Raw genomic sequence first — 56000 nt, forward strand, 5'->3', positions numbered from 1 at the left:
AAACGCTCGGCTGGGAAACCCCAGCCGAGCGCCTCGCTAAGCTCCTGGCCACAGCCAGTTGATCACCTGTGTTGCAACGACCCCTGGAATTCGCCAGGTGGCGCCGGGGGCCCGCAGCGGGGTTCGGTCAGCCGCTCACACCGCGGCTGAGTTCCCAGAGCTGCAGATCGGACGAGGTGCTCATGGCGTATTCGCCGCCCATGATGTCGTCACGAACGGCGACGTACTGCTTGCCCTGCCACAGCGGGATGATCGGTGCGTCCTCGGCGACGATGTCCTGGATGTCGGTGATGCTCTTCGACGCGGTGAGCCGGTCGGCCTCGCGCTGGGACTGCGGGATCAGGGTGTTGCGGATCTCGCTGTTGGCGTACGGCAGGTTGAGGAAGTTGCCCTTGTCGAGGAACGGCGTGAGGAAGTTGTCCGCGTCCGGGAAGTCCGGGAACCAGCCCATGCCGTAGACGTCGTACTGGCCCTTCAGCTCGGCCGGGCGGAACTTGTCCCAGGTGGTGCCCTCGACGCTGATGTCGAACAGCCCGCTGTCGTTGAGCTGCTTCTTCAGCACCTCGAACTCCTTGGCGGTGCCCGCGCCGTAGTGGTCGGTCGTGTAGTGCAGCGTCAGCTTCACCGGGGTGGTGACGCCCGCCTTGCTCAGCAAGTTACGGGCCTTGTCCACGCTCGGGTTGCCGTACTTGTTGAAGAACGAGTTGGAGTGGCCGGTGATGGTCGCCGGGACGAGCGAGTACAGGCTCTGGGCCTGGGTGCCGTACACCTTGGAGACCAGCTCGTCGCGGTCGATGATCTGCGCCATCGCCTGGCGGACGGCCTTGTTCTTCACCGTCGGCGCGTCGGTCTTGAAGGCCAGGTAGCGGGTTGCGAGGCCCGGCATCTCGACCAGGTTGACCTTGCCGGTGGTGTCGCTCTGGCGGTCGTCGATCTGTTTCGGCGTCATGGTACGGCTCATGACGTCGATGTCGCCCTTGTCGAGGGCGGTGCTCATGGCGGCGGCGTCGCTGAAGGACTCCAACACCGCCTTGTCGTTCTTCAGCGTGAGCTGGCCCTGGTAGTGAGGGTTCTTGGTGAACGTGGCCTTGACCAGCTCGTTGTTCTTGACTTCGGCCTGCATCGTGTACGGGCCGGAGCCGCTGATCTGGAAGCCCTCGCGCAGCTTGTCCTTCTCGTAGTCCTTGGGGCTGAGGATGGCCGCGACCGGCGTGGACAGCTTGAACGGGAAGGTGGCGTCCGCGGTCTTCAGGTGGAAGATGACCTCGTTGTCGCCCTGCGTCTCGACGGTGTCGATGGTGGACAGCAGGCCGTCGACACCGCTGTCGGCCTTGATGGTGCGGACGCGGTCGATGGAGAACTTCACATCGGCCGCGGTCACCGGGTCGCCGTTGGCGAACTTCAGATCCTTGCGGAGCTTGCAGGCGTAGCGCTCGTTGCCCTTGTCGCTGAAGCCGCAGCTCTCGGCGGCCTCAGGTACGGGATCACCGCCACCACGGGGCTGGGCCATCAGCGTCTGCACGACCTGGCGGAGGATGTTCCAGGGGCCGTTGTCGTACGCGAAGGCCGGGTCGAGGGGCGCGGGGGCGTCTTTGTCGGCGATGAACCGGTCGGTGGTGCCGACGACAATGGCGTCGCCGCTCTTGCCCCCGCTGTCGGACCCGCCACAGGCAGCGAGGACGGGGGTGAGCAGACCGACGACGGCCGGCAGCACCAAAGTCTTACGGTTCATGCTCGAGTTTCTCCACAGCTGTTGAGTCCGTGTATCCGACAGGCATGGGTGGTGCGACGGAGCACGGGGATACGTAGCGATGTTCTCGCGAAGACATTAGTCCGCACCTGCACAAGGGCTCACAGCCACCGGAGTTGAGCCCCCATCACGCTGCGGAACCGGCCGTGGACACACCGAACAACCGGTCAGGGAAGGATTCGTGCAGCGGTTCACCAATCGGGACACAAGGACACTTCGAGCCTGCCCGAACAGGTCTGAACAGCACGCATCCGAACCGCCGCCCCCTCACCTGCTGGTGACTAACGTCACATGCCCAATTGGGCAGAGTGGTAGCGGAATTCGGCCGGACGGCCGGTATTAATTCATTCGGCTTGGACGGCCCTCGGTAATCCGGGCATTCGAGGTGCACACTGGGTGAACACCTAGCGCATTTCCGTCATCAATCCGTTGAGAAAAGGCAGGTCGACCTCTTCGAGTGAGGTGACCACGGTGCGGCCGACGGCGGGGGCGATGGGGGTGACCGAGGGCACGGCGACCACCCGGCAGCCGGCGGCTTCGGCGGCCGCCACGCCGGTCGTGGTGTCCTCGATGACGGCGCAGCGACCGGGACTCGCGCCCAGCCCCGACGCGGCCAGCAGATACGGGTCCGGGAACGGCTTGGTGCGTTCCACTTCGTCACCCGCGACGGTCAGCGCGAAGTACTGCGGGCCGATGGAGGCCAGGACACGGTCGATGATGCGCCGGTGTGAGGCGGAGACCAGGGCCGTGGGGATCTCGTGCGCCGCCAGTTCGGCCAGCAGCCTGGCGGCACCCGGCATCAGGGGCAGCGTGCGACCGATACGGTCCTCGAAGCCGTCGTTGAGCAGCACGGTGAGGTCGTCGAGGTGGATGTCGGCCCCGGTGGCTTCGATGAGGAACCCCGCGCTGCGTTTCATGGGGCCGCCGACCACGACGTCGCGCCAGGACTGGTCGAGCGTGTGGCCGAGGCCGGCGAAGACCTCGACCTCGACGTCCCACCAGAACCCTTCGGTGTCCACCAGGGTGCCGTCCATGTCGAGGAGTACAGCCTGCAGAGCTGAGCCTTCGCCCTTACGGGTGCCGAGGGCGGGGACCGTGGTGGTCATCCGGGCATACCTCCATGTAGGGACGACCAGGCCGGTTCCCGGACAGGGAACCGGCCTGCGGTGGACGGATCAGTTTACGACCGTCGCGGGCACGGCGCCTCTCGGCGCGGAAGCGACGCGCCCGCGGACGTACGGGAAGGGTCTCGGGCACGCCCGGGCCGGCTTCGTGCGCGGCCCCGGCGTCGGCCCGGGACGCCGTCGCGGCTCTAGCGCGCGTTGAAGTACTTGGCCTCCGGGTGGTGGATCACGATGGCGTCCGTGGACTGCTCCGGGTGGAGCTGGAACTCCTCGGAGAGGTGGACGCCGATCCGCTCCGGTTCCAGCAGCTGGGCGATCTTGGCGCGGTCCTCGAGGTCGGGGCAGGCGCCGTAGCCGAGCGAGAAGCGGGCGCCGCGGTACTTGAGGGCGAACATGTCCTCGATGTCTGCCGGGTCCTCACCGGCGAAACCCAGTTCGGAGCGCACGCGCGCGTGCCAGTACTCGGCCAGCGCCTCGGCCAACTGCACGGACAGGCCGTGGAGTTCGAGGTAGTCGCGGTAGGAGTTCGACGCGAACAGCCGACCGGTCTCCTCACCGATCCGGGAGCCGACGGTGACGACCTGGAAGCCGACGACGTCCGTTTGGCCGGACTCCTCGGGGCGGAAGAAGTCGGCCAGGCACAGACGGCGGCCGCGGCGCTGGCGCGGGAAGGTGAACCGGGTGCGTTCGTTGCCCTGTTCGTCCAGGACGATCAGGTCGTCGTCCTTGGACACACACGGGAAGTAGCCGTGGACGACGGCCGCTTCGAGAAGGTTCTCGGTCTGGAGCCTGTCCAGCAGGCCGCGCAGTCGGGGCCGCCCCTCGGTCTCGACCAGTTCCTCGTACGTCGGCCCGTCGCCGGTGCGGGCCTGCTTGAGGCCCCATTGGCCCTTGAACAGCGCGCCCTCGTCCAGCCAGCTCGCGTACTCCTTGAGCGGGATGCCCTTGATGACGCGAGTGCCCCAGAAGGGCGGTGTGGGCACGGGGTTGTCGGTGGCGACGTCCGAGCGGACGTGGCCTTCCTCGGGACGTTCCTCGATCTCGACCGTGGCCGCCCGTACCCGACGCTGCCTGAGTTCGGGCAGTTTCGCCCCGGGCACGCCCCGCTTGAGTCCGACCAGCGCGTCCATCAGACGCAGGCCCTCGAACGCGTCCCGCGCGTAGCGGACCTCACCCTCGTACAACTCGTGCAGGTCCTGTTCGACGTACGCCCGGGTCAGCGCGGCACCGCCGAGGATGACCGGATAGTTGGCCGCCAGACCGCGCTGGTTGAGCTCCTCCAGGTTCTCCTTCATGATCACCGTGGACTTGACCAGCAGCCCGGACATACCGATGACATCGGCCCGGTGCTCGTCGGCGGCCTCCAGGATCGCGGAGACCGGCTGCTTGATCCCGAGGTTGACGACGTTGTAGCCGTTGTTGGACAGGATGATGTCGACGAGGTTCTTGCCGATGTCATGGACGTCACCGCGGACGGTGGCCAGCACGATCGTGCCCTTGCCCTCGGCGTCCGACTTCTCCATGTGCGGTTCGAGGTGAGCGACCGCGGCCTTCATCACCTCCGCGGACTGCAGCACGAACGGCAACTGCATCTGACCGGAACCGAACAGCTCACCGACGACCTTCATACCCTCCAGCAGCGTCTCGTTGACGATGTCCAGAGCCGCGCGCTCCCGCAGCGCCTCGTCCAGGTCCTGCTCCAGACCGTTCTTCTCACCGTCGATGATCCGCCGCTGCAGACGTTCCTCCAGCGGCAGCGCGGCCAGCTCCTCGGCCTTGCCCGCCTTCAGTGACTTGGCGGTGGCACCCTCGAACAGCGCCATCAGCTTCTGCAGCGGGTCGTAGTCCTCACCACGGCGGTCGTAGATCAGATCCAGGGCGGTCCGCACCTCTTCCTCGGAGAACCGCGCGATCGGCAGGATCTTCGAAGCGTGCACGATCGCCGAGTCCAGGCCCGCCTTGACACACTCGTCCAGGAAGACGGAGTTGAGCAGGATACGAGCAGCCGGATTCAGCCCGAAGGAGATGTTCGACAACCCCAGGGTGGTCTGCACCTGTGGGTGCCGCTTCTTCAGCTCACGGATCGCCTCGATGGTGGCGACACCGTCTCCGCGGGACTCCTCCTGACCGGTACAGATCGTGAAGGTCAGGGTGTCGACGAGGATGTCCTCCTCACGGATGCCCCAGTTCCCGGTCAGATCACCGATCAACCGTTCGGCGACCTCGACCTTCTTCTGCGGCGTGCGGGCCTGACCCTCCTCGTCGATGGTCAGCGCGATCAGCGCGGCACCATGCTCCTTCGCAAGTCGGGTGACCTGCGCGAACCGGGAACCGGGGCCGTCCCCGTCCTCGTAGTTGACGGAGTTGATGACCGCGCGCCCGCCCAGCTTCTCCAGCCCCGCCCGCAGGACGTCCACCTCGGTGGAGTCCAGCACGATGGGCAGGGTGGAAGCCGTCGCGAAACGACCCGCCAGCTCCTCCATGTCCGCGACACCGTCACGGCCCACGTAGTCCACGCACAGATCCAGCATGTGCGCGCCCTCACGGATCTGCTCCCGGGCCATCTCCACACAGTCGTCCCAGCGGCCGCCCAGCATCGCCTCACGGAACTTCTTCGACCCGTTGGCATTCGTCCGCTCACCGATCGCCAGATACGCCGTGTCCTGACGGAAGGACACCGACTGGTACAGCGAGGCGGCACCCGGCTCCGGCCGCGGTCGACGCTCGACCGGGGCCAGCCCACGCACCCGCTCCACCACCCGCCGCAGATGCTCCGGCGTCGTACCACAACAACCGCCGACGAGGGAAAGGCCGTAGTCGCGGACGAAGTTCCCCTGAGCGTCCGCCAGCCCTTCGGGGCCGAGCGGGAAGTGCGCGCCGTCCTTGGTGAGGACGGGCAGGCCCGCGTTGGGCATGCACAGCAGCGGGATGCGGGAGTGGCGCGTGAGGTAGCGCAGGTGCTCGCTCATCTCGGCGGGGCCGGTCGAGCAGTTCAGGCCGATCATGTCGATACCCAACGGCTCCAGCGCGGTCAGCGCGGCACCGATCTCGGAGCCCAGCAGCATCGTGCCCGTGGTCTCGAACGCCAACGAGCACAGCAGGGGCACCTCGAGGCCGGTGGCCTCCATCGCGCGCCGGGCACCCAGGATCGCCGCCTTCGTCTGCAGCAGGTCCTGGGTGGTCTCGACGATCAGCGCGTCGGCGCCGCCGGCGAGCAGACCCTCCGCGTTGGCCTGGAAACCATCACGGATCGTGCGGTAGCCGACGTGGCCGAGGGTCGGCAGCTTGGTGCCCGGCCCCATCGAGCCCAGCACCCAGCGTTGCTGCCCGGTGGATGCGGTGAACTCGTCCGCGACCTCGCGGGCGATCCGGGCGCCCGCCTCCGACAGCTCGTGGACGCGGTCGGCGACCTCGTACTCGGCCATGGCCGCGTGGTTCGCGCCGAACGTGTTCGTCTCGACGCAGTCGACGCCCACCGAGAAGTACGCCTCGTGGACGGAGCGGACGATGTCGGGGCGGGTCAGGTTGAGGATCTCGTTGCAGCCCTCGAGCTGCTGGAAGTCCTCCAGCGTCGGGTCCTGGGCCTGGAGCATCGTGCCCATCGCTCCGTCGGCCACCACGACACGGGTGGCGAGTGCTTCCCGGAGTGCTGCGGATCGGGTCCGGCTGTCGGCGGAGACAGAGGAAAGGGACGGGTTCGGCAACGAGGCCATGGAAGATGCTCCCTGGAGTGCGACGGCTGTCGGCTTTGCGCTTCCCGTGGAAGACGCACCCGCACAGCGTAGCCCGGAGCGGGACCGTAAGGTCAGGCGCGTCCACAGGGCGGGCGGGCGTGGCACACGTGACCGATGCGCAGATCCCGGCAAGGGGACGCGGCCGCCCGTTAGCGAGAGGTCGGCCACGACAGGTAGTGTTCGACATTGCCGAACGGCGGTATGGCAACCGTCACTGACGGCTGAAGGGGACGGAGGGCAATACGGCGATGGCACGGAACATCCAGTCGCTCGAAAGGGCGGCCGCGATGCTGCGACTGCTCGCGGGCGGCGAGCGACGGCTCGGCCTGTCGGACATCGCCTCGTCGCTGGGCCTCGCCAAGGGCACGGCCCACGGCATACTCCGCACGCTCCAGCAGGAGGGGTTCGTCGAACAGGATGCAGCCTCGGGCCGCTATCAACTGGGCGCCGAACTGCTGCGGCTGGGGACCACCTACCTTGACGTGCACGAACTGCGGGCGCGCGCCCTGGTGTGGACGGACGATCTGGCCCGTTCCAGCGGCGAGAGCGTCTATCTGGGGGTGCTGCACCAGCGGGGCGTGCTGATCGTGCACCACGTCTTCCGACCCGACGACAGCCGGCAGGTCCTGGAGATCGGGGACATGCAGCCACTGCACTCCACGGCCCTGGGCAAGGTGTTGTCGGCGTACGACCCGGTCGCGCACAGCGAGGCGCTGGAGGTCGACCGGAAGGCGTTCACCGACCGGACGGTCTGCGAGCTGGACGGCTTCGAGCACATTCTCGACATCACGCGCGCGCGTGGCTACGCGGCCGACGTGGAGGAGACCTGGACCGGCGTGGCCTCGGTCGCCGCACCCATCCACGACCGGCGGCGGATGCCGGTGGGCGCCGTGGGAATCACCGGCGCCGTGGAACGGGTGTGCCAGGACGGGGAACTGCGCCCCGAGCTGATAGCAGCGGTCCGCGACTGCGCCCGCGCGGTGTCACGGGACCTGGGCGCCGGGCGGTTCTGAGGCAGGAGACCCTGCGCACCCCACGACCCCCGCACACCTCACGGACCCCGCACACCCAATAGGACCTCGCGCCGCCGCGGGCCGGTACGTGACCCGTCGTACCGGTCCTTCTGGTCTGCCCGCGCACCGACGCGGCAGGCATATCGCGCCCCCACGCGGGCAGCCTCTCGGCAACGCTGCGCGACCACAAGACGCATCTCCTCGCACACGGGGCGCACCCACACCGAGATTGATGACTCAGGGCGATCAATAACGATCGTGCATTCGATAACAGAACTCTTGACGGCCTGGTGAAACGAGCGCGAGACTCCCGTCCGACGGTCGGCATTGTCGAACACGTACCGGCAATACACGCTAGAGTGTGACAACGCCAAGGGCCGGCATCGCTCTCATCCCCGAGGGCGCGGACCACCGGAGGGACCCGGGGTTCGCCTTCCCCTGGACGAAGGACAAAGGAGTCGCGGGTGTCCAGCTCCGACATCTTCATCGGCGAGACCATCGGTACCGCCATACTCATCCTGCTCGGCGGCGGCGTCTGCGCCGCAGTGACGCTGAAGGCCTCCAAGGCCCGCAACGCCGGCTGGCTCGCCATCACGTTCGGCTGGGGTTTCGCCGTCCTCACGGCGGTCTACACCTCGGCACCCCTCTCCGGTGCCCACCTCAACCCGGCCGTGACACTCGCACTCGCCATCAAGGACGGGGAGTGGAAGAACGTCCCGGCCTACTGGGGCGGACAGATGCTCGGCGCGATGATCGGTGCGGCCCTGGTCTGGGTCGCCTACTACGGCCAGTTCCACGCCCACCTCACCGACCGGGAGATCGTCGGGGGTCCGGGCGCGCAGGCCACCAAGACCGCCAAGGCCGCCAAGGCCGCCGAGGCACGGGAGGCCGAGGCCGGCCCCGTGCTCGGCGTCTTCTCGACCGGTCCCGAGATCCGCAACGCCGCGCAGAACCTCGCCACGGAGATCATCGGCACCATCGTCCTGGTCCTCGCGGTGCTCACCCAGGGCCTCAACGACAAGGGCAACGGCCTCGGCACCCTCGGCGCCCTGATCACCGCGCTCGTGGTCGTATCGATCGGTCTGTCCCTGGGCGGCCCGACCGGCTACGCCATCAACCCGGCACGTGACCTCGGACCGCGCATCGTGCACGCCCTCCTTCCGCTGCCCAACAAGGGCGGTTCCGACTGGGGCTACGCCTGGATCCCGGTCGCCGGTCCGCTGATCGGCGGGGCGATCGCCGCAGGCATCTACAACGTCGCCTTTGCTTGAGCCGAACAGGCTCTTCGCAGGCATCGCCCGACAGCACCGCGCGGCACAGGCCGCCCCTCATTACCCACGGAACCCCAGGAGCACACCGTGACCGACGCACACACCGCCGGCATCGCTTCCCACGGCCACGGGCCGTTCATCGCCGCCATCGACCAGGGCACGACCTCTTCGCGCTGCATCGTCTTCGACCGGGACGGCCGTATCGTCGCCGTCGACCAGAAGGAGCACGAGCAGATCTTCCCGAAGCCGGGCTGGGTCGAGCACGATGCCACCGAGATCTGGACCAACGTCCAGGACGTCGTCGCCGGAGCGATCGAGAAGGCCGGCCTCACCCGCGACGACATCAAGGCCATCGGCATCACCAACCAGCGCGAGACCACCGTGCTCTGGGACAAGAACACCGGTGAGCCCGTCCACAACGCCATCGTCTGGCAGGACACCCGCACGGACGCGCTCTGCAAGGAACTCGGCCGCAACGTGGGCCAGGACCGCTTCCGCCGCGAGACCGGCCTGCCGCTGGCCTCGTACTTCGCCGGTCCGAAGGCCCGCTGGCTGCTGGACAACGTCGAGGGGCTGCGCGAGCGCGCCGAGGCGGGCGACATCCTCTTCGGCACGATGGACACCTGGGTCATCTGGAACCTGACCGGCGGTGTCGACGGAGGTCACCACGTCACCGACGTGACCAACGCCTCCCGCACCCTGCTGATGAACCTGCACACCCTGCAGTGGGACGAGCGTATCTGCGAGTCCATCGGGGTTCCGCAGGCGATGCTGCCGCAGATCCGCTCGTCCGCCGAGGTCTACGGCGAGATCACCGGCGGACGCCTCGGCGAGCTGCTCGGCGGCATCCCGGTCGCCTCCGCGCTCGGCGACCAGCAGGCGGCCCTGTTCGGCCAGACCTGCTTCTCCGAGGGTGAGGCCAAGTCCACCTACGGCACCGGCACCTTCATGCTGATGAACACCGGTGAGAAGATCATCAACTCCTACTCGGGCCTGCTGACCACGGTCGGCTACCGGATCGGCGACGAGAAGCCGGTCTACGCCCTGGAGGGCTCGATCGCCGTCACCGGCTCCCTGGTGCAGTGGATGCGCGACCAGATGGGCCTGATCAAGACCGCCGCCGAGATCGAGACGCTCGCGCTGTCGGTCGAGGACAACGGCGGCGCCTACTTCGTGCCGGCCTTCTCCGGTCTGTTCGCCCCGTACTGGCGCTCCGACGCCCGCGGTGTGATCGCCGGCCTGACCCGGTACGTCACCAAGGCGCACCTCGCCCGCGCCGTCCTGGAGGCCACCGCCTGGCAGACCCGTGAGATCACGGACGCCATGACCAAGGACTCGGGCGTCGAACTCACAGCCCTCAAGGTCGACGGCGGTATGACCTCCAACAACCTGCTGATGCAGACGCTCTCGGACTTCCTGGACGCGCCGGTGGTGCGCCCCATGGTCGCCGAGACCACCTGCCTCGGCGCCGCCTACGCCGCCGGTCTCGCCGTCGGCTTCTGGACCAGCACCGACGACCTGCGCGCCAACTGGCGTCGGGCCGCCGAGTGGACCCCCCACATGGACGCGGAGACCCGCGACCGTGAGTACAAGAACTGGCTCAAGGCCGTCGAGCGGACCATGGGCTGGATCGAGCACGAGGAGTAATCAGGATGACCACCCTGCAGAGTGTCCCGGCTCTTGGGACGCACCCGGCCCGCGGCTCCAACCCCAGCCGTGCCGAGACCCGGGAGCAGCTGTCCAAGGCGACCTACGACCTCCTCGTCATCGGCGGCGGAATCCTGGGCATCTCCACGGCCTGGCATGCCGCGCAGTCGGGCCTGCGGGTGGCGCTGGTGGACGCCGGCGACTTCGCCGGCGCCACCTCCTCCGCCTCCTCCAAGCTGCTCCACGGCGGTCTGCGCTATCTGCAGACCGGCGCGGTGAAGCTGGTGGCGGAGAACCACTTCGAGCGCCGTGCGGTCTCCCGCCTGGTGGCCCCCCACCTGGCGAACCCGCTCACGTTCTACCTCCCCGTGTACAAGGGCGGGCCGCACGGCGCGGCGAAGCTCGGAGCGGGCGTCTTCGCCTACTCCGCGCTGTCGGCGTTCGGTGACGGCGTCGGCCATCTGCTCTCGCCTGCCCGGGCACAGCAGGACGTGCCGGAGCTGCGCACCGAGAACCTGAAGGCCGTGGCCGTGTACGGCGACGACCAGATGAACGACGCGCGCATGGCGCTGATGACGGTCCGTGCGGCCGTCGAGTCCGGCGCGGTCGTCCTCAACCACGCCGAGGTCACCGGGCTGCGCTTCACCCGGGGCCGGGTGACCGGTGCTGAGCTGAGGGACCGGGTCTCGGGGGACGAGTTCGGCGTCGACGCGCGGCTGGTACTGAATGCGACCGGCCCGTGGGTCGACCACCTGCGCCGGATGGAGGACCCGAACGCGGCGCCGTCCATACGCCTGTCCAAGGGCGCGCACCTGGTCCTCAAGCGCACCTCCCCGTGGAAGGCCGCGCTCGCGACGCCGATCGACAAGTACCGCATCACCTTCGCCCTCCCCTGGGAGGACATGCTGCTGCTCGGCACCACCGACGAGGAGTACGAGGGCGACCCGGCCGAGGTCGCGGTCACCGAGAAGGACACCACCCAGATCCTCGACGAGGCCGCCTTCTCCGTCCGCGACCAGCAGCTCGACCGCGACCTGATCACGTACTCCTTCGCCGGCCTGCGGGTGCTGCCCGGCGGCCCCGGCGACACCGCCAAGGCCAAGCGCGAGACCGTCGTCACCGAGGGCAAGGGCGGCATGCTGTCCGTCGCGGGCGGCAAGTGGACCACCTTCCGGCATATCGGCCGTACGGTCATGAGGAAGCTGGAGTCCCTGCCGGGCCACCCGCTCGGCGACGACTTCGAGCCAATCTCCAAGCTGCCGCGCAAGCTGCCACTGCCCGGCATCGCCAACCCGCGCGCGATCGCCCACCGGCTGGTCGTCGACGGGCCCGCCCCCGGCCCGCGCATGGCGCCCGACACCGCCAAGCACCTGGCCACCCACTACGGTTCGCTGGCCTTCGACATCGCGCGGCTGGCCAACGAGAACCCTGAACTGGGCAAGCGCGTCCACCCGGACGCCCCGGAGATCTGGGCGCAGGTCGTCTACGCCCGGGACCAGGAGTGGGCCGAGACGGCGGACGACGTGCTGCGCCGCCGCACCACGCTGACGATCCGCGGCCTGGCCACGGACGAGGTGCGCGGCAAGGTGCAGGACCTGCTGGACGAGAAGTAGATCCCCTGACCGAAGGGGCGGCTTCCACGGGGGAAGCCGCCCTTCTCTGTGCGCTGCCCACGCTCGCGGAGCGAGGGTGGGGACGTCAGTGGACCGAACCCCGATAATGACGCCGAGACATCGGATGTCTGGGGTAACCGGGAGGCGCGCCATGGCAGTCACCGACGAGGCGATCGAAAAGATCAAGGCGATGATCGTCTCGGGCGCGCTGCGTCCCGGTGACCGCCTGCCCAAGGAGAGCGAACTCGCCGCCGAGCTGGGGCTTTCCCGCAACTCCCTGCGCGAGGCCGTGCGCGCCCTGGCGCTGATCCGCATCCTGGACGTGCGGCAGGGCGACGGCACCTACGTGACGAGCCTCGATCCCCAACTGCTGCTGGCGGCCCTGGGCTTCGTCGTCGACTTCCACCGCGACGACACCGTGCTGGAGTTCCTCGCGGTGCGCCGCATCCTGGAGCCCGCTGCGACGGCCCTGGCGGCCTCACGGATCAGCGAGCAGCAACTGGATGAAATGACAGCCCAGTTGGACAAGCTGGGCCGCGAACCGTCCGTGGCGGAACTCGTCGCCTGCGACCTGGAGTTCCACCGGGGCATCGTGCGGAGCTGCGGGAACTCGGTGCTGTGCTCCCTGCTCGACGGTCTGTCCGGGCCCGCCACCCGGGCCAGGATCTGGCGGGGCCTGACCCAGGAGGACGCCGTCGGCCGCACCCTGCACGAACACCGCGCGATCCTGGGCGCCCTGCGCGACCGTGACCCGGAGGCGGCCCGCTCCTGGGCCACGGTGCACATCGCGTCCGTGGAGCGGTGGCTGCGCTCGGCCGCTTGACCCATCGGAGGTGTGGACCACCTGGGTAGCCTGAGGCCGGGCCGTGATCATGGGTGTTCGACGGCCCTGCACGGGGCAGTCATCCGTTCACTCCCCCGTGCAAGGGGGCTGCGGGCGCCCCGGTCGCACGCCGTAAGGTTGGCACGTACGCGAGGGCACGTCGGAAGGAGGCGCTGGGTGATCGAGCTCGAGGGGGTTCCCGAGCTGATCGACCCGGTCATGGTGGCCGCGTTCGAGGGCTGGAACGATGCCGGCGACGCCGCCTCCACCGCGGTCGCGCATCTGGGCAGGGAGTGGAAGAGCGAGGTGTTCGCGGCGCTGGACGCCGAGGACTACTACGACTTCCAGGTGAACCGCCCCACAGTGTTCATGGAGGCCGGGGTCCGCAAGATCACCTGGCCCACGACCCGGCTCTCGGTGGTCCGCGTCGGCGGCGAGAAGCCCCGCGACCTGGTGCTGGTCCGCGGCATCGAGCCGTCGATGCGCTGGCGTTCGTTCTGCAACGAACTGCTGGGCTTCGCCCACGAACTGGGCGTGGAACTGGTGGTGATCCTCGGCGCTCTGCTCGGTGACACCCCGCACACGCGTCCGGTCCCGATCAGCGGGACCACGTCCGACCCGGACCTGGCCCGCCGGATGGGCCTGGAGGAGACCAAGTACGAGGGCCCCACGGGCATCGTGGGCGTCCTCCAGGAGGCGTGCACGCACGCCGGCGTCCCGGCCGTCTCACTGTGGGCGGCGGTCCCGCACTACGTGTCGCAGCCGCCGAACCCGAAGGCCACGCTGGCCCTCCTCAACCGCCTGGAGGACCTCCTCGACCTGCGCATTCCGCTGGGCGAGCTACCGGAGGACGCGCGCGCCTGGCAGGTGGGCGTGGACCAGTTGGCCGCCGAGGACAGCGAGGTCGCCGAGTACGTCCAGACGTTGGAGGAGGCCAGGGACACCGCCGAGCTCCCGGAAGCTTCGGGGGAGGCGATCGCCCGCGAGTTCGAGCGGTATCTGCGGCGGCGGGACGGCAGCCCGCCCGGTGGGCACGCCACGGCGGACGGCGGTGAGGGCGGTTCGTATCTGCGGGACAACCCCAGCGGCCGCACTCGACCGCCCAAGCCGCCACGGTCGGGGAACGAGGACGAGGACTCGTCGGAGGACTGACAGGGCGGTGCGCACTGGGCGCACCGCCCTCGGCGTTCACACGCGGCGAACGGTCACGGCACAGGCCGTGACCGCCGCCGGTGGAACCCGAACTCGACGGCCGCCCATGGCCCTTCGCCTCAGGCCCAAGCCGAGGCGCGCACCGGTGCGATCCTCTGGGCGGACCCGCCGGGCCCACACGGTGACGAACAGAAGCAAAGCGGCGCCGGGCGGTAGTGGACCCGCCCGGCGCCGTCTTTTCCGTGCTTACAGGGCCACGCCGAGCAGCGCGTCCACGGCGCGCGAGGCGACTCCGGGCGCACCCGCGTCCGTACCGCCGCTCTCCTCCTGGAGCGCGGCCCAGCGGTCGACCGCGGCGAGCGCGGCCGGTGCGTCCAGATCGTTCGCGAGGGCCTCGCGGATCTCCTCGACGAGCGCCTCGGCGGGCGGGCCGTCGGGCCGCGAGACGGCGGAGCGCCAGCGGTCGAGCCGCGCCTCGGCGTCCCGCAGGACCTGGTCGGTCCACTCCCAGTCGGACCGGTAGTGGTGGGCGAGCAGCGCGAGCCGGATGGCGGCCGGGTCGACACCGTCGCGCCGGAGCTGGGACACGAAGACGAGATTGCCCTTGGACTTGGACATCTTCTCGCCGTGCAGCGCGACCATGCCCGCGTGGACGAACGCCTGGGCCATCGGGTGCTCGCCGGTCAGCACCTGCGCGTGCGAGGCACCCATCTCGTGATGCGGGAAGGCGAGGTCGGAGCCGCCGCCCTGGACGTCGAAGCCCATCCCCAGGTGGTCGAGCGCGATGGCCACGCACTCGATGTGCCAGCCGGGCCGGCCACGGCCCAGGGAACCGCCGTCCCAGCTGGGCTCGCCTTCGCGGGCGGCCATCCACAGCATCGGATCGAGCGGGTTCTTCTTACCCGGACGGTCCGGGTCACCGCCGCGCTCGGCGGACAGCACCCGCATGGCGGCGGCGTCGAGGCGGGAGACCTCGCCGAAGTGCGGGTCGGAATCCACGGAGAAGTAGATGTCCCCGTCGAGGTCGTACGCGGCCCCGGCGTCCCTGAGGCGCTCGACGAGCGGCACGATCCCGGGTATGGCCTCCACAGCGCCTACGTAGTGCTTCGGGGGCAACAGCCGCAGCGCGGTCATGTCCTCGCGGAAGAGGGCGGTCTCCCGCTCGGCGAGGGCTGCCCAGTCGATGCCGTCGCGCTCGGCACGCACCAGGAGGGGGTCGTCGACGTCGGTGACGTTCTGGACGTAGTGAACCTGCCGCTTGTTGTCCAGCCACACGCGCTGAACGAGGTCGAACGCGTTGTAGGTCGCCGCGTGACCCATGTGGGTCGCGTCGTACGGGGTGATGCCGCAGACGTAGATACGGGCGACGGGGCCGGGGTCAAGGGTGACCAGACCACCGGTCGCGGTGTCGTGGATCCTCAGGTCGCGGCCCTGACCAGGCAGGGCGGGGACCTCGGAAGCGGGCCAGGCATGCATGTCCTGAGCCTAACCGGCGGGAAGTTCCGCGTACGAACCGGACCGGGCGGATGACCGGAAAGGGGCTCTTGCGGAACGCCTCCCTGTGCGCATGCGCTGAGCCCGTCCGCCCTGACGCCTTACACCGGCGGCCAGGGGATCGCCGGCCACTCCCCACCGGGCTCCGGATGCGTCCCGGACACCAGCAGCGCCTCCACACGCGCGCGCGTGGCCGCCACCTCGGCCGCGGTGATCAGCCCGGCCAGCCGTACGGCCAGTGCCCCGCCCTCTTCCAGAGCCCCCTTCAGCCCCTTGAGTACCTCGACGGCCTCGCCCGTCAAGGGCTCCCCCGCCCACCCCCACAGCAGTGTGCGCAGCTTGCCCTCGGTGTTGAAGGTCACCCCGTGATCGATGCCGTACAGGTGTCCGTCGCCGGTGGGCAGCAGATGACCGCCCTTGCGGTCGGCGTTGTTGATGATCGCGTCGAGGACGGCGAGCCGCCGCAACCGCTCGTCGTCGGCGTGCACGAGCAGAGCGGTCCTGCCATCACCGATGTCGGCGAGTCCGACGGCCTTCCAGCCGTCCCCCGGTTCCTCACCGTCCACCAGGGCGAGCAGTTCGGCGTCCGGTTGCCCCTCGACCCACAGCTGGCACATGCCCTCGCCGTACGGGCCTTCGCGCAGCACGGTCGGCGGCACGAGCCCCCAGCCGGTCGCCTCGGACACCTCGTACGCGGCGACCTCGCGCTGCGCCAGTGTCCCGTCCGGGAAGTCCCACAGGGGGCGCTCCCCCGCGACGGGTTTGTAGATGCAGGCGGCCTGCCGCCCGTCGAACGAGACCGTGCAGTACAGCGCCGCGTTGGATGCTTCGCGGATGCGTCCGCGTACGGTCAGCTCGCCCTCGGCGAGCAGTTCGGCCGTGGTCACGCTCCGCGGCGGTATCCGTTCTGGCGCGGACATACATGTCCTTCCGGGTCGAGCGGGAGGCTGCACAGCGGGCAGGGCGGCCGCCCGGCGTTGACGACATCGAGGGCACGTTTGGCGAAGGCCCTGGCCTGCACGCCGGTCAGGCGGACCCGGAGCATCGGCGGACCGTTCTCCTCGTCCTGCAGCAGCCGCTCCTCGGCCTCGGCGAGGTCCTCCTCGGAGTCGGCGTCAAGCTCGACGAGGGCCTGCGCCTCGACGATCATGCGCTGTTCCTCGCCGTCCCAGGCCAGGGCCATGGTGCCGACGCGGAACTCCTCTTCGATCGGGGTGTCCAGCGGCGCCGTGTCGGCGATTTCCGTGGGAGGGATGGCGGGTACAGCGGCGCTGCCGCCGCTGCGGCGCACCACTTCGTCGAGAAGCTCGTCCATGCGCTCGGCGAGCGCCGCGACCTGGGTCTTCTCCAGGGCCACGCTGGTCATCCGGTGTCCGGCCGAGGCCTGCAGGAAGAAGGTACGGCGCCCGGGCAGCCCGACCGTGCCGGCCACGAAACGGTCCGGGGGGTCGTAGAGGAACACCTGACGGGACACGTCCTGTCTCCATTGGATCGGGATCGGGATCGGGGCTGGCTGACCGCGCCGGCCCGCTTCGGTTACTGACGACTACTGCTGATGACAACTACTGCGCTGGTTCGATCGCTTCACCCTACTGCGGCCGACGATCACGGTGCGCCAGCACCGCCTCCTACCGTGGCGTCTCCACCGGAGGGCTCCTCGCGCGGCACGAGGGAGGCGAAATCGCCGGTGTCCCCGAGACGAACGAGAAACGGTCGCAGCCGTGTGTAGCGGATCGCGGTGATGGAACACGGTTCGACGGAGATCCGCTGGAAGAGGTCGAGATGAAGGCCGAGTGCGTCCGCGACGAGTGACTTGATGATGTCGCCGTGGGAGCACATGAGGTATACGGCGTCGCCGCCGTGATCGCGCTCCACGCGCGCGTTCCACTCCCGTACCGCCTCCGCGGCGCGGGTCTGCATGGCCCGCATCGACTCGCCGCCGGGGAACACCGCCGCCGACGGGCGCGCCTGGACGACCTCCATCAGCGGCTCGTCCTTCAGTTCGGCGAGCTTGCGGCCGGACCAGTCGCCGTAGTGGCACTCGCCGATGCGTTCGTCGGTGTGCGCACGCAGTCCGGGGCGGGCGTCGAGCAGCGGCCGGACGGTCTCCTGGCAGCGCTGCAAGGGGCTCGTCACGACCTCGGCGATCGGCAGTTCGGCAAGCCGCCCTGGCAGGGCCGTGGCCTGCGCGGTGCCGCGCTCGTCGAGGGCGACGCCAGGCGTCCAGCCGGCGAGCAGTCCCGCGGTGTTGGCGGTGGAGCGTCCGTGCCGGACGAGGATCAACGTGGGCATGCCGCCCACCCTACGGGCTGTCCCGAAAGTCCCGCGTGCGACCGGAAGACGGCCCACTGTGGTACCGGGTGCGCACCCCGCGCGCGTGCCCCGCTTTCGCGTCTACGCGAACTCCGGTGCCGGTCTCGCAGGCCCGCCCAGGGCGTCGCGGCGTTCCGGCATCCTCAGCGAGACCATGCGACGCCAGCCGCCGGCGCGCTCGTACGCGTACTTCGCGTGGATGCCTGCCGCCAGCACCGCCTTCTTCGCCCTGGACCAACCGAGAATGCGTCCCATGTGGGTCGTCACCGCGAGGCTGACATCGCGGTGGACGCGGATCTCGGCCAGCGCACACGCGCGCAGCGTCCGCTGGATGGCGCGACCGTGTCCCGCGTAGGCCAGGCGCAGCAGTTCCTCGTGGCAGTAGGCGAGGTGGTCGTCCTCGTCGTCCGCGATCATCCTGATGCCGCGGCCCACCTCCGGATGGTCGCCGAAGTACCCGCGCAGGAGGTCCATCTGCTCGGAGGCGCGCTGTTCGGTGACCCTGCTGTGGGCGAGGTAGATGACGATGTCCTGCACGGTCAGCGGTTGCTCGCTGCTGAGCTTGCCGTGGGAGAGCCCGATGCCGCGCCGTTCCAGGAGCATCGTGTAGTCGGTCTCGGGCGGGACCCCGACGGGTTTCAGGCCGCGCTTGCGCATCAGTGCGGTGAAGATCCGCCCGTGTTTGTCCTCGTCGGCGCCGTGCCGGGCGATCTTGGGCGCGAGTTCCCGCTCGGCGGACGGCACGAGGCGGGCGATGCGCCCGTTCTCCCAGCCGCCCTGTGCCTCTCCACTGGCAGCGATGGAACAGAAGAGCCGGAAGGAATCGTCGTTGTCGAAGATCTCCTGGAACAGGTCTTTGGCCGAAAGCATCACTGGCGCCTCTCTCCGGGTCCGCGGAGACGAGTCAAGTGCGGTGCCCGGAGTGCGGCAACACGGGTGCTGGACGACTGGGCCGAACGAAGGACGGGGAGGGCCGCACGGCGGCGCGTAACCAGGAGCACGTCTACGCGTTGTTCCCGGTGACGGCCGTGGCGGGGAAGACACCCGAGCCCCCACCGCGGCCGTGGAGACCCTCCGCTCGTGTCACGCGAGCCCGGCCCGCTCCAGGGCCTCGGATCCGGCCCGGAGCGCGGCGATGCGCTCCTCCAGCGTGAAGCCCGCGGGGGCCAGCGTGAGTGTGGTGACGCCGGCTGCGGCGTACGCCTTCATCCGGTCGGCGATGCGGTCCACGGAGCCGAGCAGGGTGGTCCGGTCGATCAGCTCGTGCGGGACCGCGGCGGCGGCACCCTGCTTGTCGCCCGACAGGTACTTGTCCTGGATCTCGGCGGCCGCCTTCTCGTACCCCATCCGCTGGGCGAGCTGGTTGTAGAAGTTCTGCTTGGAGCTGCCCATGCCGCCGAGATACAGGGCGGTGTAGGGGCGGAAGATGTCGGCCAGCGCCGCAACGTCCTTGTCGTCGCCGACCGCGAGCGGGAGCGTCGGGCAGATGTCGAAGCCGTCGAGTGTCCGGCCGGCCTTCTCGCGTCCGGCACGCAGATGCCTGATCGCGGTCTCTTCGAGGTGGTCGGCCGAGGGGAAGATCAGGAGGGCCCCGTCGGCGATCTCTCCGGTCTGCTCCAGGTTCTTGGGGCCGATCGCGGCGATGTAGAGCGGGATGTGTTCGCGCTGGGGGTGCACGGTCAGCTTGATCGGCTTGCCGGGGCCGCCGGGCAGCGGGAGGGTCCAGTGTTCACCCTCGTGCGACAGCCGCTCACGGGTCATCGCCTTGCGCACGATCTCCACGTACTCCCGGGTGCGGGACAGCGGCTTGTCGAACTTGACGCCGTACCAGCCCTCGGAGACCTGCGGACCGGACACGCCGAGGCCGAGGCGGAAACGGCCACCGGAGAGCGAGTCGAGGGTGGCGGCGGTCATCGCGGTCATCGCGGGCTGACGGGCCGGGATCTGGAAGATGGCGGAGCCGACGTCGATGCGCTCGGTCTGCGCGGCGACCCAGGTGAGGACGGTGGCCGCGTCGGAGCCGTAGGCTTCGGCGGCCCAGCACACGGCGTATCCGAGCCGGTCGGCCTCCTGGGCCACGGCGAGGTTGTCCGCGTCCATTCCGGCGCCCCAGTAGCCGAGGTTGATCCCGAGTTGCATGGCCGATTCCCCTTACCGATCAGTAACGTCTCTTGTGGAGGGAGACACTAGTCGACCGGCGTGGCCGCGGACATACCGGAAACCGGTTGTCCACAGGCCACCCATGAGCCAAGTTCAGGCCGTAATCTCGGCGTCCATGGAGCAGAGGCATCTCGGCCGTACCGGCCTTCGTGTGTCCCGGATCGGACTCGGCACCCTGACCTGGGGACGTGACACGGACGAGCACGGCGCCGCGGACCAATTGAAGGTGTTCTGGGAGGCGGGCGGGACCCTCGTCGACACCGCGGACGTGTACGGGGACGGGGAGGCCGAGTATCTGCTGGGGAAGCTCGTGGACGGGCTCGTACCGCGCCAGGATCTGGTCATCGCCACGAAGGCGGGGAGCGTGCCCGACCCCGACCGCCGCTTCGACACCTCGCGCGGCCATCTGCTCGCCGCACTGGACGCCTCGCTCTCCCGCCTCGGCACGGACTACGTCGACCTGTGGCACATCCACGCCTTCGACGCCGCCACCCCGCTGGAGGAGACCCTGCAGGCGCTCGACCTGGCGGTCAGCAGCGGCCGGGCGCGCTATGCGGGCGTGTCCAACTTCTGCGGCTGGCAGCTCGCCAAGGCGGCGACCTGGCAGCTCGCGGTGCCTGGGGTACGGACCCGGATCGCGAGCACCCAGATGGAGTACTCGCTGCTGCAGCGCGGAGTGGAGCGCGAGGTGCTGCCGGCGGCGCTGGACCTGGGGGTGGGACTGCTGCCGTCCTCCCCGCTGGGCCGGGGCGTGCTGACGGGCAAGTACCGGAACGCGACGCCGCCCGACTCACGGGGGGCGTCGGAGCATCTGGCCCCGTTCGTCGCTCCGTACCTGGACGACACGGCGAGCGGCATCGTCGACGCTGTGCAGACGGCCGCCGACGGGCTGGCCACGACACCGCTCCAGGTGGCGTTGGCATGGGTCCGCGACCGGCCGGGCGTGGTCGCCCCGATCATCGGTGCGCGCAATGCGCAGCAGCTCACGGCGGCTTTGTCAGTGGAGGCGCTTAGTCTTCCTGACGAGATCTGCCGGGCGCTGGACGATGTGTCGGCCCCGGTGCACCGCTATCCCGATCACGACTGGAGCACGCTGTGAGCACGGACCCGGAAACCACGGAGACGGCCCCCCGGCCGGGGGAACCGGCCGACGAGGCCGGGACCGGGACGGGCGGGGGCGTGGACGGCGGCGGATCGGTGCCAGAAGACCCGGGGGCGGCGCCCGAGGACCGAGGATCGGCGTCCGCGGCCCGCGAGGACTCCGGGGCGCCGACCGACGCACCGAGCCACGACGGCTCTCAGGACACGGTCGCCCGCGAGGGCGACGGGTCCCAGATGTCCGAGGCCGAGGCCGAGCTGGCCGCTCAGCGGGTCGAGCGGGAACGGATCGAGCAGCGGAAGGCGGAGAAGAAGGGGCCGGTCGAGGCCGGCGGGAAGCTCAGTGGAAAGGCAGCCGACCTGCTGGCGGCAGTGCGGGCCGTGGAGAGCGGTGAGAGGCCGGTGTCACCCGTGACCGGCGGGCCGTCACCCGCTCCCCGGCGACCCGCGGCACCCGAGCCCGCACGGCGCCCGCAGCCCGTGGCGCCCCCGGTCGCGCCGACGGGCCCTGCCGCGGAGGCCGTCGCGGCAGTCCGTGCGGTCCTGGTCGAGGGCGGCGCCCCCGACTCCCTCGCGCCCCGGGTCGCCGCGACCCTCGGCGAGGGCGCGGACGCGCGACTGCGCGCGGACCCTTGGCAGTTGCTGCGGGTCGTCGGCGTGCGGCCCGAGCAGGCCGACGGATTCGCCCGGGCACTGCTCGGCGCGGAGTGCCGCCCGGAGGACGAGCGCCGGGCCCGTGCGATGACGGTCTGGCTGTTGGAGCAGGCGGCCCTGGCCGGGCACACCGCGCTGGAGGCCCCCGCCCTCGAGGCCGCGCTCGCCCAGCGCTCGGTGCCGGACCCCGAGGCCGCGGTCCACAGCGCGATCGCCGAGGGCGAGGCTCTCGTCTTCGAGGACGCCCTGGAGACGACCGCGCCGGTTGCCGACGAGGAGGAGGACCGCCCGGTCCGCGTGCTGATCGGTCTGGAGCGGTACGCGCTCGCGGAGGAGAGCCTCGCCGACGGACTGGCCCGGCTGATCAACTCCGTGCCGAAGGAGGCCGGTTCGGCCGAGGACTGGGAGCGGGCAGCCGGATCGGCGCATGGCTGTGCCGCAGAGCTGATCCGCGCGGTCGCGGGCCACGGCCTGGTGCTCCACACCGGCGGGGAGGCCTCCCGCATCGATCCGGCGACGCTGCTGCAGGCGGCACACCGGCTCGGCGTGCGGGTCTGGGCCGCCGTGCACAGTCCGGCCGGCCGACGTCCCTTCGCCGCACTGCTCGACCGGCCCGGTCTTCCGGACGCCCCCGTGGAGCGGACGCCTCCGGCGCTCGCCACGGTGGCAGAAATCCTCTCCGGTGCGGAGGGCCCGGGCCGGGACGCGGACGGGGCGTTGGACCTCGATCTGCTGATCGTGCTCGACGCGCCCCAGTTGGACGTCGAGACGGCGGCCCTGCTCGTCGAGTCGCTGCCCGACGGCGCCCGGCTGGTGCTGAGCGGAGATCCGGGGGTACTGGGGTCGGCCGGTCCGGGACGGGTGTTCGCGGATCTGCTCGCCGCCCGCGTGTGCCCGCAGATCGCCCAACGCACCCCCGACCCCGGCCCGATCGGCGAGTTGGTCTCCGCGATCGGCATCGGTGAGCTCCCGCAGGTCGACGCGCCCGGTAAGGAGGTCGTGATCGTGCCGGTGCGGGACGCCGGCGAGGCGGTGCACCGGACCGTGCAACTGGTCGCGGACTCGGTGCCGCGTGCCCTCGGCGTCCCGGCCGAGCAGACGCAGGTGATCACGCCTGGCCATGGCGGGGCGGCAGGCACCCGTGCGCTGAACGCGGCACTCAAGGAGCGGCTCAACCCCGGCCCCGGCCGCTTCGGCGGCTTTGACCCGGGCGACCGGATCGCCTACTCCCCCGCCCCGGGCCGTACGCTGCCGGGCCATGTCGTGAAGGCGGATAGCGAGGGGCTGCACCTGGAGTGCTCGGGTGCCCCCGTCGTCGTGCCCAAGGAGCAGGTGGGGCAGTCCGTGCGGCATGGATGGGCGGTGACCGCGCACCAGGCGGTGGGGCAGCAGTGGCGGGCGGTGGTCGTGGTGCTCCCCGGTGACGCCGCTCAGGCGCTCACCCGACCCTGGGTGTACACGGCCTTCGGCCGGGCGGTCGGCCACCTTTCCGTTGTGCACGGGGTGGAACAGGCACTGCCCCGGGCGGTGGCCGAGGTTCCCGCCAAGCCGCGGACCACGCGCTTGCCCGTGCTGCTGCGCCCCCAGGTGCCGACGGCCGACTGAGCGGAGCCCGACGGTGCCGAACCGGCCTGAGGCCCGTCCGGCACCGCCACCGCCAAGCGTCTTGGGCTTTCGGGCGGTAGGGCGCTAGCGGTCGGCGTCCAGCGGCTCCACGTCCTCGTCGTCGTCCAGGTCACCGTCCAGTTCGGGATCGGGTCCGAGGTCGTCCTCCAGGTCGTCGTCCTCCGGCTCCTCGTCGAAGACGGCGCTGATGTCGAACCGGCAGACGACCCGCTGCGGATCGACCGGTTCGAAGGGGTTCTCCAGCCATTCGCCCGGCTCCGCCGGTTCGTCCGCGGCTGTCACCCACAGCGTGGAGTCACCCTCCTCCAGGCCGAACTCCTTGTGCCGGGAGGCGATCTCGTCCGGTTCGAACTCACCGAAGAGGACACCGAGCGCGCCGTGGACCGTGCCGGCCGAGGGCTCCGGCGTCCCCTCCTCCTCCGCGGCCTCCACGCGCTCCGCCTGCGAAAGGAGCCGCTGCGGCTCCACCACCGTGTAGTCCCGGCGGATCAGCACGCTCAGCGCGTTCGGTTCTTCGGGGCCCAGGTACGGCGGGAGCGGCTCTTCCACCCCGGGGATCTCGAAAGGCGTGACCTCGTCGTAGCGGTCGTAGAGGAGTTCGTCGTACTCCTCGGCCGCCGCGGCCAACTCGTTGAACGCCTCGTAGACGGCCGGGTCGTCCTCGCCCGTCCTGCGCTCGACCGCGGCCAGGTGGCGGTCGAGCGCGGTCTTGACCGCCTCGGCGGCGGCGCGTACCTCGGCAGCGGTGGGCTGCGCAGCATCAGACATAGTGCAGACGCTATCCGTAGCGGGCCCCAGCCCGCACAATAGATGCGATGCCGGAATACGAATTTGTCGACGTGTACGTACCGCGCGGCGTCTCCCGCAAGGAGGCCACGCGCCTGCTGACAGACCATGCCGAATACGGACACTGGGAGTTGGACCGCCTGAGCCTGCTGCGTGACGGCAGCCGCAGGGTGCGGTTGCGTCGGCGGATCATCCGCCAGGTGCGCGCCACGTGGTGACGGAAGGCGGCTGAAACGGATCGGGCCCCGCTGTGGCGGGGCCCGATCCGTTTCCGTTCCGCAAGCCGCACGGGGAGGGATGCGGCGGGCGCGGTGTCAGACCGTGATGTGTAGGGCACGATCTGACGTTCCGTGGGCGCCGGGACGCCTCCGTGGGCGCTCCCGCTGTCTTGGTCACACGTGCGCGCGCGCCCTGCGGTAGAGCAGCGCACCGCCGAGCAGCGCTCCCGCAGCGGCCGGTACCAGCATGCCGACGGGCAGCTCGCTACCGGTGTGAGCGAGCTGTGCGGCGCCCTGGGGCTGGCTGAGGTGCTGCGTACCAGGGTGCTTGATATGGCTGGAGCCCCAGTTGATCGGCTGCTGGGGCGTGCTGGGGTATCCCGGGTGACTGGGGCGGCTCGGGTGACCAGGGTGAGCCGGGTGACCGGGGTGAGTCGGGTGACCGGGATGACCAGGGTGGTGGCCCGAGTGATCCGGGGGACACGGATGGCCCGGGTGACCGGGGTGGCTCGGGTGACCAGGGTGGCCCGGGTGCTCGGGCGTGCCGGGAGGCGTGGTGCCGCTCCCGCCGCCGGGCGGGGTGGTCCAGTGGCCGCCGCCCGTATTGGCGCAGCGGTTGCCGCCCGCCCCGTTGCCGAGGCCGACCACGTTCACGCTGTTGCCGCAGACGTTGACGGGCACGTCCACCGGCACCTGCACGGTGTTCCCGGAGCCGACTCCCGGGGAGTCACTGGTGCGCCCGCCCGCGTGCGCACCGCCTCCGCCGCGGGAGTGGCTGCCTCCGCCGATGTTGGCGCAGGCGTTGCCTGTTGCCGGGTTGAGCAGCCCGATCACGTTCACGGTGTTGCCGCAGACGTTGACCGGAACGTGTACGGGCACCTGCACCGTGTTGCCCGAGAGCACACCGGGCGAGCCGGCGGCCGCTCCGTTCGCACCCGAGTCGGCGTGCGCATAGCCGCCGGTGACGGCGAGGACGCCGGTCGCCGCCGCCACGGTCATCAGGCCCTTGCGGGTGACCTGTCGCATTGCTGATTCCCTACCTTCAACCTTGTCGTGGACCTTCCGGAACGTGCCCGCAGGCTGCTTGCGCGGGCACGGAGGAACCGGTCGGCCCCGGAGCGCGGCACGCACTCCGGGGCCGACGGACTCATACCCCCACGGGGTGGGGCCCCTCGTGGGGTGAGGCACAACGTCAGTGGTTGACGCAGGTGTTGCCGAAGGTGGGGTTCAGCAGCCCGATCACCGAGATCGTGTTGCCGCAGACGTTCACCGGGACGTGCACCGGAACCTGGACAACGTTGCCGGACAGGATGCCCGGGGAGTGCACGGCGGCACCCTGCGCACCCGAGTCGGCGACGGCCAGGCCCGCACCCGCGAGAACCAGACCACCAGTGGCAGCCGCAGCAGCGACGACCTTCTTGATCATCATTCCTCCTTGTTGGCAAAAGCGATCCAAGCCTCGGACCACATCACCTGTAACGAGGAGGGAGTAATGAGGCTACGAGCGTATGGACGCATTCACCCGTCCTAGCCCTCTCCCGTACGCACTGCCGAATTGCAGAGTCTCGCTTCACCGACCAAGGTCGGACAAAGCGAAGGGAGTTCGGAGCGGTGCGAACGCTCAGGACGCGTCGATGAAACGATCGAGAACGCGCACACCGAACTTCAGCGCATCCACCGGAACACGCTCGTCGACACCGTGGAACATGCCCGCGAAGTCCAGCTCCGGCGGCAGTTTCAGCGGCGCGAAGCCGAAGCAGCGGATGCCGAGGTCGGCGAAGGACTTGGCGTCGGTGCCGGCCGACAGCATGTACGGCACGGCGCGGGCGATCGGGTCCTCGGCGGACAGGGCCGTCTGCATGGCCTCGACCAGCGCCCCGTCGAAGGTGGTCTCCAGCGCCTTGTCCGTGTGCACGTCCTCGCGCTTGACCCGCGGGCCCAGGATGCGGTCGAGGTCGGCGAGGAACTCCTCCTCGTAGCCCGGCAGATAGCGCCCGTCGATATGCGCGGTGGCCTGTCCCGGGATCACGTTCACCTTGTAACCGGCGCCCAACTGCGTCGGGTTGGCGGTGTTCTGCAGCGAGGCGCCGATGAGCTTGGCGATGCCGCCGAGCTTGGCGAGCGTCTCGTCCATGTTCTCGGGGTCGAGTTCGGTACCGAGCGCGTCACCGAGTTCGTCGAGGAAGTGCCGTAGGGTCCTGGTCACCCGCACCGGGAACTGGTACCGGCCCAGGCGGCCGACGGCCTCGGACAGCTCGGTGATGGCGTTGTCCTTGTGGATCATCGAACCGTGACCGGCGGTGCCGTCCACGGTCAGCTTCATCCAGTGCATGCCCTTCTGCGCGGTCTCCACGAGATACAGCCGCAGCTTCTCGTTGACCGTGAAGGAGAACCCGCCGACCTCGCCGATCGCCTCGGTGACCCCGTCGAAGAGATCCGGGTGCTTGTCGACCAGGTGCCGGGCGCCCCAGGTGCCACCGGCCTCCTCGTCCGCCAGGAAGGCGAGGACGATGTCGCGCGGCGGCCTGCGCCCACTGCGCAGCCGGTCACGGACGACCGCCAGCGTCATGGCGTCCATGTCCTTCATGTCGACCGCGCCGCGCCCCCACACGCACCCGTCGGCGATCTCGCCGGAGAACGGGTGGTGCGTCCAGTCCTGCGCGTTGGCCGGCACGACGTCGGTGTGGCCGTGAATCAGCAGCGCGGGCCGCGAGGAGTCCTCTCCCTCGATCCGGGCCACCGTGGAGGCACGGCCCTGGTGCGACTCGAAGATCTGCGGCTCGAGCCCCACCTCGGCGAGCTTCTCGGCGACGTACTCCGCGGCCCTGCGCTCGCCCGGCCCCGAGTGGTCACCGTAGTTGCTGGTGTCGATCCGGATCAGCTCGCGGCAGAGGTCCACGACCTCGTCCTCGCCAGTGACGTTCCTGGCCGTGTCCGTGTGGGTCACGCTGGTTCCTCCCGCTGTCGCTGCTGGTGGTCCCCTCATCCTCCCCCTGGCCACCCCCACAGCCCAAGACCGGTCCCGGCCCATCGCAGGCCGTTCACGACGGAACGGGGGAGTGATCGAACACCCCTGAAAGCCTGGTAATGTTTCCTTCGTCGCCGCGGGGAAGCCCGCGAGACAGACACCTTGTCCGGGTGGCGGAATGGCAGACGCGCTAGCTTGAGGTGCTAGTGCCCTTTATCGGGCGTGGGGGTTCAAGTCCCCCCTCGGACACCAGCTGAGACCCCAGTTCCCCTGGGGTTTTCTGCTTTTCTGGTGCGTGATCCGCCCCCTGGGCCGACCGGTACACCGCGCACTTACTGACATCGGCGAAAAGGGGACAGCCATCCCTCCCCGCTGGCCCCTTGGGCGCGACCGTTTCTAGACTTTGGGATGTGGCCCGGCCCAACGAAGAGGTCGAGGCGCTCCTTCAGGAGTACGCGGACCTCATCGCGATCACGGGAGGCGACGCCTTCAAGGCGCGCGCCTACGAGAAGGCGGCGCGTGCCATCGGCGGCTACCCCGACGACATCTCCCGTCTGGACGCCGACGGGTTGCGGGAGATCCCGAACGTGGGCAGGTCGATCGCCGAGAAGGTGGTCGAGTACCTGCGTACCGGCACCGTCTCGGTGGTCGAGGATCGCCGGTCGAAGATCCCCGCCGGGGTACGGGAACTGATCACGATCCCCACACTCGGTCCGAAGAAGGCCCTGCGGCTCTACGAGGACCTGCACATCTCCTCGGTGAACGAGCTGGCCGCCGCCATCGAGGCGGACGCACTGCACGATCTCAAGGGCTTCGGTGAGAAGACGCAGGAGAACATCCTGCACGGCATCGCCCTCCTGCAGCAGGCGGGCGGGCGCATCCCGCTGCACCTCGCCATGGACGCCGCCGAGGGCATCGTCGCCGAACTCTCCGAGGTGAAGGGCTGCCGGCGCTGCACCTACGCCGGGTCGCTGCGTCGCATGAAGGAGACCATCGGCGACATCGACATCCTTGTCGCCGCCCGGCGGTCCGCCCCCTTCATGGACGCACTCGCCGCACTGCCGTCCACCGCCGAGGTGATCGCCCACGGTGCGAAGAAGACGTCGATCCGCACCACCAAGGGCGTCCAGGTCGATCTGCGGGTCCTGCCGCCGGACTCGTGGGGCGCAGGGCTGCAGTACTTCACCGGTTCCAAGGCCCACAACATCCGCACCCGCACCATCGCCGTCCGCCAGGGACTGAAACTGTCCGAATACGGCCTGTTCGACGCGGAGAGCGACGAGTCCCTCGCCTCCCGCTCCGAGGAGGAGGTGTACGCCCGGCTCGGTCTGCCGTGGATCCCGCCCACGCTGCGTGAGGACCGCGGCGAGATCGAGGCCGCCCTGCGCGAAGAGCTGCCCGAGGTGGTGACCGAGCGGAAGATCCGCGGTGACCTGCACACCCACACGGACCTCACCGACGGTCTCGCGCCGCTGGAGACGATGGTGGCGGCCGCCGCCGAACGCGGCTACGCGTACTACGCGGTCACCGACCACGCGCCCAATCTGTACATGCAGCGCATGACCGACGAGAAGGTCCTCGCCCAGCGGGAGCAGCTACGGGCGCTGGACGGCGCCCACCAGGGGATGCGGTTGCTGCACGGGACCGAGCTCAACATCGGTCCCGACGGGGAGGTGGACTGGCCCGACAAGTTCCTCGCCGGGTTCGACCTCTGCGTGGCCTCCCTGCACTCCCACTTCGACCTTGACCGCAAGGCCATGACCAGGCGGCTCGTACGGGCTTGCGAGAACCCGCACATCAACGTCATCGGTCACCCGACCACCCGGCTGATCGGCAAGCGGCCGCAGGTGGACGCCGACTGGGACGCGGTGTTCGCCGCGTGCGCCCGCACCGGCACCGCGCTGGAGATCAACGCCCAGCCCGACCGGCTCGACCTGTGCGACGAGGACATCCTGCGCGCCAAGCGGTACGGCGCGAAGTTCGCCGTGAACACCGACGCCCACTCCGTCATCCACCTCACCTATCTGCGCTTCGGCGTCGGCACCGCACAACGCGGCTGGCTCACCCCGCAGGACATCGTCAACACCTGGCCGCTCGGCCGTCTGCGCCGGTTCCTCCACAAGAACGGGTCCGTCTGACCAGCGGGGCCGCCCCGGGTCACATGTCTCCTTCGCCGGTCGACCGGAGCGTGAGCGTGCCGTCGGGCCCGCGGTCGACGCGCGTGCCCATGTCCCGGCTGTAGGTGTCGAGGACGGTACGCAGCCACTCGGCGTCCTCGGCCGACGCGTGCTCCAGGCGCATCCGACGCGCCTGGAGGGTGACGATGCGCGTGCCGGTCAGTCGGCCGGTGCCCGGCTCCACCGACACCAGGTAGAGCAGCCGCAGGTCGTCCCGGTACCGGTCGTAACCGCCGATGCCCTCGTAGTCGTCGACGAGGTCGCCGCAGCCGTACAGGACGAGCCTGTCCCGGTACACCTCCAGCGGGCGCGGATGGTGCGAGGAGTGTCCGTGCACGATGTCCGCACCCGCGTCGACGAGTGCGTGGGCGAAGCGGACCTCGGCGTGGGAGACGTCGTAGCCCCAGTTGGGGCCCCAGTGGACGGAGACGACCGTGATGTCGCCCGGTTGTCTCACCTGCCGCAGACGGTCGGCGAATCGGGCGGCGGCCGCCGTCGACGGCCCCGCGACGAAGTCGACACCGGCCTGCTCGTCGGTTGCTGCCCAGCCGTGCGGGACCCCGCTGGAGGGCATCCCGAAGCAGAAGACCAACACCCGTCCCCCTGGGCCCAGGGGGACGATCGCCGGCCGTCTCGCCGCGGCCGCATCCCGGCCGGCCCCCGCCGTCCGCAGCCCCGCCTCCGCCAGGGCGTCGAGCGTTTCATCGAGGCCTCCCCGGCCGAAATCGAGCACATGGTTGTTGGCCAGGGCGCAGACGTCGGGGCGGGCTGCGGCCAGGCACGGCAGGTTGGCCGGGTTCATCCGGTAGTGGACGCCTTTGCCGGGGGCGAACTCCCCGCCCCTGGTCACGGCGGTCTCGAGATTGATCACGCGTACGTCGGGCGCGGCGTCCTCCAGGACCGACAGTGCCTCGCCCCAGGGCCAGTGGAAGCCGACCGGCCGCGGAATCGGCCCGTTCGCGACCTCGGCCAGGCCGACGTAGCTCCGGGCGTCGTGGATGTACGTCTCCCGCAGCGCCGGGTCACCGGGGTGCGGGAGGATCTGGTCGACGCCCCGACCGAGCATCACGTCACCGCCGAGGAACAGGGTGACCGCACCCTTGTCCATGCTTTCACGCTAATGCGCGCACCGGCCGTATGCGAAGGGCTCGTCCGGGTGTCTCGGGACGGCCGGGACTTCCGGTACGGGTTCCATGCGATGCGCCGCACCGGATGCCGCGAGCTTCCCGGTCGCGGCACTAGACGTGGGCGGGTGCCATGTGGTCGGTGAACCAGTCGCGGGCCAGGTCGGTCACCATCTCCAGTGTTCCCGGTTCCTCGAACAGGTGTGTGGCACCGGGGACGATCGCGAGCCGGTTCTCGCAGCGCAACTGGGCCTGCGCCTGCCGGTTGAGGTCGAGCACCGTCAGGTCGGCGCCGCCGACGATGAGCAGCGTCGGGGACGTGACCGCGGGCAGCCGGGATCCGGCGAGGTCGGGCCGGCCGCCGCGCGAGACGACCGCGGCGACGTGTGTCTCCGGCTCCGCGGCGGCCCACAGGGCGGCGGCAGCGCCGGTGCTGGCGCCGAAGTACCCGATGGCCGTTCCCTCGGCCTCCGGCTGTCCGCGCAGCCAGCCGGTGGCGTCGGCCAGCCGTCCGGCCAGCAGTCCGGTGTCGAACACGTTGGCCCGGTCGCGCTCCTCGTCCTCGGTGAGCAGGTCGAACAGCAGTGTCCCGAGGTCGGCCAGGTTCAGTCCCTCGGCCACGAACCGGTTGCGCGGGCTGCGCCGGCTGCTGCCGCTGCCGTGTGCGAAGACCACGATCCCGGCCGCGCCCTCAGGCACGGTCAACCGGCCCCGCAGCCGTACGGCACCGGCGATCACCTCTACTTCCCGGTCCGCGCGCCCGGCACGGGTGGCGGATCCGTGTGGGCGGCCCGTCGCCCGCTCCAGGCAGGCGGCGACCTCCTCGTCGTCGACCTGGGAGAAGTCTGCGTAGAACTGCCCGATCGCGTAGAAGTCCCGTGGCGTCTCGAGGCAGACCAGTTCGTCGGCGTCCCCGCCCAGCCGCTCGGTCCAGTCCTGCGGCGCGACGGGGACCGCCAGCACGATCCGCGCCGCGCCGCGGGCCCGGGCGATGCGGCAGGCCGCCCGCGCGGTGGATCCGGTGGCCACCCCGTCGTCGACCACGACCACGGTCCGCCCCGCGATACCGACCGGCGTACGCGAGCCCCGGTAGAGCCGGGACCGCCGCTCCATCACCTCGCGCTCGCGGTCCTCCACCTGCGCCAGTTCTTCCGGAGTGACGCGCGCGTCACGCACCACCACGTCGTTGATCACGCGCACGCCGTCCTCGCCGATCGCCCCCATCCCCAGCTCCGGCTGGAAGGGCACTCCCAGTTTCCGGACCAGACAGACGTCCAGTGGCGCGCCGAGCGCCTCGGCGACCTGCGCGGCAACCGGCACCCCTCCTCTGGGCAGCCCGAGCACCACGACGTCCTCGCCCCTGAGGTTCCCGAGGCGGGCCCCCAGCCGGTGTCCCGCTTCGAGACGGTCCATGAAGAACACGGTTCAGCCTCCTCATTCCCGGGCGGACCACAGCGGCGCGGGCGAGGGTTCGTCCACCGCCCCGACCGCCTTGATGTCACCCGCGGCTGTCTGGAGCAGCTGTCGGCCCAGCGCCACCAGTGCCCGGCCGACGGCGAGTTCGTCACCGATCTCGGGCACCGCCGTGTCGTCCGGGTTCCGGTGGGCTGCGGCACGGCTCTCCAGCACGTTGTCACCGGTGTCCAGGACGACCCGCGCCGTGGTGTCCGGATCGTGTTCGGACAGGTAGAGACGCAGCGTCCACTCCTTGGCGGACGGAGGCCGGCTGCCGGTGGCTCTGGTCATCGTCCGTCCCTCCTCAGCCGTGCGGGACAAGCGGGGGCGCGGCCCCCTTCCACTGTGACTCCGATGGGCGCCTGCCGCACGGGGCGGGCGATCCAGGGCCCGCGGTGGCACATCGGGGCGCGCGGTCAGGGAGGTGGCACTGTCTTGGGCCTGCCGACGGGGCTCCCGTCGCAGCGGGCACAATGGCGGTCATGACCACGCGTTCCTGTCCGTGCGGCCTACCCGAGGCGTACGAGAAGTGCTGCGGCCGTTTCCTCCTCCAGCCTCGAACACACTCGGCCGGGGGGACCCCCGTGGGTGCTGCCCTCGCGCCGACCGCCGAGGCGCTGATGCGGTCGCGGTACAGCGCTTTCGTGCGGCTGGACGCGGGGTATCTGCTGCGCACCTGGCATCCGCGTACCCGGCCGGCCCGGCTCGATCTCGACCCGGGGATGCGGTGGACCGGGCTGGAGGTTCTGGCCACGACGGACGGCTCGGCGTTCCACTCCACGGGGACCGTGACCTTCCGGGCCTCGTACCAGGGTGGTTCGCTGCACGAACACAGTCGGTTCGAGCGGGTCGACGGGGCGTGGGTGTATGTCGACGGAGACTTCGTGGAGTAACGCCCGTTGCCACCGGGGCCCGGTCGGGGCGCTTGGTCAGGGGGCCAGGATGTCCAGCTCGCGCAGCGCGCCGACGGCGATCTCACGGGTCAGCTGTTCCGCCCGGGCCGCGTCACCCTCCCGTACCGCCTCGGCGACCTGGACGTGCAGCGTGACCGCCGCCGGGTCGGGGTCCTCGAACATGACGTCGTGATGGGTCCGGCCGGTCAGAACCTCCGCGACGACGTCGCCGAGCCGGGCGAACATCTCATTGCCCGAGGCGTCCAGGATCACCCGGTGGAAGGCGACGTCGTGGACCAGATAGCTGTTCAGCTTGTGACCACGTGAGTTCGCGACCATGCCCAGCGCGCACTCGGTGAGTTCGGCGCACTGTTCGGGCGTGGCGTTGTGCGCGGCCAGGCCCGCGGCCGCCGGCTCGATCGCCGAGCGCAGGATGGTCAGCGAGCGCAACTGGTGCGGGCGGTCGGCGCCGGCCAGACGCCACCGGATGACCTGCGGGTCGTAGACGTTCCACTCGGACTTGGGGCGGACCCTGACGCCGACCCGGCGGCGGGACTCCACCAGGTGCATCGACTCCAGAACCCGCACCGCCTCGCGCATCACGGAGCGTGACACCTCGAAGTGCTGGGCCAGTTCGTCCGTACGCAGAACGCTGCCCGGCGGGTGGTCGCCCGCGGTGATCGCGGGGCCGAGGGTGTCCAGTACATGGCCGTGAAGCCCCCGGCCCGGTGTGCTCATGCGCTCAGGTTACGGGGCGGATCACCCGATGAAAAAGTCAGACTTATTCGTCACACTCACTTGAATTCGTCGTACCTAATCGGTTTCAGTGTCCGTCGGCATCAGATGTCGACGAAGACAGCGAGAGGACGATGCAGCAAGTGCGCACCCCCCACGTGGTCGTGGTCATGGGCGTCGCGGGTACCGGCAAGACCACGATCGGTCCCCTGCTGGCGGCCCGGCTCGGCGTTCCGTACGCCGAGGGCGACGACTTTCACCCCCCGGCCAACATCGCCAAGATGTCGGCGGGTGTTCCGCTCACCGACGAGGACCGGTGGCCATGGCTGGACGCCATCGGCGCCTGGGCGCACGGGCGCGCGGGGCTCGGCGGGGTGGTCAGCAGCTCGGCGCTGAAGCGGGGGTACCGCGACCGGCTGCGGGCCGCGGCCCCCGACGTCGTCTTCGTTCATCTGACAGGCGACCGCGCCCTCATCGAGGACCGGATGGCGCACCGGCAGGGGCACTTCATGCCCACCGCGCTGCTGGACTCCCAGTTCGCCACGCTGCAGCCGCTGGAGTCGGACGAGGCGGGGGTCCTGGTGGATGTCTCGGGAACCCCCGAGGAGATCACCGACCGTGCCCTGAACGCCCTGAGCGACCTCGAGCCGTCGGCCGCACGGCCCTCGCAGTAAGTCCCCGCCTTCGCGGCGGGCCCTCTCCCCCAGGGTCCCGGGGGCGCTCCTCCTCACCAGGAACCGAGAGTTCCTCTCCTCACGCAAGGGAACACCCGTGACCAGACTCAGCGTCGAGATGCTGGCAGCGGACACCGTCGAGCCGATCACGTCGGCGGGCCACGCTCAACTGGGCATCGCGGTGGTGGCGGGCATCGCCGTCATCGTGCTGCTCATCACCCAGTTCAAGCTCCACGCCTTCCTGGCCCTGACCATCGGCTCGCTCGCGCTCGGCGCGTTCGCCGGGGCGCCGCTCGACAAGGCGATCACCAGCTTCACCACCGGGCTCGGCTCGACCGTCGCCGGTGTGGGTGTCCTGATAGCCCTGGGCGCGATCCTCGGCAAGCTGCTCGCCGATTCCGGCGGCGCGGACCAGGTCGTCGACACGATCCTCGCCAAGGCGGGAGGGCGTGCGATGCCGTGGGCGATGGTGCTGATCGCCTCGGTGATCGGTCTTCCGCTGTTCTTCGAGGTCGGCATCGTGCTGCTGATACCGGTGGTGCTGATGGTCGCCAAGCGTGGCAACTACTCGCTGATGCGCATCGGTATCCCGGCGCTGGCCGGGCTGTCCGTGATGCACGGTCTGATCCCGCCGCACCCCGGCCCGCTGGTCGCGATCGACGCCGTCCAGGCGAACCTCGGTGTCACGCTGGCGCTCGGCGTACTGGTCGCCGTCCCGACGGTGATCATCGCCGGTCCGCTGTTCTCGAAGGTCGCCGCCCGCTGGGTGGACGTCCCGGTCCCCGACCGCATGATCCCGCCGCGCGCCTCCGAGGACCTGGACAAGCGCCCCGGCTTCGGTGCCACGCTGGCCACCTTGCTGCTGCCGGTCGTCCTGATGTTGTCCAAAGCACTGGTCGACATCATCGTCGACGACCCGGCGCACATGGTGCAGCGCGTCTTCGACGTGATCGGCTCGCCGCTGGTCGCACTGCTCGCGGCCGTGATCGTGGGTATGTTCACGCTCGGCCGCGCGGCCGGGTTCAGCAGGGAGCGGATCACCCAGACCGTCGAGAAGGGGCTCGGTCCCATCGCGGGCATCCTGCTCATCGTCGGCGCCGGCGGCGGCTTCAAGCAGACGCTGATCGACTCGGGCGTGGGCCAGATGGTCCTGGACGTCTCCAAGAACTGGTCGATACCCGCGCTGCTGCTGGCCTGGCTGATCGCGGTGACGATCCGGCTGGCGACGGGGTCGGCAACCGTGGCGACCGTCTCGGCCGCCGGTCTGGTCGCCCCGCTCGCGGCCGACATGTCGACCACCCACGCGGCCCTGCTGGTGCTGGCCATCGGCGCCGGCTCGCTCTTCCTGAGCCATGTGAACGACGCCGGGTTCTGGCTGGTCAAGGAGTACTTCGGGCTCAGCGTCGGCCAGAACCTGAAGACCTGGTCGATCATGGAGTGCATCGTCTCTGTGGTCGCCGGCGGCCTGGTCCTGTTGCTGTCCCTGCTGATCTAGTGCTGTGACCGAGCGGCGGTGGCGACCCCGGGGCCGGTTATCCGACTGCCCTCGCCGCCGCCCGCCCGGCCATGCGGCCCGAGAACAGGCAGCCGCCGAGGAACGTGCCCTCCAGGGAGCGGTAGCCGTGGACCCCGCCGCCGCCGAAGCCGGCGGCCTCGCCTGCCGCGAACACACCCGGAAGCGGGTCACCGCCCTCGGTCAGCACCCGCGAGGACAGGTCGGTCTCCAGACCGCCGAGCGTCTTGCGGGTGAGGATGTTGAGGCGTACGGCGATCAGCGGGCCCGCCTCCGGGTCGAGGATGCAGTGTGGGGCGGCCGTGCGGATCAGCCGGTCGCCGAGGTACCTGCGGGCGCCGCGGATCGCCGTCACCTGGAGGTCCTTGGTGAAGGGGTTGAGGATCTCCCGGTCACGCTCGACGATCTGGCGGCGCAGTTCGGCCTCGTCGATGAGCGGTTCCTTGGTGAGCGCGTTCATGCCGCGCACCAGCGCCCCCAGGTCCTTCTCGACGACGAAGTCGACACCGTGGTCCATGAACGCCCTGACCGGGCCGGGTACGTCCGCGCGTGCCCGGCCGATCGTGCCCCTGACCGACTTCCCGGTGAGGTCGGGGTTCTGCTCGGAGCCCGAGAGCGCGAACTCCTTGCCGATGATCTTCCGGTCGAGTACGAACCAGGTGTGCTCGTAACCGGTCTTCATGATGTGCTCGAGCGTGCCGAGAGTGTCGAAGCCGGGGAAGAGCGGGACGGGCAGCCGTCGGCCGCAGGCGTCGAGCCAGACGGAGGACGGGCCGGGCAGGATACGGATGCCGTGGTTCTCCCAGACGGGGTTCCAGTTGTGGAGGCCCTCGGTGTAGTGCCACATCCGGTCGCGGTTGATCAGCCGGGCGCCGGCCGTTTCGGCGATGCCGAGCATCTTCCCGTCGACGTACGCGGGAACGCCGGAGACCATCCGCTCGGGCGGGCTGCCGAGGCGCTCCGGCCAGTTGGCGCGGACCAGGTCGTGGTTGCCGCCGATGCCGCCCGTGGTGATGATCACCGCCTGGGCCCTGAACTCGAAGGCGCCGGTGACGGTGCGGCTGCTGGCCCGGCCCCGTGGCGCATCCGACGGATCGAGGATTTCACCGGTGACGGTGTCGACGGTGCCCGCGCTGCGCGACAGCCCGGTGACACGGTGGCGGAACTTCAGCTGTACGAGGCCACGCGCGACCCCGGCGCGCACCCGCCGCACGAACGGTTCGATCACCCCGGGTCCGGTCCCCCACGTGATGTGGAAACGCGGGACCGAGTTGCCGTGGCCGCCCGCGTCGTATCCGCCGCGTTCGGCCCAGCCGACCACCGGGAAGAAGCGCATCCCCTGCCGGCGCAGCCAGGCCCGCTTCTCGCCCGCGGCGAAGTCGACGTACGCCTCCGCCCATCTGCGCGGCCAGTGGTCCTCGGGCCGGTCGAATCCGGCCGTGCCCATCCAGTCCTGGAGGGCGAGCGCGTGACTGTCCCTGATGCGCAGGCGGCGCTGTTCGGGCGAGTTCACGAAGAAGAGGCCGCCGAAGGACCAGAACGCCTGGCCGCCCAAGGACTGCTCCGGTTCCTGGTCGAGGACGATCACTTTCCGTCCGGCGTCCGCGAGTTCCGCGGCCGCGGTCAGTCCGGCGAGGCCTGCCCCGATCACGATGACATCAGCGTCGTAGGCCATGCGCCCGTCCTCTCACGGCGACTACCGGTCGGTACGTGGTTACCGACGGGTCAGATCCTTCGGCAGAAGAGTGACCGAGTCAACCGCCTGTTCACGGGTACTCGAAACGTTCGCGCCCATGCCGGCCGTCCCGCGAGCGAGGGCTTGCCGAGAGCGGTCAAGCAGGGGCGGGCCACGGCCGGGAGCGCTAGAGTCAGCGTGATACGCACCTCCGTGACCCCGCTGAACTATTGAGGTACGCAGCGTGTCGGTATTGGTTCTGGCTCTCTCCGTGAGCGCGGCCTTCTGCCTGGGCACCGGATTCGTGTTGCAGCAGAACGCCGCCCAACAGGCACCGCTGAGTGACTTCCTCTCCTTCCGGCTACTCCTGGACCTGGCGAAGGTGCCGCGTTGGCTCGGCGGCCTGGGTCTGATGGTGGCGGGCATGATCCTCAGCGCGGTCGCGCTGACCCACGGTGAGATCTCCCTGGTCGAGCCGCTGGTCGCCACGAACCTGCTGTTCGCCATGGCCCTGTCCCGCCACCAGACCAGACAACCCCTGGGCCGCCAGGGCTGGGGCGGGCTCGCGCTGCTCGCCGGCGGCGTCGCGGCCTTCATCCTGGCGGGCCAGCCCAAAGCCGGCGAAGCGGTCACGAATCCCGTACGGCACTGGGTGATCATCGGCGTGATGGTCGGCCTGGCACTGCTGCTGACGACGTATGCGAAGAAGTCGCGGATGATCATCGGGCCGGTGCTGCTGGCAGTGGCGGCGGGACTGCTGTACGGCGTACAGGATGCGCTCACGCGGGTCAGCGGTGAGCGGTTCAGGGTGGGTGGCTGGACGGAGTTCATCACGGGCTGGCAGCCATACGCCGTGGTGGTGCTCGGTGTCACGGGACTGGTACTGGTGCAGAGCGCGTTCGAGACGGCACCGCTGCGGATGTCCCTGCCGGCACTCACCGCGGCCCAGCCACTGGCCGGGATCGCCTGCGGGGTGGGTTTCCTCGGCGACCAGCTGCGCACCGACACGGGCGCACTGGCCTGGCAGGCGGCGGGGCTTGCGGCGATCGTCCTCGGCATCGTGCTGCTGGGAATGCACCCGGCCATGCCACGGGGGACGGCGGCGCCGGAGCGGGCGAAGGACCTGCAGCCGAGGTGATGCGGCCACTCCTCACTCCGCGGCCGGGGACTGGTTGGATGGACGGCATGAACGCCGCTGACGAACTCCTCGACATCGTGGACGAGAACGACAGGGTCATCGGGCAGTCGCCGCGCGGCGAGGCGTACGAGCGCGGGCTGCGCCACCGGTGTGTGTTCATCCAGGTACGGGACGCCGAGGACCGCCTGTTCGTCCACCGCCGCACTCCCACCAAGCTGGTCTTCCCCTCTCTCTACGACATGTTCGTCGGCGGGGTCGTCGGCGCGGGCGAGGCCTACGACGACGCCGCCCTGCGGGAGGCCGAGGAGGAGCTCGGGGTCAGCGGGCTGCCCCGGCCCGAGCCGCTGTTCACGTTCCTGTACGACGACGGCGCCGGCCGGACCTGGTGGTCCGCGGTCTACGGGGTGCGCTGCGACCTGCCCGTCAGCCCCCAGGCCGAGGAGGTCGCCTGGCACGCCTTCCTGCCCGAGGAGGAGGTGGAACGGCGACTGTCCGACTGGGAGTGGGTCCCGGACGGGCTCGCCGCATACGAACGGCTCAAGAGGAACCGTCGGTCCGCGGGCTGAACTCCCCCGGGTCGTAGGCGGCCCCGGACCGGCACAACCGCCCGGTAGGGTCCTGCGCGTGAGTGAATTCGCACGGAACGTCCGCCTCTGGTTCACCCCCGAGGACATCCGCGAGGAGGGCGACACCCCCGACTACCGTTTCTCGCTGGCCAACGAGCGCACCTTCCTGGCGTGGCTGCGCACCTCGCTGGCGCTGATCGGCGGCGGCTTCGCCGTGGACCAGTTCCTGCCTCAGCTGCCCCGGGTCTGGCGCGCCGGGCTCGCCCTCGCGCTGCTCGTCGCGGGGGTACTGTGCTCGCTGCGCGCGATCAATCACTGGGTGCGCTGCGAGCGGGCGATGCGACGTGACGAGGATCTTCCCGCGTCCCGCTTCCCGACCGTACTGAGCCTTGCCGTCGCCGTGGTGGCGGTCGCCATGGTCGCGGTCGTCCTCCTCGGCCTGGCGGGATGAGCGCCCCGCTCCCGCGGCGGGATCCGGGACTCCAGCCGGAGCGCACCCGGCTCGCGTGGCGGCGTACCACGCTGTCGAGCACCGTGGCCGCCGTGCTCGCCGTGAAGGCGACGCTGTTCGACAGAACGGCGGCCGGCCTCGCCGTCGCCGCCCTGTGCTGCCTGCTCTGGCTCGGCTTCCTGATCCTCGCTTACCGCCGTATCCACGCCCTGGCGACCGCCGACCCCGGCCGGCCGCCACGCCTCGCGCCCCGTCACGCGGCCGCCGCGACCTTCTGCATGGTCGCACTCGCGGCGTGTGCCGCGGCACTGGTGTTCTAGTGCCGCGGACGCCAGACGACCCCGCCACGTCGCGAAGCCCGAAACACACCGGATGAGCCGGATATGCACCGTTTCGTTAGCCTGGGACTCACAGCACGACATCTCAGAAGGCGAAGGTGAGCGCCATGAGCACCCCCCACCGGGATCACACCGCACACCGCCACAGCCACGGCCCAGCCTGCGGGCACGACGCGGTGCCGCACGGAGACCATGTGGACTACGCGCACGACGGGCATCTGCACCGCGAACACAAGGGCCACTGGGACGAGTGCGAGCCCGCCAGGCACGTCGCGCACCAGGGCCACGAGCACCAGCACGGCGAGGGTTGCGGACACCACCCCGTCCAGCACGGAGACCACGTCGACTACCTGCACGACGGCCACCGGCACGCCCAGCACGAGGGGCACTGGGACGACCACTGACGAGCACTCCGGCGGTCGTGCCGACAACTCCGGCCATGGGATCTTGTCGCCGCGCACAGACTGGGGGATCTTGTTGCCGACGTGCAGGACTGCCTGCCACCGGTGGACGACGACCCCAGGGGGACCCATGACCACAGCGGAGCCGTACACGCTCGCACTCGCCGACGACGTGCACGCCTATGTGCAGCCGGACGGCGGCTGGTGTCTGAACAACGCCGGGTTCGTGAGCGACGGGACGGTCACCCTGCTCGTGGACACGGCCGCGACCGAGCGCCGTACGCGCGCCCTGGCCGCGGCCGTCGCGGCCACCGGAGCACCCGCACCGCGGTGGGTCGTCAACACCCACCACCACGGCGACCACACCTACGGAAACGGCTTCTTCGCACCGGCCGCGACGATCGTCGCGCACGCCGACTGCCGCCGGGAGGTGCTGGCCTGCGGACACCAACTGGAACTGATCTGGCCGGAGAACGACTACGGGGACATCCGGATCGTGGGCGCCGACCTGACGTACCGGGACCACATCACGATCCACGTCGGCGGAGTCGAGGCCGAGGTGATCCACCCGGGCGTGGCACACACCGTCGGCGACTCGGTGGTCTGGCTGCCGCACCGGCGTGTGCTGTTCGCCGGGGACCTGATCTTCGAGGGCGGGACGCCGTTCATCCTGATGGGTTCGCTCAGCGGCTCGCTGCGGGCGCTGGAGCGGCTGCGCGCGCTGGGCGCGGAGACCGTTGTACCCGGGCACGGATCCGTCACCGACCCGTCCGCGTTCGACCGCACGGAGAGCTATCTGCGGTTCGTCGCCGATGTGGCGCAGCGCGGCCGCGCGGCGGGCCGTACGCCGCTGGAGGCGGCTCGGGCCACGGACCTCGGCAGGTTCGCGGAGCTGCCCGAGAGCGAGCGACTGGTGGCCAATCTGCACCGCGCTTACGCCGAACTGGACGGGCTGCCCGAGGGAGCGCCACTGGATCCGCTTCCCGCCTTCCGGGACATGGCGGTCATGAACGGCGGGGAGATGATGACCAGCCACGCGTGAGTCCGCGCCGGGGCCGTCCGGCCGTGACGGCCCTCACCGATCGGCGCCACGACGATCGTGGCGCCGATCACGTTCACTGCGTGGACTGGACGACATACCGACCGGTCGGCATCATGATGCCAGTGCCCCGGCACTGGTCCTGTTTTTCCGCGCGTGCAGGAGCAACGTTGACATCCTCCCCATCCTGACGGAGGGGGATTCCTACGGCTCGCGCTGTAGGAGTTCCTGCTTCATCGCCGACTGCCCGCCCGGAGTACTCCGTTGAGGCCTTACACCGGCTCCACAGGCCGACACCGCCAGCCCGGCGGTCGGCAAATGCGGGCATGGATGCGGGCGACCTTCTGGCGGGCCCTGGCCCGGTTGGCACCCTCACCCTTGGCCTTACGGGAGAACTCCCGCTGCACCCTGGCCAGGCGCGCGGTCACGCCGCTCGTGCCGGGGGTTGCTGACCTTCTCCCCGGTGGACAGGGTCAACAGGTGGTCGAGCCCCGCGTCCACACCAACCGCGTTGCCACTGCCCGCCAGCGGCTTGACGGTCGGATCCTCACACAGGAGAGACACGAACCAGCGTCCGGCCACGTCCTGCGACACCGTCACCATTCTCCCCCGCAAGCGGGAGCCACCCCCACCCCGCCCTGAAGGGCAGGGCTTCCTCGAAGGAGACCAGATGAGCCCAGAGCACCCACCGGGACTCGATCTCGACCGGCTGCGCGGTCTGCTCGACGTCGAGCGGCCGGGCCTGGTGAACGGCCCCTTGACCGGCCGGCTGATCGAGGGCGGGCGGTCGAACCTCACGTACGCCGTCTCGGACGGCGCGGCCACCTGGGTCGTACGACGGCCCCCGCTCGGGCATGTGCTGGCGACCGCGCACGACATGAAGCGCGAACACCGGGTGATCAGCGCGCTGCATCCGACGGCCGTTCCGGTGCCGCGCCCGGTGCTGCTGTGCGAGGACGAGTCGGTCCTGGGCGCCCCCTTCTATGTGATGGACTTCGTGGCGGGCACCCCGTACCGCACCGCCGGTCAGCTCGCGCCGCTGGGCGCGGAGCGCACCCGTAACGCCGTGCTGTCACTCGTGGACACCCTCGTAGAACTGCACGCGGTGGATCCCGCCGAAGTGGGCCTGGCCGACTTCGGACGGCCCGAGGGTTTCCTGGACCGGCAGTTGCGGCGCTGGGGCAAGCAGCTGGACGCCTCCCGGGGTCGCGAGCTGGCCGGCATCGACGAACTGCACGCCACGCTCGGACGCCACCTGCCCGACTCTCCCGCACCCGCCGTCGTGCACGGCGACTACCGTCTCGACAACGTCCTCATCGACGCGGACGACCGGATCAAGGCTGTCCTCGACTGGGAGATGTCCACGCTCGGCGACCCGCTCACCGACCTGGGCCTGCTGGTGATGTACTGCACGCCGCTCGGTATGCCCGACTCGCCCGTGTCCACCACCGCCGAGGCTCCCGGACACCCCTCGCCCGCCGAGCTGGTGGAGCGGTACGCCGCGCGCTCGGGGCGCGACGTGAGCACCCTGTCCTGGTACACGGCGTTCGCCTGGTTCAAGCTCGCCGTGATCCTGGAGGGCATCCACTACCGGTACACGCTCGGGCAGACGGTCGGCCGCGGATTCGACCGCATCGGCGAACTCGTACCGGTCTTCATCCAGCACGGCCTGACCACCCTTCACTCAGGCCTTCGGAAGGGCTGATCCCGTCATGGACTTCGCGTTCGACGCACGCACCGAGGAACTGCGCGCCAGACTCCTCGCCTTCATGGACGAGTACGTCTACCCGGCCGAGCAGCTCGTGCACGAGCAGCGCGCCCGGCTCTCCTCTCCGTGGGAGAACCCCCCGGTGGTGGAGGAGCTGAAGGCCGAGGCACGCCGCCAGGGACTGTGGAACCTGTTCCTTCCCGATGCCGAGCACGGTGCCGGGCTGACCAACCTGCAGTACGCCCCGCTCGCCGAGATCACCGGCCGTTCACCGCAGTTGGCGCCGACCGTCACCAACTGCGCGGCGCCCGACACCGGCAACATGGAGGTGCTGGCGCAGTTCGGCGACGAACGGCAGAAGAAGCAGTGGCTGGAGCCGCTGCTCGCGGGTGAGATCCGTTCGGCGTTCGCGATGACCGAACCCGAGGTGGCGTCCTCGGACGCCACGAACATCACCACGCGCATCGAGCGGGACGGCGACCGATACGTCATCACCGGCCGCAAGTGGTACATCTCCGGTGCCATGCACCCGGACTGCAAGATCTTCATCGTGATGGGCAAGACCGACCCGGACGGGCCGGACATCCGCCGCCAGCAGTCGATGGTGCTGGTAACCCGGGACACCCCCGGTGTCACGGTCACACGGGCGATGCAGGTCTTCGGGTACGAGGACCACTTCCATGGAGGGCACGCGGAGGTGGTTTTCGACCAGGCGCGTGTACCGGTGTCGAACCTCATCGGCGAGGAGGGTGGCGGCTTCGCCATCGCCCAGGCCCGGCTCGGCCCCGGTCGTATCCATCACTGCATGCGACTGATCGGCATGGCCGAGCGGGCGATCGAGCTGATGTGCCGGCGGGCGGTGTCCCGTACGGCGTTCGGCAAGGCGCTGGCCCAGCAGGGTGTGGTCCACAACTGGATCGCGGACGCGCGGGTGCAGGTCGAGCAGTTGCGGCTGCTGGTGCTGAAGACCGCCTGGCTGATGGACACCGTCGGCAACAAGGGCGCCCACACCGAGATCCAGGCCATCAAGATCGCCACGCCCCGCACGGTGACCGGCATCCTGGACCGGGCGATCCAACTGCACGGCGCGGGCGGTGTCAGCCAGGACTTCCCGCTCGCCGAGCTGTACGCGGCCGCGCGCACGCTGATGCTCGCGGACGGTCCGGACGAGGTGCACCAGCGGTCGCTGGCACGACGGGAGCTGAAGAAGTACCTGTAGTCCCGGTGTGGACGAAGCCATGGCTCATGGCCTCGGCGGAAGGGTAGGAGCAGGCTTCACGCCCCGCTCCGGGAGGTCCGGAGCGGGGCACGCAGCAGCGGGCCGCGTGTGACCGGTCGGCCGGGGCCGGCCGTGGTCGGGAATGCCGCCCCCCAGGCGAGGACGCGGCCGTCGGAGGTCAACGCCAGACTGTGGATGTAACCGCCGGCGATGCCGGTGACCTGGGTACCGGTGGGGAGGTGCACCCCGACCGGCGCGTTGCTGCGGGTGGTGGTGCCGTTCCCCAGGGTGGCGTTCGTTCCGCGGGCCATCGGGGAGCGGGCCGGGCTGCCCTGCGTGCGGATACGGCAGCCCGAGCCGGGCCGGACGGTCGTGCTGGCCGGGCGGGGGCCGCGGCCCCGGAATCCGGCGGCCGCGGCCCTCGTCGCTCATCTCACGGCCGCAGCGCCCGCAGCAGCAGGTCAGCCAGGTGGTCGGCGACCTCCTGCGGGCTGAGCGGGCCGCCCGGGCGGTACCAGGTGGACAGGTGGTGGACCGAGCCGAAGTGGTAGTCGACCACGAGGTCGGCCGGGGTGGCCTTGGAGAAGACGCCCTGTTCCTGGCCTTCCTCGATGAGTGCGCGGAAGCCTTCGTGGTAGCGCCGGCGCTCGGCACGGACCTGCTTGTTCTTCTCCGGGCCGAGGTGGTGCATGGAACGGAAGAAGATCATCGCGTCGTCGAGGTTCTCGATCGTGGTGACGACGACGTCGGCCGCCGCGTCCCGCAGCCGCTTCTCGACCGGCTCGTCGGCGTTCGCGAACGCGTCGAGACGCTCCTGCTGGACCCGCAGCACGCGCGCGTACACCTCGTGCAGGAGGTCGTCCTTGGAGCCGAAGTAGTGGTACAGCGCCCCCTTGGTGACGCCGGCCGCCTCGACGATCTCCTGTACGGAGGTGCGGTCGTAGCCCTGGTCGGCAAAGAGCCGGGTGGCGGCGGCGAGAAGCCGCTGCGGGACGGGGGTGCCGTCTCCTTCCGTGGTCCTGGGCACTGCCGCCACCTGCCTTTCCATGGTCCTGCTGAGTCTTACCGGTCCTGCTGACCGTCCTGCGTACGGGAACGGAGTTCCCGACGGAGGATCTTCCCACTCGCCGCCTTCGGCTGGTCCGGCAGGCTCCCCACCTGGCGCGGGTCCATGTCAGGCGGCCAGTCTCTCCCCGCGGTACGCGGCCGCCGCACGGGGGTCATGCGGCCGCGTGGCAGAAGCGGAAGGCCGGTCACCGGACCCCTTCCCACTTCTGCTGGATGTGGTTCATGTGCGCCAGCCAGCGGTCGGGATCGTTGGCCCGCGCCTGGTAGTGCCCGGCGGCCTCCGGATGCGGCAGGACCAGGAAGCGATCCTGCGCGATGCCCTCGAACAGGGCGTCGGCCACGTCCTCCGGTTCGATCGCGGTCGGCCGCAGCAGCAGGTCGCCCACGCTGCCGGTGGCGGCCAGCATGTCGGTGCGCACGCCCTGCGGGCAGATCGCGTGCACCTTGATCCCGCGGTGGCAGTACGTCAGCGACAGCCACTCGGCGAAGGCGTACGCCCCGTGCTTGGTGACGCTGTAGGGGGCGGCACCGATCATGGTGAGCAGTCCGGCGGCGGAGACGGTGGAGACGAAACGGCCGCTGCCGCGCTCCAGCCAGGCCGGGAGCAGCGCCTCGGCGGCACGCACATGGGCCATGACGTTGACGTCCCAGGCCTGTGCCCAGACCTCCTCGCCGGCCGCTTCCGAACCGGCCGAGCCGACGCCCGCGTTGGCGCAGTACACGTCCACCGTCCCGCCGAGCGCGTCGCGCGCCTCGGCGACGATCGCGGAGGCGTCGCCCGCGAGCGCGATGCCGCCGATCTCCTCGGCGACCGACTTCGCCTTCCCGGCGTCGAGGTCGTTGACGACGACGCGGGCCCCTTCTGCGGCGAACCGGCGGGCCAGTGCTGCTCCGATGCCGCCCCCTGCCCCGGTGACGACCACTCCCGCACCCTGAACTGCTTCCACCAGCGGCCTCCTGCGACTCGACACGAATCGGCTTCGACGCGGAGACTAACCGGTCGGTATGCCGTGGGGAAGTGGTGGCCGGGCGGTGTTGAGCAGGCGGTCCACTCCGGTGCGACGCGTTCCGGTCCGGGTCGTTCCGCGCCGCCCCGGCGCACGCTAGCGTGCGTGGGCATGACACGTGCCGATCACGGAGGTCGTCGTATGAAGCTGTCCAGACGGAGCCTGTTCGCCACCACGGCCGCGGTCGCGGCCTCGACCGTCCCTGCCGCGCAGGCCAAGGCGGCCCCCGAGGGCCGTGGCCGCCCGCTGAACACCGGGTTCGAGCGCCTGGCGGCCGACGGCTACGCGCGGCTCGACGGGCAGCGGGTCGGCATCGTCACCAACCCGACCGGCATCACCCGGGACGTGCGCCACATCGTGGACGTCATGCATGCCGACCGCCGGGTGAACCTGGTCGCCGTGTTCGGCCCGGAGCACGGCTTCCGCGGCACCGCGCAGGCGGGCGGATCCGAGGGCCGCTACGACGACCCGGCCACCGGGCTGCCCGTGTACGACACCTACCTCAAGAGCGGCCAGCCGCTCGCCGACATCTTCACCGCCTCCGGCGTGGACACGGTCGTCTTCGACATCCAGGACGCGGGCGCCCGCTTCTACACGTACATCTGGACGCTCTACGACTGCATGGAGGCCGCCGCGCTGGCCGGCAAGCGGTTCGTGGTGCTCGACCGTCCGAACCCGGTGACCGGCCGGGAGGCCCTGGGCCCGGTGTTGCACCCGGAGTTCGCCACCTTCGTGGGACGGCAGCCGATCTCCCAGGCGCACGGCATGACGGTCGCGGAACTGGCGCGACTGTTCAACGGGGAGTTCCTGACCAGGCCGGTGCGCCTGGAGACCGTACCGATGACCGGCTGGAACAGGTCGCAGTTCTTCGACGCCTCCGGGCTGCCCTGGGTACCGCCGAGCCCCAACATGCCGACCCCGGAGACCGCCCTCGTCTACTCCGGCACCTGTCTGTTCGAGGGCACCAACCTGTCGGAGGGCCGCGGTACCACCCGCCCCTTCGAACTGCTCGGCGCCGAGGGCATCGACGGCCGCTGGGCGGAGGCCGCGGGCGCGCTCGGGCTGCCGGGTGTGCGCTTCCGGGAGGCCTACTTCGCGCCCACCTTCTCCAAGTTCCAGGGCCGGACGGTCGGCGGCGTACAGATCCATGTCCACGACCGGGCCGCCTACGACCCCGTACGGACCGGGATCGCGCTGCTCGTCACCGCCAAACAGGTCTGGAGCGGCTTCGCCTGGCGCTCGGACAACTGGATCGACAAGCTCACCGGCTCCACGCGCGTGCGCACGATGATCGACGCCGGGGCGGACACCGACGCGGTGGTGGCCGGCTGGCGGGAGGAACTCGCGGCGTTCCGGAAGGTTCGGAAGGGATATCTGCTCTACAAGTGAGCCGCAAGGACCCTCCCGCGCCCGGTTGAGTCGTGACCTATGGCCAACTCCCCCCGCGGGCAGGACGATGCACCACACATCGCACCCGTTCGGTAGGGACGTGGGGGGTTGTCATGCTGGATCCTGGAATGAGCGTGGCTCCGTACTGGGAGCTGACCTTCGACGCGGACGGGGACGTGGACGGCCCCGAGCGGGACCGGCTGCTCGCGGGCCTGTCGGCGAGCGGCGTGCGCGACCTGATCGTCTTCGCGCACGGCTGGAACAACGACCGCTCCACCGCGACCCGGCTCTACAGCGACTTCTTCGCGCCGCTCCCGCGGCTCGCCCCGGCCGCACGGATCGGGTACGTGGGCGTGGTGTGGCCGTCGATGCGGTTCAGCGACGAGCCGATCCCCGACTTCCCGCACTCGACCGTCGTCGGGCCCGGTCCGGGCCCGACGCTGGACCCGGACACCCGGCAGGCACTCCTCAACGCCTTCCCGGGGCGGGCCACGGTGGTCGACCGGCTCGCGCGGATGCTGGAGCTGCGTCCGCGCGAGGCGGCCGGTCTGGAGGAGTTCGGGCGGCTGGTACGGCTGCTCGTGGAGGTGGAACCATCGGCGCCGCGGGGCAGATTCGTGGCGGACACGGTGTCAGCGGGCCTGCCGCAGAGCGAGCCGGGGATGTTCGCACGGCCCACGGCAGCCGTCTGCGGCGAGTTCGCGCAGGCGGAGGCACAACTGGCGGCGCCCGAAGGGCAGGAGTCGTTCTCGCTGCCGAACCCGTGGGACGGCGCGAAGGAGTTGCTGCGTCAGGCGACGTACTACGCGATGAAGCGGCGCGCGGGCACGGTCGGTGAGCGCGGTCTGGGCCCGGCGCTGGGCCGGCTCGCGGACGCGGCCACGGGCCTCAGGATCCATCTGGTCGGGCACAGCTTCGGCGGCCGTCTGGTGTCGTTCGCGCTGCGCGGGCTGCCCGCGGGGGTGCGGGCGGTGAAGTCCGTGACGCTGCTCCAAGGTGCCTTCTCGCACTACGCGTTCGCGACCGGGCTGCCGGACGACACGCACACGGGAGGGGTGCTGCAGGGCCAGGAGCACCGCGTCGACGGGCCCCTGGTGTGCTGTTTCTCCCGCTTCGACACGGCCCTCGGCACGTTCTATCCCCTGGCCGCGCGCCTCGCCGACGACGACCGGTCACTGCTCGGCCTCGACGTCGGCGCGCTGCTCGGGGCGAGATGGGGTGCGATGGGGCATGACGGGGTCCAGGCGGTGCCGGGCACGCGCTCGCGCACTCTCGCCGACGCCCTGAGTTCGCCGCTGCCCGTGTCCGGGTGCGTGAACGTCGACGCCGCCGAGGTGGTCCGGCGCGGCGGCCCGCCGGCCGGCGCGCACAGCGACATCCTGCACCCGGAACTCGCGCGGGTGGTACTGGCGGCGGGCCGCATCCGCTGACCCGCCGCCGGACGGCGTCACCGGTGGGAGGTGTACTCCACCACCTGCTGGTAGGTGGGCCGGTTCTGCCAGCCGATCCTGCCGTGCTTGATGCCGCCGAGAGGACGCTGGACGATCGAGTCCGCGCACCACTGGTCACCCGCCGAGCACTGGTCGTCGCCAGGGTAGACCTGGGCCGCCGTCATGCCCGCCGCCTGCTTCAGGGTGCTGATCAGGATGTCCCGGCAGGAGCCGAGGCTGCCGCCGCCGCAGTACGTCCGTGCCAGCGGACCCTGCACCGGCTCACCCAGCACCGTACGGATGTCCTTGTCGACATAGCTCCACCAGCCGTACTGGAAGGCGCTTCCGGCGTGCGAGCCGGTCGCACCGTGCCCCGCCGACGGGGACTCGTCGACCGGCAGGTCGGCGGTGAAGGCGGTGTAGAGGTCGCTGCCCAGGCCTGGTTCGAACTCCGCCTTCACCAGCAGCGGCCACCAGGCGTCCAGGATCCGGATCGCGTCGGCGTTCGCGTAACTCTTGGATCCGGCCGAGGTCGCAGTGCGCTTGGTGCCCGCTGTCACCCAGGCGCGCAGCTTGCTCAGTGCCGCCGCGGCTGTCGGGTCGGTGACCTGCGAGCTGTCGATCACCTTCAGCAGGTTCGGCAGGACGTCCTCGGCGCGCAGGTCGGCGACGGCGGCGTCGGCCATCGCCCGGGTCAGCGAGGCGCGGGTCACTCCGCCCGCCGTGACCAGCTTCTGCACCCGGTCCTCGAGCAGATCGCCGCGGTGCACGGAGCCCTCCCCCCAGGGCGCGGCCGTGTAGTCCTTGGCCTGCTTGTTGTTCCAGGAGATGTAGTAGTCCTGGTCGATGGAGTTGGGGTGGGCCGAGGTCGGAGTGTAGTCGGCGGTGTTGGTGGCCGGGTCCCAGCTCCGCCACTCGTACGGCGGCCTCGCCCACACCGGGAACTCGGCGTCGACGCCGTTCGCGCGTACCGGGTTGTCGCCGCTGTTGTAGTACGCGGTGTGCTGGGAGTCGGCGTAGAACCAGTTGAACGTGAAGTTGATGTGCTGCGTGGCCTGCTGGAAGTCCTGTGGGCCCTTGATGAAGCCGGGGTCGTTGAGCATCTGGAAGCCGATGATGGAGTCGACCTCGTGCCGGTAGGAGGAGCGCAGGGTGGTGTAAGCGACCTTCTTGCCGCCGACGGTCGCGCGGTACTGCACGGGGCCGTACTTCGTGCGCCACACGCGCATCGTGTAGGAGCCGGCCGGGGTGCTGTCGGCGGTGGTGGGCTTCCAGGAGTTGGCCTGCTCGACCTTGTCCATGGCCGTACAGGTGCCGTGGAACAGGTAGTGGTAGTCGTCCTGGCACAGCTCCACGGCGTAGGTGTCGATGATGTCCTGGCCGGAGGTCGTGGCGCTCCACGAGAAGTCCTGGCCACGGCCGAGTTCGACATACATGCTCAGGCCGGCGAAGGAGGCACCGCGGGCGCTGATGCCCGGCCCCTGGATCTCCTGGAGCATCAGCAGTTGCGGGGCGAAATAGCCGGTCTGCGGGCCGAAGACGGCGACGGGGTGACCGCTGGCGGTGTGCGCGCCGCTGACGACCAGGGCGTTGGACATGCCACGTCTGGCGGAGGACACGGCCGTCTTGGCAGCGGTCGTGGCCGCGCTCCTCGCGGCCGAACCGCTCGCGCTGCCGGTGCGACCGTAGACGAGCGGCTCCTGGGTCACCGAGCCGGCGTCGGGCAGGGCCTCGCCCTGCGGGGTGGTCGGCTTCGTGGCATACGGGAAGCTCTGGCCGTCGTGGAGGGTGAGGACGGCCTCGGGGTCGTTGCGCTCGCGGAAGGACTCCCAGACCTTGGTGCCCTCCTCGATGCCGTACTTGGCCTGCGCGGCCAGCAGCGAGAGCGCGTTGTTCACCTCGCCGCCCCCGCCGGAGCCGAACAGCGAACCGATCACGGAGGCCAGTGCGACCAGGTCGGTGGCCTTGAAGTGCTCGATGGTGCCGGCGTTGGTGATCGGGTCCTTGTGGCCGGTCAGGTCGTACTCGCCAGGGAAGTAGAGGCCGGCGTCGGAGGCGTCGATATAGGCGTTGACGCCGGCGAGGTAGGCGCCCACGTCGGCGAGTGCCTGCTGGCCGCGCGTGCCGCTCTTGGCCACCGCGCTGTCGATCTGCGCCTGCAGGTCGGCCTCGGTGTAGGGCGCGTTGCGGTAGAACTCCTGCTCCAGGCCCTGGTTGGCGGGGGCGCCGCCCGCGAAGGAGGTCAACTGGCCGCGGCCGACGTGCCGGAAGACGTCCATGAGCCACAGCCGGTCCTCGGCGGCGGCGTATCCGGCGCCGAACTCGGTGCCGGAGCGGGTGGTTCCCGTGATGTGCGGTACACCGGTCTTCTTGTCGCGGACGATCGTGACGTCACTGCGGCCGGCGGGCTTCTCGGTGGAGGCGACCTGGTCCGAGGGGACCCCCAACGAGGCGTCGTTGAAGAAGTCGTTGATCTTGTCGTTGGTGAGCGCGGGGTAGCCCGTGGCGAGGTTGGCGTAGGGGCCGAGCTGGTCCTCGGCGTGGCTGGGCTGGATCCCGAGGGTCTGGTTGAGGAGGATCTGGGCGAGCGTGGCGTTGCCGTTCTCGCCGGGCGGCAGGATGTCCGAACACTGGCCGCCGCAGTAGTCGTCGGCAACGGCCGCTTCCGCGGTGCCGACGGCCACCGGGGACAGCAGACCGGCGACGAGCACGCATATCGACGCGGTCTTGAGGAACTTGGCGAATCTGCGGGGAGTTCTCAGTATGTCGAGAGCGGTGCGTGGGGTGCGCCGTGGCATGGCAGCTCCTCCGGACGATGATGGGCCGGACGTTACCGCCGGTATCCCCGCGGATGAAGATGAACATGCGTCAACTTTGCGTGGACTGAGTGTGGTTCATGCGGCGGTTCGGGTGACGAACGGGGCGTGAGACAGGACCGCCGCGAACGGTTCGGAGAGCGGCTTATGGAGGTCATCGGAAAACGGATGGAGCCGAATCGCTTGTCGATACGTCTATTCGGCGACGTCCGTACGACGACGCCGAAGTGACCGCAGTACAGGTGCAGGTGTGACGGAGGTGCAGGGCGATGGCCGGTTTCCGGAGTCTGGCGAGACAGGTGCGGGATCCGAGGTGCGATCTGGCACTGCGACGCTATTCACTGCGCAAGTGCCTTGAGAAGTTCGCCCCCTACGGGCACCGGGCGACCTGGGACCATCTGTGCTCCCGGGCCGGGTTCGGCCCCGAGGACCGCTCCCCCGATCCTGCGCGGCTCGTGGCCGCACTGGACGAACTGGAGGAGGCCCGCTCGGTCTGGCTCGCCTACGAGGCGGAGTTCACCCAGCGCCGAAGGAAGGAGAAGCACGAGGGACTGCGCAGGCCGGGCAGTGTGGACGACTGGCATCGGCTGACCTGGGGCGGCTTCGGGGTCGCCTGGTGCGAGGACCCGAGCGTCCATCCTCAGGAACCGCTGGCCGAGGTACTGCGCCGGCTCATCGCCGCACTGGAGCACGGGCCGGGCTCGGCCTGTCCGGTGTGCACCGGTGAGCGCCTCGTCTGGAAGTACGACCTGGCTCACGAGCCCTCCGCGGGCCCGGTCTGCGCGAACTGCGGCATCGTGGTGCCGCGGCCGGTGCTCACACCGGGGGCCCTGGCCGAGGCCAGACGGGCACGGCTGCTGGTGTCGGCCTGACGTCCCCGTCACGGGCGGTGCGAGGGGGAACCGCACCCGCTCTGTCGGTGGGGTCCGAGACCGTCGACGTCATGCGCGAACGGAGCAAGGGGAGCGACGGACGGCGCGGTCGTGCCGATGTCACCGCAGGCAGTCGCCGACTCGGCGGCGGCTGCCGTGGCGGCCGGGGCCTCGGACTGCGCGGCGTTCCACCGGCCGAAGAGGGCGACGCTACCAGCCGCAAATCCGTTCGCCCCAGGCCTTTCCCGCACGGACAGTAGGAGGCGATGAATCGCACCTGAGGAACCCAGAGGAGTCCCGATGTCGACGCTGCGCGTCACCGCCGAAGTGCTGACCATCCACGAGCATCCGAACGCCGACGCACTCGAACTGGCCCAGGTGGGCCTGTACCGAGCCGTCGTCGCCAAGGGCGAGTACCGCACAGGTGACACCGCCGTCTACATCCCGGAGCAGTCCGTGCTCCCGGCCGGGCTGATCGAGGAGCTGGGGCTGACCGGGCGGCTGGCGGGCGGCAACAGCGACCGGGTCAAGGCGGTACGGCTGCGCGGCGAGCTCTCGCAGGGCATCGTCTGCCGCCCCAGGGTGCTGGTGGGGGTCGACCTCACGCAAGCCGCGGCGGACGGCACCGACTTCGCGGAGGTGCTCGGCATCACCAAGTGGGTGCCGCCGATCCCGCCCACCATGGACGGTGAGGTGACGCCCGCACCGGAGTTGCTGCCCTGGGTCGACATCGAGAACATCCAGCGCTACCCATACGTCTTCGCACCGGGCGAGCCCGTCGTCCTGACGGAGAAGCTGCACGGGTCGGCGTGCCTGCTGACGTATGTCGCGGACGAGGACCAGGTACTCGTCTCCTCGAAGGGCTTTGGTGCCAAGTCCCTGGCCCTGGTGGAGGATCCGCGCAACCTGTACTGGCGGGCGGTACGCGGCCACGGCGTCCCGGAGGTCGCGGCGCGCCTGGCCGAGCGGCTCGGAGCACGCCGGGTTGGGATCTTCGGCGAGGTGTACGGGGCAGGCATCCAGGATCTGACCTACGGCGCCGACGGCCGGCGGGACACCCTCGGGTACGCGGTCTTCGATGTGTCCGCGGAGATCGACGGGACGCTGCGCTGGCTGGACGCGGCGGAGCTGCTCGCCGGGGAACTTCCTTTGGTTCCAAGGCTGTTCGAGGGGGCGTACGACATCGAGCGGGTGCTGGAGGTCGCGACCGGGCGGGAGACCGTGTCCGGACGGGGGCTGCATCTGCGCGAGGGTGTGGTCATCCGGCCGGCCACCGAGCGGTACAGCCCGGTGACCGGAGGCAGAGCGATCGCGAAGGCGGTGAGCCCGGCCTACCTGACCCGTAAGGGCGGTACTGAGTACGAGTGAGCACCGCGCCCCGGGCCGCTCAGCGGCATTCTCCGGCCGCTTCCCGTTCCCGTTGCTCCCGTTCGCGGCTGCGCCGCCTGAGGCCGCGTTCCACCAACAGGCGCGAGCCCGACCTCGTTTCGCCGAAGGTGTCGTCCGGGTTGGACAGGACGCATGTCTCCAGGGACAGACAGCCGCAGCCGATGCAGTCCGTGAGGTGGTCGCGGAGTCGGCTCAGCTGGCTGATGCGCTCGTCGAGTTCGGAGCGCCAGGCCTCGGAGAGGCGGGCCCAGTCCTCGTGGGTCGGGGTCCGCTCCTCGGGGAGCTGGGCGAGCGCCTCGCGGATGGTGGCCAGCGGAATGCCGACGCGCTGCGCGGCCCGCACGAAGGCGACCCGGCGCAGCGTGTCACGCTGGTAGCGGCGCTGGTTGCCGGATGTGCGGCGGCTGCTGATCAGACCCTTGGACTCGTAGAAGTGCAGGGCGGAGACGGCGACACCGCTGCGTGCGGACAACTGGCCGACGGTCAGCTCATGGATCTTCTCAGGAATCTTGGGCACCCCTCAGAGCCTACCCACCGGCCACACCGTCGGTCCGTTGACAGGCCTCCCCCACCCGGTCATGCTAAGCAGTTGCTTAGACATGGTGACTTCATGAGGCGAAAGGCCGGCGACATGGCAGAGCCGAGGACCTTCACGTCCGCCGACGAGCTGAAGGCGGCGGTGGGCGAGCAGCTTGGGTACAGCGACTGGCTGGAGATCGACCAGAAGCGGATCGACCTGTTCGCGGACGCCACGGGCGATCACCAGTGGATCCACGTGGATCCGGAGAAGGCGGCCGCCGGCCCCTTCGGCACGACCATCGCTCACGGCTATCTCACCCTGGCACTGCTCCCGCTGTTCGGGCCGCAGCTGATCAGCGTCGAGGGCGTGAAGATGGGCGTCAACTACGGGACGAACAAGGTCCGCTTCCCCGCCCCGGTCCCCGTCGGCTCCCGGCTGCGCTCCACCGCGACGATCTCGGGCGTCGAGGACGTGCCGGGCGGGGTGCAGGTGAGCGTCGTCTTCGTCGTGGAGCGCAAGGACGGCGACAAGCCCGTCTGTGTGGCCGAGTCGGTGGTCCGCTACTACTTCTGAGCGGTCCGTGGACTACTTCGCGCCCACCATCCGCAGGACGAGGTCGGCGTAGAGCGCGCCGACCTCGTCGGGCGTGCGGGGGCCGTCGGCGTTGAACCAGCGGGCGACGTCGATACACAGCGACAGCACCGCGAGGGTGGTGCCCCCCACGTCCGGCACGTCGAACTCACCGGTCGCCACGCCGTCCTCGACGATCCCGCGCACCTCGGCGTCGACCTGTCGGCGCAGTGCGACGATCTCGGCCCACGCTTCCGGGCCGAGCGCGTCAAGTTCGTACTGCACCACCCGGGCGACGGTGTGCTGAGCGGCGTGCCAGCGCACAAAGGAACGCACCGCGTCGGCCAGCCGCTCGGCGGCGGTACCTTCGCCCCGCGCCGCCGTGCTGA

50 protein-coding genes, 1 tRNA gene and 1 pseudogene (1 of these 52 running past the window's edge) are annotated in these 56000 nt (G+C 70.2%); 27 read left to right on the forward strand and 25 right to left on the reverse strand.

The annotated features are described in order from the left end of the window. Positions 1-127: 127 nt before the first annotated feature. The 3 genes from ACWDEX_RS21390 to metH all read right to left on the reverse strand — a co-directional run bounded on the left by ACWDEX_RS21390 (position 128) and on the right by metH (position 6587). Positions 128-1732, reverse strand: a complete 1605-nt coding sequence (locus ACWDEX_RS21390) for an ABC transporter substrate-binding protein (protein WP_450465280.1) — start codon at positions 1730-1732, stop codon at positions 128-130. Between the two features lie 422 nt (positions 1733-2154). Beyond that, entirely contained in the window at positions 2155-2856 is a 702-nt protein-coding gene (locus tag ACWDEX_RS21395; RefSeq protein ID WP_450465281.1) for an HAD family hydrolase, read from the reverse strand. 206 nt (positions 2857-3062) lie between these two features. Beyond that, the gene (gene metH, locus ACWDEX_RS21400; protein ID WP_450465283.1) at positions 3063-6587 is read right to left on the reverse strand and encodes a methionine synthase; all 3525 of its coding nucleotides are present in this window, start codon (positions 6585-6587) and stop codon (positions 3063-3065) included. A gap of 269 nt (positions 6588-6856) precedes the next feature. Here metH and ACWDEX_RS21405 point away from each other — a divergent pair, with 269 nt between their 5' ends. The 6 genes from ACWDEX_RS21405 (at position 6857) to ACWDEX_RS21430 (ending at position 14127) form a co-directional block, all read left to right on the forward strand. After that, complete coding sequence (locus tag ACWDEX_RS21405) at positions 6857-7621, forward strand: IclR family transcriptional regulator (RefSeq protein ID WP_450465285.1); 765 nt, start codon at positions 6857-6859, stop codon at positions 7619-7621. Between the two features lie 464 nt (positions 7622-8085). Then, the gene (locus ACWDEX_RS21410; RefSeq protein ID WP_450465286.1) at positions 8086-8892 is read left to right on the forward strand and encodes an MIP/aquaporin family protein; all 807 of its coding nucleotides are present in this window, start codon (positions 8086-8088) and stop codon (positions 8890-8892) included. Between the two features lie 87 nt (positions 8893-8979). Continuing rightward, a complete protein-coding gene (glpK, locus tag ACWDEX_RS21415) occupies positions 8980-10539 on the forward strand; it encodes a glycerol kinase GlpK (protein ID WP_450465288.1) in 1560 nt (519 codons plus the stop codon). 5 nt (positions 10540-10544) lie between these two features. Then, the gene (locus ACWDEX_RS21420; protein ID WP_450465290.1) at positions 10545-12152 is read left to right on the forward strand and encodes an FAD-dependent oxidoreductase; all 1608 of its coding nucleotides are present in this window, start codon (positions 10545-10547) and stop codon (positions 12150-12152) included. 151 nt (positions 12153-12303) lie between these two features. Continuing rightward, positions 12304-12975 carry a FadR/GntR family transcriptional regulator gene (locus ACWDEX_RS21425; protein WP_450465292.1) on the forward strand — a complete coding sequence of 224 codons (672 nt, stop codon included), beginning with the start codon at positions 12304-12306 and terminating at the stop codon, positions 12973-12975. A gap of 177 nt (positions 12976-13152) precedes the next feature. Beyond that, positions 13153-14127: a PAC2 family protein gene (locus tag ACWDEX_RS21430; RefSeq protein WP_450465293.1), complete on the forward strand. Its 975-nt coding sequence runs from the start codon at positions 13153-13155 to the stop codon at positions 14125-14127. 246 nt (positions 14128-14373) lie between these two features. On the opposite strand, the gene mshC is transcribed toward ACWDEX_RS21430, so the two are convergent. The 6 genes from mshC to ACWDEX_RS21460 all read right to left on the reverse strand — a co-directional run bounded on the left by mshC (position 14374) and on the right by ACWDEX_RS21460 (position 20073). Continuing rightward, positions 14374-15603, reverse strand: coding sequence for a cysteine--1-D-myo-inosityl 2-amino-2-deoxy-alpha-D-glucopyranoside ligase (mshC, locus tag ACWDEX_RS21435; protein WP_450465294.1), 1230 nt, complete (start codon positions 15601-15603; stop codon positions 14374-14376). Between the two features lie 119 nt (positions 15604-15722). Continuing rightward, a complete protein-coding gene (locus ACWDEX_RS21440) occupies positions 15723-16541 on the reverse strand; it encodes an SCO1664 family protein (protein WP_450465295.1) in 819 nt (272 codons plus the stop codon). After that, a complete protein-coding gene (locus ACWDEX_RS21445; RefSeq protein WP_450465296.1) occupies positions 16505-17095 on the reverse strand; it encodes a DUF3090 domain-containing protein in 591 nt (196 codons plus the stop codon). The genes ACWDEX_RS21440 and ACWDEX_RS21445 overlap by 37 nt, the downstream gene beginning before the upstream one ends. Before the next feature lie 131 nt (positions 17096-17226). Continuing rightward, complete coding sequence (locus tag ACWDEX_RS21450) at positions 17227-17913, reverse strand: histidine phosphatase family protein (protein WP_450465298.1); 687 nt, start codon at positions 17911-17913, stop codon at positions 17227-17229. 102 nt (positions 17914-18015) lie between these two features. Beyond that, the gene (locus tag ACWDEX_RS21455; protein ID WP_450465299.1) at positions 18016-18804 is read right to left on the reverse strand and encodes a ferritin-like domain-containing protein; all 789 of its coding nucleotides are present in this window, start codon (positions 18802-18804) and stop codon (positions 18016-18018) included. Positions 18805-19017: 213 nt separating this feature from the next. Next, entirely contained in the window at positions 19018-20073 is a 1056-nt protein-coding gene (locus tag ACWDEX_RS21460; RefSeq protein ID WP_450465300.1) for an LLM class F420-dependent oxidoreductase, read from the reverse strand. 136 nt (positions 20074-20209) lie between these two features. Between ACWDEX_RS21460 and ACWDEX_RS21465 the strand changes: the two genes are divergently transcribed. Then, positions 20210-21193 carry an aldo/keto reductase gene (locus tag ACWDEX_RS21465; RefSeq protein ID WP_450465301.1) on the forward strand — a complete coding sequence of 328 codons (984 nt, stop codon included), beginning with the start codon at positions 20210-20212 and terminating at the stop codon, positions 21191-21193. After that, entirely contained in the window at positions 21190-23451 is a 2262-nt protein-coding gene (locus tag ACWDEX_RS21470; RefSeq protein WP_450465302.1) for a helix-hairpin-helix domain-containing protein, read from the forward strand. Before ACWDEX_RS21465 ends, ACWDEX_RS21470 begins: the two co-directional genes overlap by 4 nt. Positions 23452-23535: 84 nt before the next feature. Here the strand turns inward: ACWDEX_RS21470 and ACWDEX_RS21475 are convergent, their stop codons facing one another. Beyond that, positions 23536-24240 carry a hypothetical protein gene (locus ACWDEX_RS21475; protein WP_450465303.1) on the reverse strand — a complete coding sequence of 235 codons (705 nt, stop codon included), beginning with the start codon at positions 24238-24240 and terminating at the stop codon, positions 23536-23538. 47 nt (positions 24241-24287) lie between these two features. Between ACWDEX_RS21475 and ACWDEX_RS21480 the strand changes: the two genes are divergently transcribed. Next, the gene (locus ACWDEX_RS21480; protein ID WP_014671721.1) at positions 24288-24476 is read left to right on the forward strand and encodes a DUF5703 family protein; all 189 of its coding nucleotides are present in this window, start codon (positions 24288-24290) and stop codon (positions 24474-24476) included. A 174-nt stretch (positions 24477-24650) separates the two neighbouring features. On the opposite strand, the gene ACWDEX_RS21485 is transcribed toward ACWDEX_RS21480, so the two are convergent. The 3 genes from ACWDEX_RS21485 to ACWDEX_RS21495 all read right to left on the reverse strand — a co-directional run bounded on the left by ACWDEX_RS21485 (position 24651) and on the right by ACWDEX_RS21495 (position 27462). After that, a complete protein-coding gene (locus ACWDEX_RS21485) occupies positions 24651-25502 on the reverse strand; it encodes a chaplin (protein WP_450465304.1) in 852 nt (283 codons plus the stop codon). A gap of 166 nt (positions 25503-25668) precedes the next feature. Beyond that, the gene (gene chpH / locus ACWDEX_RS21490) at positions 25669-25902 is read right to left on the reverse strand and encodes a chaplin ChpH (protein WP_450465434.1); all 234 of its coding nucleotides are present in this window, start codon (positions 25900-25902) and stop codon (positions 25669-25671) included. Between the two features lie 195 nt (positions 25903-26097). Then, entirely contained in the window at positions 26098-27462 is a 1365-nt protein-coding gene (locus ACWDEX_RS21495) for a M20/M25/M40 family metallo-hydrolase (RefSeq protein ID WP_450465305.1), read from the reverse strand. Between the two features lie 146 nt (positions 27463-27608). Between ACWDEX_RS21495 and ACWDEX_RS21500 the strand changes: the two genes are divergently transcribed. Together ACWDEX_RS21500 and polX are read left to right on the forward strand one after the other, a co-directional pair. Beyond that, positions 27609-27696: transfer RNA gene (locus ACWDEX_RS21500), tRNA-Leu, on the forward strand. Positions 27697-27854: 158 nt separating this feature from the next. After that, a complete protein-coding gene (gene polX, locus ACWDEX_RS21505) occupies positions 27855-29582 on the forward strand; it encodes a DNA polymerase/3'-5' exonuclease PolX (protein WP_450465306.1) in 1728 nt (575 codons plus the stop codon). 19 nt (positions 29583-29601) lie between these two features. Here polX and ACWDEX_RS21510 read toward each other — a convergent pair whose 3' ends face one another. From ACWDEX_RS21510 to ACWDEX_RS21520, 3 genes are all read right to left on the reverse strand, one after another. Next, on the reverse strand, positions 29602-30729 hold the full coding sequence (locus tag ACWDEX_RS21510; RefSeq protein WP_450465307.1) for a CapA family protein: 1128 nt from the start codon (positions 30727-30729) through the stop codon (positions 29602-29604). A 130-nt stretch (positions 30730-30859) separates the two neighbouring features. Next, complete coding sequence (locus ACWDEX_RS21515) at positions 30860-32167, reverse strand: phosphoribosyltransferase family protein (protein ID WP_450465308.1); 1308 nt, start codon at positions 32165-32167, stop codon at positions 30860-30862. Positions 32168-32179: 12 nt separating this feature from the next. Then, positions 32180-32491, reverse strand: coding sequence for a DUF1876 domain-containing protein (locus ACWDEX_RS21520; protein WP_450465310.1), 312 nt, complete (start codon positions 32489-32491; stop codon positions 32180-32182). Positions 32492-32682: 191 nt separating this feature from the next. Here ACWDEX_RS21520 and ACWDEX_RS21525 point away from each other — a divergent pair, with 191 nt between their 5' ends. Then, positions 32683-33093, forward strand: coding sequence for a YchJ family protein (locus ACWDEX_RS21525; protein ID WP_450465311.1), 411 nt, complete (start codon positions 32683-32685; stop codon positions 33091-33093). 36 nt (positions 33094-33129) lie between these two features. Here ACWDEX_RS21525 and ACWDEX_RS21530 read toward each other — a convergent pair whose 3' ends face one another. Beyond that, positions 33130-33831 (reverse strand): FadR/GntR family transcriptional regulator, encoded by a 702-nt coding sequence (locus ACWDEX_RS21530; RefSeq protein ID WP_450465313.1) that lies wholly within the window; start codon positions 33829-33831, stop codon positions 33130-33132. A gap of 131 nt (positions 33832-33962) precedes the next feature. Here ACWDEX_RS21530 and ACWDEX_RS21535 point away from each other — a divergent pair, with 131 nt between their 5' ends. After that, entirely contained in the window at positions 33963-34502 is a 540-nt protein-coding gene (locus ACWDEX_RS21535) for a gluconokinase (protein ID WP_450465314.1), read from the forward strand. Between the two features lie 97 nt (positions 34503-34599). Next, positions 34600-35997, forward strand: coding sequence for a GntP family permease (locus tag ACWDEX_RS21540; protein WP_450465315.1), 1398 nt, complete (start codon positions 34600-34602; stop codon positions 35995-35997). A 37-nt stretch (positions 35998-36034) separates the two neighbouring features. Here the strand turns inward: ACWDEX_RS21540 and ACWDEX_RS21545 are convergent, their stop codons facing one another. Beyond that, a complete protein-coding gene (locus ACWDEX_RS21545; RefSeq protein WP_450465316.1) occupies positions 36035-37690 on the reverse strand; it encodes an FAD-binding dehydrogenase in 1656 nt (551 codons plus the stop codon). Between the two features lie 244 nt (positions 37691-37934). Here ACWDEX_RS21545 and ACWDEX_RS21550 point away from each other — a divergent pair, with 244 nt between their 5' ends. The 6 genes from ACWDEX_RS21550 to ACWDEX_RS21575 all read left to right on the forward strand — a co-directional run bounded on the left by ACWDEX_RS21550 (position 37935) and on the right by ACWDEX_RS21575 (position 41626). Next, complete coding sequence (locus ACWDEX_RS21550; protein ID WP_450465317.1) at positions 37935-38828, forward strand: DMT family transporter; 894 nt, start codon at positions 37935-37937, stop codon at positions 38826-38828. Positions 38829-38875: 47 nt separating this feature from the next. Continuing rightward, positions 38876-39394, forward strand: a complete 519-nt coding sequence (locus tag ACWDEX_RS21555) for an NUDIX hydrolase (protein ID WP_450465318.1) — start codon at positions 38876-38878, stop codon at positions 39392-39394. A gap of 58 nt (positions 39395-39452) precedes the next feature. Further along, on the forward strand, positions 39453-39845 hold the full coding sequence (locus ACWDEX_RS21560) for a YidH family protein (RefSeq protein ID WP_450465319.1): 393 nt from the start codon (positions 39453-39455) through the stop codon (positions 39843-39845). Continuing rightward, positions 39842-40165, forward strand: a complete 324-nt coding sequence (locus ACWDEX_RS21565) for a DUF202 domain-containing protein (protein WP_450465320.1) — start codon at positions 39842-39844, stop codon at positions 40163-40165. The genes ACWDEX_RS21560 and ACWDEX_RS21565 overlap by 4 nt, the downstream gene beginning before the upstream one ends. 125 nt (positions 40166-40290) lie before the next feature. Then, entirely contained in the window at positions 40291-40587 is a 297-nt protein-coding gene (locus ACWDEX_RS21570) for a hypothetical protein (RefSeq protein WP_450465321.1), read from the forward strand. Positions 40588-40714: 127 nt separating this feature from the next. Beyond that, complete coding sequence (locus tag ACWDEX_RS21575) at positions 40715-41626, forward strand: MBL fold metallo-hydrolase (RefSeq protein WP_450465323.1); 912 nt, start codon at positions 40715-40717, stop codon at positions 41624-41626. A 314-nt stretch (positions 41627-41940) separates the two neighbouring features. Here ACWDEX_RS21575 and ACWDEX_RS21580 read toward each other — a convergent pair. Then, positions 41941-42223 (reverse strand): annotated as a pseudogene (locus ACWDEX_RS21580) (RNA-guided endonuclease InsQ/TnpB family protein); the annotation flags it as partial. A 70-nt stretch (positions 42224-42293) separates the two neighbouring features. On the opposite strand from ACWDEX_RS21580, the gene ACWDEX_RS21585 reads away from it, so the two are divergent. Further along, entirely contained in the window at positions 42294-43328 is a 1035-nt protein-coding gene (locus ACWDEX_RS21585; protein WP_450465324.1) for a phosphotransferase family protein, read from the forward strand. A gap of 7 nt (positions 43329-43335) precedes the next feature. Further along, entirely contained in the window at positions 43336-44550 is a 1215-nt protein-coding gene (locus ACWDEX_RS21590; RefSeq protein WP_450465325.1) for an acyl-CoA dehydrogenase family protein, read from the forward strand. 56 nt (positions 44551-44606) lie between these two features. Here the strand turns inward: ACWDEX_RS21590 and ACWDEX_RS21595 are convergent, their stop codons facing one another. From ACWDEX_RS21595 to ACWDEX_RS21605, 3 genes are all read right to left on the reverse strand, one after another. Then, the gene (locus ACWDEX_RS21595; RefSeq protein WP_450465327.1) at positions 44607-44861 is read right to left on the reverse strand and encodes a hypothetical protein; all 255 of its coding nucleotides are present in this window, start codon (positions 44859-44861) and stop codon (positions 44607-44609) included. A gap of 122 nt (positions 44862-44983) precedes the next feature. Further along, the gene (locus ACWDEX_RS21600; RefSeq protein ID WP_450465329.1) at positions 44984-45577 is read right to left on the reverse strand and encodes a TetR/AcrR family transcriptional regulator; all 594 of its coding nucleotides are present in this window, start codon (positions 45575-45577) and stop codon (positions 44984-44986) included. 226 nt (positions 45578-45803) lie between these two features. Continuing rightward, complete coding sequence (locus ACWDEX_RS21605) at positions 45804-46568, reverse strand: SDR family oxidoreductase (RefSeq protein WP_450465436.1); 765 nt, start codon at positions 46566-46568, stop codon at positions 45804-45806. Positions 46569-46766: 198 nt separating this feature from the next. Here ACWDEX_RS21605 and ACWDEX_RS21610 point away from each other — a divergent pair, with 198 nt between their 5' ends. Beyond that, complete coding sequence (locus ACWDEX_RS21610) at positions 46767-48014, forward strand: exo-beta-N-acetylmuramidase NamZ family protein (protein ID WP_450465330.1); 1248 nt, start codon at positions 46767-46769, stop codon at positions 48012-48014. 113 nt (positions 48015-48127) lie between these two features. After that, positions 48128-49444, forward strand: a complete 1317-nt coding sequence (locus ACWDEX_RS21615) for a serine-threonine protein kinase (protein ID WP_450465331.1) — start codon at positions 48128-48130, stop codon at positions 49442-49444. Positions 49445-49461: 17 nt separating this feature from the next. Here ACWDEX_RS21615 and ACWDEX_RS21620 read toward each other — a convergent pair whose 3' ends face one another. Beyond that, complete coding sequence (locus ACWDEX_RS21620) at positions 49462-52242, reverse strand: penicillin acylase family protein (protein WP_450465332.1); 2781 nt, start codon at positions 52240-52242, stop codon at positions 49462-49464. Between the two features lie 287 nt (positions 52243-52529). On the opposite strand from ACWDEX_RS21620, the gene ACWDEX_RS21625 reads away from it, so the two are divergent. Both ACWDEX_RS21625 and ACWDEX_RS21630 read left to right on the forward strand, forming a co-directional pair. Next, the gene (locus ACWDEX_RS21625) at positions 52530-53132 is read left to right on the forward strand and encodes a hypothetical protein (protein ID WP_450465333.1); all 603 of its coding nucleotides are present in this window, start codon (positions 52530-52532) and stop codon (positions 53130-53132) included. 300 nt (positions 53133-53432) lie between these two features. After that, on the forward strand, positions 53433-54500 hold the full coding sequence (locus ACWDEX_RS21630; protein ID WP_450465334.1) for an RNA ligase (ATP): 1068 nt from the start codon (positions 53433-53435) through the stop codon (positions 54498-54500). Between the two features lie 19 nt (positions 54501-54519). Here ACWDEX_RS21630 and soxR read toward each other — a convergent pair whose 3' ends face one another. Beyond that, positions 54520-55038, reverse strand: a complete 519-nt coding sequence (soxR, locus tag ACWDEX_RS21635) for a redox-sensitive transcriptional activator SoxR (protein ID WP_450465335.1) — start codon at positions 55036-55038, stop codon at positions 54520-54522. Positions 55039-55152: 114 nt separating this feature from the next. Between soxR and ACWDEX_RS21640 the strand changes: the two genes are divergently transcribed. Continuing rightward, the gene (locus ACWDEX_RS21640; RefSeq protein ID WP_450465437.1) at positions 55153-55614 is read left to right on the forward strand and encodes a MaoC family dehydratase; all 462 of its coding nucleotides are present in this window, start codon (positions 55153-55155) and stop codon (positions 55612-55614) included. Between the two features lie 12 nt (positions 55615-55626). Here the strand turns inward: ACWDEX_RS21640 and ACWDEX_RS21645 are convergent, their stop codons facing one another. Then, positions 55627-56000, reverse strand: partial view of a TetR/AcrR family transcriptional regulator gene (locus ACWDEX_RS21645; protein ID WP_450465336.1) — the 3' portion only. The gene runs 247 nt beyond the window's last position; only the last 374 of its 621 coding nucleotides appear in the window; its start codon lies beyond the right edge, outside the window — the gene reads right to left on this strand; it ends in the stop codon at positions 55627-55629.

This window comes from Streptomyces sp. NPDC001020 (genome assembly GCF_053599115.1).

Excerpts from the sequence above, each read along its gene's own strand:
- ACWDEX_RS21625 (WP_450465333.1), top strand. The coding sequence starts at position 52,530 with ATGGCCGGTTTCCGGAGTCTGGCGAGACAGGTGCGGGATCCGAGGTGC.
- ACWDEX_RS21425 (WP_450465292.1), top strand. The coding sequence starts at position 12,304 with ATGGCAGTCACCGACGAGGCGATCGAAAAGATCAAGGCGATGATCGTC.
- ACWDEX_RS21450 (WP_450465298.1), bottom strand. The coding sequence starts at position 17,913 with ATGCCCACGTTGATCCTCGTCCGGCACGGACGCTCCACCGCCAACACC.
- ACWDEX_RS21595 (WP_450465327.1), bottom strand. The coding sequence starts at position 44,861 with ATGGCCCGCGGAACGAACGCCACCCTGGGGAACGGCACCACCACCCGC.
- ACWDEX_RS21405 (WP_450465285.1), top strand. The coding sequence starts at position 6,857 with ATGGCACGGAACATCCAGTCGCTCGAAAGGGCGGCCGCGATGCTGCGA.
- mshC (WP_450465294.1), bottom strand. The coding sequence starts at position 15,603 with ATGCATGCCTGGCCCGCTTCCGAGGTCCCCGCCCTGCCTGGTCAGGGC.
- ACWDEX_RS21570 (WP_450465321.1), top strand. The coding sequence starts at position 40,291 with ATGAGCACCCCCCACCGGGATCACACCGCACACCGCCACAGCCACGGC.
- ACWDEX_RS21480 (WP_014671721.1), top strand. The coding sequence starts at position 24,288 with ATGCCGGAATACGAATTTGTCGACGTGTACGTACCGCGCGGCGTCTCC.
- ACWDEX_RS21530 (WP_450465313.1), bottom strand. The coding sequence starts at position 33,831 with ATGAGCACACCGGGCCGGGGGCTTCACGGCCATGTACTGGACACCCTC.
- ACWDEX_RS21545 (WP_450465316.1), bottom strand. The coding sequence starts at position 37,690 with ATGGCCTACGACGCTGATGTCATCGTGATCGGGGCAGGCCTCGCCGGA.
- ACWDEX_RS21455 (WP_450465299.1), bottom strand. The coding sequence starts at position 18,804 with ATGCTTTCGGCCAAAGACCTGTTCCAGGAGATCTTCGACAACGACGAT.
- ACWDEX_RS21465 (WP_450465301.1), top strand. The coding sequence starts at position 20,210 with ATGGAGCAGAGGCATCTCGGCCGTACCGGCCTTCGTGTGTCCCGGATC.
- metH (WP_450465283.1), bottom strand. The coding sequence starts at position 6,587 with ATGGCCTCGTTGCCGAACCCGTCCCTTTCCTCTGTCTCCGCCGACAGC.
- chpH (WP_450465434.1), bottom strand. The coding sequence starts at position 25,902 with ATGATCAAGAAGGTCGTCGCTGCTGCGGCTGCCACTGGTGGTCTGGTT.
- ACWDEX_RS21535 (WP_450465314.1), top strand. The coding sequence starts at position 33,963 with ATGCAGCAAGTGCGCACCCCCCACGTGGTCGTGGTCATGGGCGTCGCG.
- ACWDEX_RS21460 (WP_450465300.1), bottom strand. The coding sequence starts at position 20,073 with ATGCAACTCGGGATCAACCTCGGCTACTGGGGCGCCGGAATGGACGCG.
- ACWDEX_RS21495 (WP_450465305.1), bottom strand. The coding sequence starts at position 27,462 with ATGAGGGGACCACCAGCAGCGACAGCGGGAGGAACCAGCGTGACCCAC.
- ACWDEX_RS21485 (WP_450465304.1), bottom strand. The coding sequence starts at position 25,502 with ATGCGACAGGTCACCCGCAAGGGCCTGATGACCGTGGCGGCGGCGACC.
- ACWDEX_RS21395 (WP_450465281.1), bottom strand. The coding sequence starts at position 2,856 with ATGACCACCACGGTCCCCGCCCTCGGCACCCGTAAGGGCGAAGGCTCA.
- ACWDEX_RS21475 (WP_450465303.1), bottom strand. The coding sequence starts at position 24,240 with ATGTCTGATGCTGCGCAGCCCACCGCTGCCGAGGTACGCGCCGCCGCC.
- ACWDEX_RS21610 (WP_450465330.1), top strand. The coding sequence starts at position 46,767 with ATGAAGCTGTCCAGACGGAGCCTGTTCGCCACCACGGCCGCGGTCGCG.
- ACWDEX_RS21590 (WP_450465325.1), top strand. The coding sequence starts at position 43,336 with ATGGACTTCGCGTTCGACGCACGCACCGAGGAACTGCGCGCCAGACTC.
- ACWDEX_RS21555 (WP_450465318.1), top strand. The coding sequence starts at position 38,876 with ATGAACGCCGCTGACGAACTCCTCGACATCGTGGACGAGAACGACAGG.
- ACWDEX_RS21440 (WP_450465295.1), bottom strand. The coding sequence starts at position 16,541 with ATGTCCGCGCCAGAACGGATACCGCCGCGGAGCGTGACCACGGCCGAA.
- ACWDEX_RS21520 (WP_450465310.1), bottom strand. The coding sequence starts at position 32,491 with ATGACCAGAGCCACCGGCAGCCGGCCTCCGTCCGCCAAGGAGTGGACG.
- ACWDEX_RS21630 (WP_450465334.1), top strand. The coding sequence starts at position 53,433 with ATGTCGACGCTGCGCGTCACCGCCGAAGTGCTGACCATCCACGAGCAT.
- ACWDEX_RS21640 (WP_450465437.1), top strand. The coding sequence starts at position 55,153 with ATGGCAGAGCCGAGGACCTTCACGTCCGCCGACGAGCTGAAGGCGGCG.
- ACWDEX_RS21525 (WP_450465311.1), top strand. The coding sequence starts at position 32,683 with ATGACCACGCGTTCCTGTCCGTGCGGCCTACCCGAGGCGTACGAGAAG.
- ACWDEX_RS21420 (WP_450465290.1), top strand. The coding sequence starts at position 10,545 with ATGACCACCCTGCAGAGTGTCCCGGCTCTTGGGACGCACCCGGCCCGC.
- ACWDEX_RS21615 (WP_450465331.1), top strand. The coding sequence starts at position 48,128 with ATGCTGGATCCTGGAATGAGCGTGGCTCCGTACTGGGAGCTGACCTTC.
- ACWDEX_RS21390 (WP_450465280.1), bottom strand. The coding sequence starts at position 1,732 with ATGAACCGTAAGACTTTGGTGCTGCCGGCCGTCGTCGGTCTGCTCACC.
- ACWDEX_RS21575 (WP_450465323.1), top strand. The coding sequence starts at position 40,715 with ATGACCACAGCGGAGCCGTACACGCTCGCACTCGCCGACGACGTGCAC.
- ACWDEX_RS21585 (WP_450465324.1), top strand. The coding sequence starts at position 42,294 with ATGAGCCCAGAGCACCCACCGGGACTCGATCTCGACCGGCTGCGCGGT.
- ACWDEX_RS21565 (WP_450465320.1), top strand. The coding sequence starts at position 39,842 with ATGAGCGCCCCGCTCCCGCGGCGGGATCCGGGACTCCAGCCGGAGCGC.
- ACWDEX_RS21510 (WP_450465307.1), bottom strand. The coding sequence starts at position 30,729 with ATGGACAAGGGTGCGGTCACCCTGTTCCTCGGCGGTGACGTGATGCTC.
- ACWDEX_RS21620 (WP_450465332.1), bottom strand. The coding sequence starts at position 52,242 with ATGCCACGGCGCACCCCACGCACCGCTCTCGACATACTGAGAACTCCC.